The sequence below is a fragment of the Phaeovulum sp. W22_SRMD_FR3 genome (assembly GCF_052113705.1).
GTDB lineage: Bacteria > Pseudomonadota > Alphaproteobacteria > Rhodobacterales > Rhodobacteraceae > JBGQOG01.
The window spans coordinates 1-56,775 of the sequence record NZ_JBGQOG010000005.1 but is presented as its reverse complement, the minus strand read 5'-3'; the positions used below and the strand labels follow the sequence as shown (position 1 = coordinate 56,775).

The window sequence follows — 56,775 nt, the reverse complement described above, 5'->3', positions numbered from 1 at the left end:
ATCAGCCCGGTGAAGGGCAAGGACAGGATCAGCAGGCAGAGGTTGAAGAGCACATGAAAGTTCACCAGTTGCGCACCCGCCCCGGCCCCCAGATGCGCCAGGGGATGCGGCAGCAGCTGAAGGAGCAGCAAGGCGATCACCGAGCCTGCGCCGCGAAAGATCAGGTTTGCCAGCGGGATGCGACGCGCAGGCAGCCCGGCGCCGCGCGTCAGCCAAACCGCCACCAGCGCCCCCCCGAGGTTGGCCCCCAGCACCATCGGTGCCGCCGCCTCCACCGGCAGCACGCCGCTTGCCGCGAAATTGGCAAAGATCAACAGCGTCGCAACCGAGGAATGCAGCCCCCAGGCCAGCAGCGCCGCCACCCCAAACGCCGTCAGCGGATCGCCTGCCAGCCATCCGGCCAGCTGCGGCAGCACAGCGCTTTCCCGCAGCGGCTCGGTCGCGGCACCCACCATGCGCAGGGACAAGAGGATGAAGGCCACGCCCAGGATCACCCGCCCGATCTGCCGCACCTGCCGGTGTTCAAACTTCAGGAACAGCGTGGCCCCCGCCAACAGCAGGACCGGGATCAACTCGCTCAGGTCAAACGACAGCAGTTTGACCACCAATGCCGAGCCGAAATCGGCCCCGAGCAGTGCCGCGATGCCCGCGCCAATGCTGATGATACCCGAGGTCGCAAAGCCTGCGGCCAATATCCCCACCGCCGTGGCGCTTTGCAGGATAACCGCCAGGGCCGCCCCGGCACATGCCATGCCCAGAACCCCGCCACCGGTGGTGCGCAGCACCGACCGCAAACCGCTGCCCCAGGCGCGCTCCACCCCGGTTCGGACCATGCGAACGGCCCATAACAACAGCATGACCGCGGCGGCCAGATGGATCAGGATCAAAATCGGGTGCATGGGCGGGCTCCTTGGGATGATCCCACAGCAGAGCCCATTGCCACCTATTGATCAAATCGTTACTTTTAATCCTATCATAAGTTTCACAGGTGATTCATGCGCTATGTCCAGCTTCGGGCTTTTCACTATGTCGCCACCAGCGGCGGCTTTTCGCGGGCCGCTGAAGCCCTGTTTCTGACCCAGCCCGCGATTTCCGATCAGGTCAGCAAGCTGGAGGAAGAATATGACGTGCTGCTGTTCAACCGGATGCGCAAGCAGGTGGTGCTGACGGCGGCGGGGCAGGAATTGCTGCAGATCACGCGCAGGCTGTTTGACAACGAGCAACAGGCGCTGGCGCTGTTGTCCGAAAGCCGCGCGTTGCAATCGGGCAATCTGCGCATCGTGGCAGACAGCGCGCATCACCTGCTGCATATCCTTGCCGCCTTTCGCCAACGCTATCCCGGCGTGAAAATCTCGGTTCGCTCCGGCAATACGGAAACCGTTGTTGCCAGCCTGCACAATTACGAAGCCGATCTCGGTATTCTGGGTGAAATGCCGACGTTGAAGAACTTCGACTGCGAATTGCTGAGCTCTTCCCCGATCATCGCCTTTGTCGCGGCGCAACATCCTCTGGCGCGCGCCAAGCGGCTGACATTTGCGCAACTGGCCCATGAGGCGCTGGTGCTGCGGGAGCGCGGGTCGAAAACGCGGGTGAAACTGGAGGAAGCCGCGCGCGCCGAAGGCATAGAGCTGAAGCCGACCATTGAAGCCGAAGGCCGCGAGGCGGTGCGCGAGATCGTCGCTTCGGGCGTGGGCATAGGCTTTGTGTCATTGGCCGAATTTGGGGATGACAACCGCCTTGTGCCCATCCGGCTGGATCCGGATGACCGGATGATGATGGATGAGGCACTGATCTGTCTGCACGAAAGACGCAGTTCCAAACTGGTTCAGGCCTTTTTTGAGATCGCACGGCAGGGACGTACCGCCAGCGCGTGAAGACCGCCTGCCCCGGGGCGGAAGGCGGCTTTGCAGCGTTGCAAGGTGGCCCTGCGGACAGCTGGGGCGGTTCCACAGGTGGCCCGCGCCTTGGCGCAGATGGCCGGACTTCGGGCGTCAACGGCGGTCTGCGCGGCACCCGGTCTTGCCCCCGGTTGCCCTGCTGTTGGCCTCCCCCCATCTTGCGTGGTGTGGTGCGGGCATGGGCGCATGATCCCCTCCCCCGGATCACAGGAGGCCACCCGCCCATTTCCCGCCGGGCAGGCCCATCACCACCCCGACATCACCTGCGGCAACCAGAGCGCCATGGCGGGAAACGCCAGGATCAGGGCAACCCGGATCATCTCCGCCCCGAAGAACGGCAGGACGCCCTTGAAGGTCTCGGACATGGGCACATCCCGCGCCATCGAGGAGATCACGAAGACATTCATCCCCACCGGCGGCGTGATCAGGCCAAGTTCCACCACGATCAACGCGAGGATCCCGAACCAGATCTTGAGATCCTCGGTGCTCATGCCAAATCCGGCGCCCTCTGCCCCCATGTAGAGCCCGCCGTTCAGCTCGACCAGCACCGGCCAAAAAAACGGAATGACCAGCAGGATCATCGACAGGCTGTCCATCAGGCAGCCCAGCAGGATCAGCGCCACCAGCAGCACGACCATCACAAGCATCGGCGCCATGCCGGAGGCAAGGATCCACTCTGCCGTGGCCTGCGGCAGGCCGATCCGGGACATGAAGATCTTCATCAGCTCCGCCCCGAGCAGGATCAGATAGATCATGCCGGTGCTGGAGGCGGTTTCCTTCAGGGCATCGACCACATCGGGAAAGCGGATCTCCCGCGTGACAGCGCCATAGATCCAGACCAGCGCGACGCCAATCGCCGCGGCGGGGGTCGGGTTGTAAAAGCCGCCATAGATGCCGCCCAGCACGATGCCAAAGATCGCCAGCACCGGGATCAGCCCGATGGTCGCGGCGCGGAATTCCGCGCGGTCCACGCCGCCATGCGCGGGGCCGCTCTCGGGCCGCACGCGGACGTAGATGGCGATGGTCAGCAGGAACAAGAGCACCGCCAACAGGCCGGGCAGCAGCGCCGCCGCGAACATGGTGACGATGTTCGCCTCGACGATGATGGCATAGATGATCAGCACGACCGAGGGCGGGATCAGGATGCCCAACACGCCCCCCGCCGCCAGCGTCCCTGTGGCCAAAGCGCCGGAGTATTTGTAGCGCGCCAGTTCCGGCAGGGCGACGCGGCCCATGGTCGATGCGGTGGCCAGCGACGAGCCGCAGACCGCCCCGAAGCCCGCGCAGCCGGCGATGGCCGCCATCGCCGTGCCGCCACGAAAGCCGCCAAGCCAGGCGTTGGCCCCCCGGAACAGCGCCCGGCTGAGACCCGCCTTGGCGGCCAGCGCCCCCATCAGGATGAACATCGGCACGACCGACAGGTCGTAGACCGAGAACTGCCCATAGGCCAAGGTCTTGAGTTGGTTGAACACCGGTGCGATGCCGTTCACCAGCGCGATCCCGACGCCGCCGACAAGGATCATCGCATAGGCGATCGGCATGCGGACGGCGATCAGGCCGACGAGCGCCACCAGCGCGATGATGCCGAGAGTGATGGTGTCCAGCATGTCAGTCTTTCCGGGACAAATCGCGCAGGTCCTGCGCCAGGGTGATGGCCGCCGAGACGGATAGCAGGGCGAGCGAAACGAGGATCGGCACAAAGGCCATCCAGATCGGCAGCTGCAGGATCGAGGTCTCGTAATTGTATTGCTTCTGGTCCAGCAGGCCCGCATACATCCGCCACAGCAAGAGCAGCCCGAACAGCAGCGCCACAAGCGACGACATCAGCCGCAGGCTTGCCAGCATCCGCGGACCGGCGTTCTGGGTGAAGATGTCAGCGGTCACGTTCGACCGCGTCAGCTGGCAATAGGGCAGAAAGGCGAAGGCCGCATTGGCCACGCCCATCTCCGTCAGTTCAAAGTCTCCGGGGAATGGCGCACCGAAGATGGCACCGACCACCGACACCACATTGACCGCGACCACGGCGAGCAACATTGCTCCGCCCAGCAGCGCCCACCCCGTGATCAGGGTGGGCACCAGCCCCGCCGGCGGCGGGGCGGCGGGACCGGCATCGGCAGCCATTTATCCGGCCGCCGCGTTTTGCGCCACGAGTGCCCGGGCGCGTTCAACCAGGCCCGCACCATCAATGCCCTGCCCGCTGACCTCGGCGACCCATTGATCGACAACCGGCGCCATGGCATCCCGGAAAGCAACCGTTTCGGCTTCGGTCAGGACGGTATGGGTATTGCCCGCATCCGTCGCGACCTTGATGCCGAAATCGTCCGAAGCCCGCCAGATCGCGCCGACCTCTGCCCGCCAGTCGCGGCCCGAGGCGTCGCGGAACGCCTTCTGGATGTCCTCCGGCAAACCGGCCCAGCGGTCGGCGTTCATCGAGACCTGGAAAGTCGTGTTGCCAAAACGCTCCCGCTCGAAACCTTCGATCTGAAACTTGGTTTGCTCCTGAATCTTCAGCGGCGGGATGATCTCCCAGGGGATCAGCGCGCCATCGACAACGCCCTTTTGCAGCGCGGGCGGCAGCTCCGGCACGGGCATGGCGATCGGTGCCGCGCCCAGCGCTTCGATCACCCAGGCCCCGGTCCGGGTCGGAATCCGCAGCTTCTTGCCCACCAGATCGGCGGGCGAATGCACATCGGTGTCGCGCATGTGAAATGCCTGCCCGGCATGCACATGCAGGAACATGACCTCAAGCCCGGCATATTCGGATTTCAGATCGTCCTCGAACATGTCGAACAGCGCCAGGTTCGCGGCCGCCGGATCGTTCTTGTAAACGGTCGGCAGTTCCATCACCTCGGTCCGCGGGAACAGGCCCGCCGTATAGCCATTCGCCGTCCAGATCAGGTCCACGATGCCGTCGCGGGCCTGCTGCACCAGCTCTGGCGGACGCCCCCCGAGGGTCATCGCCGGAAAAATCTCGATGGCCACACGCCCGCCGGATTTTTCCGCCACCGCCTTCGCCCAGGGCTCCAGCATCTTGGTCTGCGCCGGGGCCTGCTGGCCCAGAAAATGGTGCAGGCGGAACGTAAATTCCGCCGTCTGTGCCCGGACAAGGCCGGGCATGGCCAGTGTGGACGCGGCAGCCGCCATCGTCCCGATCATCTCGCGTCTGTTCATTGGTCTCTCCTCCTGCGCTCTTCACAAGTGCCGGACGGAAGCCGCGGCACCCTCTCCCTATGAAAAGATCACTGGCAGGTTCAGGCGCATCCGGCTTAAAGTCAAACTGATAAAGATGATAAAGAGTATTCAGATAGATGATAAACCTCCATCGCATCGACCTTAACCTGCTGTCGCTGCTGGTCGCGGTGCATGACACGGGGTCGGTGTCACTGGCGGGCCGGACGCTCGGGCTCAGCCAGCCTGCCACGTCGAACGCGCTGGGGCGGCTGCGCGACGCGCTGCAGGACAAGCTGTTCGTGCGCGGCCCGGGCGGGATGGAGCCCACCGCCCTGACGGCGCGCATCGTGCCCGAGATCCGCCTGCATCTGGCCGGCATCGCTGACACGCTGACGCGCGCGCCGGTCTTTGACCCGGCCACCACGCGCCGCACCTTCCGCATGGCGCTGTCGGGCCTCGGAGAGCAGATCTTCCTGACGCCGCTGGTCGAGCGGGTTTTCGCGCTGGCCCCCGGCGTGCGGCTGGGCAATGTCGCGTCTCCCTTCGAGGATCTGAAGCTGACCCTGCAGCAGCGGCAGGCTGACGTGGCGATGGGCCTGTTGCCGCCCGATGGCGCCAACCTGATGCAGACCCATCTTTTCAACGAGGATTACAGGGTCATCGGCCCGCCGGGAAAGCGCGCGACCACGGCAGTGGACCTCTCCCGGGCGCGGCTGATCCTGGTTTCCGGGGCGACATATGCCGAAGATATCGAGCAGGTCGTGGCGGATCACGGGCTGACGGAGAATGTCTGCCTGCGGCTGCGCCACTTCGGTGCCCTGCCCGACCTGTTGGGCACCGTCGACGCGCTGGCCATCGTGCCGGGCCAGTTCGGGCGCCGTCTGGCCGCTGCGGGCAAGGCGCGTCTGCTGGACATCGTGCTGCCGCGCGGCCGCCAGAAGGTTCTGATGGTCTGGCATGCGAACACGGATGCCGATCCCGGCTGCATCTGGCTGCGCGGCGTGATCCGCGACCTGTTTCAGGAGACGGATCGTGACGGCTGACCCGACACCGGCACACAGCGCCGCGACCGGACAGGAAGGGACAGGACAGGACAGCACCGGCAGATGATCGGCACCACGCCCCCGGAAGGATCATCAAAGGAGCGCGGTCAGGCGTGCGGATCGCCCGGCACGGCGGTCCCGCGCCATGGTCTGGCCCCGGCCCCGCAGCCCGGGGATATGCTGCCAGGGCAACCGCAGTCAGGGCGTCTCCGCCCTCGGTCCGGATGGCGATCGGGCATGGCTCAGGGGCGACCTGACCGGCGCAGGGCAAGGTTTGTCCGGCGCGACAGCCTGCCGCCCCCCTCGCGGTGCGGGAGGCCCACACCGCGGCGGGAGATCGCGACGGCTTTTGTGGGTGCGGCATCATCCGCGTTTGCCAGCGAGGCGTTGCCGGGAACCTGAGCAATCTGCACGTTGATCCCGCCGAGGCGGCGGCCAAGGCAGCCGCTGTATTGCCCGGCTAATCCGCGCCGCGCCAGGCCCGGGCGGTCATGCCAAACTGCTTGCGGAAGGCACGGCTGAACTGCGACGGATCGGTCATCCCCCAGGAGAGCGCCAGATCGGTGATCGACCGCCGCCGCTGGGCGGGGTCGCGCAGGTCCCCCGCGATGCCGCGCAATCGCTGGTCGGCGATCCACTGCGACGGCGTCGTCCCCGCCGCCTGAAAGAGGCGTTGCAGCCCGCGCAGGCTGATCCCCTCGCGCGCGGCAATGGCCGCGAGGTTGATCGCCGGATCGCGCAACCCGCGCTCTATGCTCCGCTTGATCCGCTCCAGCCGCAGTGTCTCTTCGGTGCTGTCGCCCGCCAGACCCTGCCGGATGGCATTGGCCAGCAGGCGGGCGGTGACATCCTCGGCCTCCTCCAGATCGGCATCGGACAAGAGCGGACCGTTCTCGGCCATCTGCTGCAAAAAGCCGCGCACCAGCAGCCCTGCCCCCCGCTGCCCGTCGAAACGGCGCGCCGTCACGCCGCCGAGGCCGGTGATCTGGCAGGCCAGCCGCTCTTGCGGCAGCCGCAGGATGATTTGCCGGAACGGCCCGTCAAAGGCCAGACGATAGGGCCGGTCCGTGAGGTAACAGGCAAAGTCGCCGGGACGCAGCCGCGTCTGGCGGCCCCCCTGTTCGATCCCGCCCTGTCCTTCGATCTGCAGCGCGAAGAGCACGTCGTCCTGCGGATCGCCGCGCAGATGTGCCGCCGTGCGCTCGGTCACCTGCACCGTGGAATGCACCCGCGTGAGGCGGTTTGACCCAGGCACGACCGGGTCGATATGGCCAAAGAACCCATCGTCCTGCGATGCGCTGTCGAGCCGCAGAAACCGCGACCAGAGCGCGCTGCGCCAGGCCTCCCAGACGTCATTCGATCCGCGTGTCATGCCACCCTCACCCCGGGGCCACCCTGTCGGGACAGGCCATGATCGGCCTTTGTCGCGTGGTGTCAAACGGTTTGTCGCCCGGCGCCAAGACGCGCAGGGCGCCATGTGCACAGATACCTGTCACCGCACGGTCACAAGGCAAGAACGCCCAGAGGTTCACCCGACCGCGCCCCCCTGTCCACAGGAAGGACCCGCCCATGCAACCGATCAAAGCCGCCTGCGTCCAGGCCGCCCCCGTCTTTCTCGACCTCGAAGCCTCCATCGACAAGGCCCAGACCCTGACCGAAACCGCCGCGGCGCAAGGGGCCAAGCTGATCGCTTTTCCCGAGACCTGGCTGCCCGGCTATCCGTGGTGGATCTGGACCGGATCGCCCGCCGAAAGCGTCCCTTTCCTGCCCGAATATCACGCGCAGAGCATGGCGTTGACCTCGCCGCAGATGACGCGGTTGCAGCGCATCTGCCACGCAAACGCGATCACCATGGTGATGGGCTATTCCGAACGCGAGGGCGGCAGCCGCTACATGAGCCAGGTCATCATCGGCGAAGACGGCACGATCCTGCTGAACCGCCGCAAGCTGAAGCCCACCCATGTCGAACGCACGATCTTCGGCGAAGGCGACGGCTCTGATCTGCAGGTGATCGACGCGGCCTTCGGGCGGCTGGGCGCGCTGAACTGCTGGGAGCATGTGCATCCCTTGGTCAAGATGGCGATGTATGCCCAACACGAAGAGGTGCATGTCGCAGGCTGGCCCAGTTTCTGCACCTACCGCGATATGGCCTATGCCCTGGGCCCGGAGGTCAACAATGCCGCGAGCCAGATTTATGCGGTCGAGGGCTCGTCCTATGTTCTGGCCCCCTGCGCCCTGGTCAGCCAGGCGATGTTCGACCGGATCGCCGGTGGAGACGCTGAAAAGGCGCGGCTGCTGAACCCGCGCACGTCACAGCCGGGGGGCGGCTTTTCGCAGATCTACGGCCCTGACGGGCGGCCCCTGTGCGACCCGATCCCCGAGGATCAGGAGGGCATCCTCTACGCGGATCTCGACCCTGCGATGCTCGCGATTGCCAAGGGCGCGGCCGATCCCGCCGGTCACTACGCCCGCCCCGACGTGCTGCAGCTGGTGGTGAACCGTCAGAAGCGGCAGGTGATGCAGGAGATCAACGGCTCCGGCGCCTTTGCGCCGATCCCCTGCGCCGAGGCGGCGGACTGACGGTCAGGGCCAGTCGGCAAAGGACAGGCCGGCGGTGTCGGTCTTTCGGGTGCCGCTCTGCCGTGCGTCCTGCCGGAAGCGGCGCGGCGACATCCCCGTCGCGCGCTTGAAGAAATGCGAGAACTGCGTGGGTTCGTCAAAACCGAGCTGGTCCGCGATGCGGCTGACGGTGTCGTCGGTCTGCGCCAGCCGGGTCGTCGCATCCAGCAACACCCGCTGATGCACCAGCGTCAGCGGGGTGCGGCCCAGCAGCCGCTGACAGATATCGTGCAACCGGTCATAGGAAAGGTTCAGGTCATGGCAATAGTCCGCAAGCCCGCGCCGGTCCCGGTAGCCCAGCTCCACCAGCTGGCGAAAGCGATGCAGGATTGCCGTCTCGGGCTGGTGGCCGACCGCATCCTCGGTCCGCAGCATCCGTGCCGTGGCAATCAGGATCAGCCGCAGCAGCGCCGCCACGGCAACATGCGACCGGCGGGCGGGATCGACGATCTCGGCCTCCAGCATCGGCAGCAGCGGCAGCACGGTGCCGCGCGTGGCTTCGGGGTCGGCGGGTGTCAGCGTCAGATGCGACAGGATGCGGTCCAGCTTCAGCCCCTCGGTCCCTGCCCCGGTGACCATCGGTTGCAGCGACCGCGCGAAACCGATCATCCAGACGCGGGCCCCCGCCTCCACGACGATCTTTCCCGGCATGCCATGCGGCAGCACGAGGATGCAATCCGTACCGATATCATGGCCGGTGTCATCCAGCAGCAACCGCGCCCGGCCCTGTGTGGTGACGGCGATCAGGTTGAGATCGCCATAGGCATTGCGCCCCGCCGCATAGGTGCGCTGGCGAAAGCTGGGGGCAACCGCCTCGCACCGCACCAGCGCGCCCAGATCGGTCGGAGTCTCGGTATGCGCCACGCTGGACCCCATAAATCTTCAGATAATTCCCAGTATGCGTCATTATCTTTGATTGCGAAAGGGCACAACTTGGCATCGGTCTGTCATCTGACAGGGGAGGACCACATGGGAGACGCAGTGCAGATGCCGCATCCGCAGCGGCCTGAGGCCGCCGCGACGGCCATTGCCACGCTGTTCGCGGATGGCGGCAGCCGGGATGCCATTGGCGGCGCAACCTTCGTGCGGCTCAACCCGGTCACCGATCTGGTCGCCACGATCGCCGCCGCCGGGCGCGCGGCGGATGCGGAAGCCCTGACCCAGATCGCCGCGCGCCGCTTTGCAAGCTGGTCTGCCTGGTCATCGCAGGATCGCGCGGCCCTGATGCGGCGTGCGGCCCGGATGATCCCCGAATACGCCGACCGTTTTGCCGCCGCCATGCGGGCCGAGACGGGTGCCACCGACGACTGGATCGCCTTCAACCTGACCGTCGCGGGCGATGTCCTGCACGCCACCGCCGATCTGGCCGAAGCCGCCCCCGACACGCCGCCGGACGTCGTTCGCGTGCCTGCCGGGGTCTGCGTTGCCATCGCGCCCTGGAACGCGCCGGTGGCGCTCGGCATGCGCGCGGTGGCCTTTCCGCTGGCCTTTGGCAACACCGTCGTCTTCGCCGCATCCGAGCTGTGCCCGCTGACCCATGTGCTGCTGGGCCATCTGCTGCATGACGCGGGTCTGCCGGCCGGTGCGCTGAACATCATCACCACCGCCCCGGATCACGCCCAGGAGGTGGTCGAGACGCTGATCGCGCATCCGGCCGTGCGGCGGGTGAATTTCACCGGGTCCACCCGCGTCGGCCGCATTGTCGCGGGGATTGCCGCGCGGGACCTGAAACGGTGCCTGCTGGAGCTGGGCGGCAAATCTCCCTTCATCGTGCTGGCCGATGCCGACATCGAGCGCGCCGCCGATGCCGCAGCGCATGGGGCCTATCTGAACGCCGGGCAGATCTGCATGGCGACGGACCGGATTATCGTCGATGCAACCGTGGCAGACGCCTTTGTCGCGGCGCTGGTGGCGCGCGCCGCCGCGCTGACCGCCCCACATATCGCGCCGCTGGCCACGCCCGCCATCGCCGCGCGCCTGTCAGCGCTGATCGAGGATGCGACGGCCAAGGGGGCCATCCTGCGCACCGGCGGCCCCGCGCGCGGCCAGCTGATGGACGCGACCATCGTCGACCATGTCTCCTCGATGATGCGGATCTACCACGAGGAATGTTTCGGACCGATCGTCGGCATCTACCGCACCGGCTCGGTGGAAGAGGCCGTGACCATCGCCAATGACTGCGACTACGGCCTGTCCTCGGCCGTCTGGGGCCGCGATACCGCCGCCGCGCGCGCCGTCGCCGATCAGCTGGAGACCGGCATCTGCCACATCAACGGCGCCACCGTCGCCGACGATCCGACCCGGCCCTTCGGCGGCATGAAGGCCAGCGGCTACGGCCGTTTCGGCGGCGCCACCTGCCTCGACGAATTCACAGAATTGCGCTGGATCACCACGCAGGACTGACACCAAAGGCCCGGCAAGGGCCGCTTCATCCAGGGAGGATGACCCCATGACAGACTTCAACCGACGCCAGTTCACTGGCCTTCTGGCCACGACGACGCTGATGCTCTCGGCGCGCGGCGCGCTGGCGCAGGATGCGGACAGCATCCGCATCGGCTTTTGCAGCCCGCGGACAGGCCCCTTGGCCGGCTTTGGCAAGACAGACGGTTTTGTGCTCGAACAGGTTCGCGCGGCGCTGGAAGGCGGGATCGCGGTCGCAGACAAGACATACCGTGTCGAGATTCTGGACCGCGACACCCAGTCCGACCCCGCCCGCGCCGCGCAACTGGCCAAGGAGCTGATCGGCGAAGGCATTCACCTCATGCTCGCCGTGTCGACGCCAGAGGTCATCAACCCCGTCTCCGACGCCTGCGAGGCGGCGGGCGTGCCCTGCCTTTCCACGGTTATGCCCTGGGAGGCGTGGTATTTCGGGCGCGGCGCCAAGCCGGGCGAACCCAGCCCGTTCAAATGGACCTATCATTTCGGCTTTGGCGTCGGCGAGGTGTTCCAGACCTATGTCGCCACCTGGCCGCAGGTTGAGACCAACAAGAAGGTCGGCGTGATGTATCCCAATGACGCCGACGGCAATGCCGTGCGCGCCGCCCTCGCGCCGCAGCTGGCCGGGGCGGGCTATACCATCGTCGATCCGGGCGCCTACGAGACGGGGACGACCGATTATTCCAGCCAGATCGCCTTGTTCAAATCCGAAGGGGTCGAGATCATCAACACCTTCCCGATCCCGTCCGATTTCGCGGCCTTCTGGCGTCAGGCGGCGCAGCAGGGCCTCGCGCGTCAGGTCAAGATCGTGCAGACCGCCAAGACCGGGCTGTTCCCGCCCGAGATGGAAGCGCTGGGATCGCTGGGCCAGAAGATGACCTCAGCCGCCTATTGGCACCGCGATTTCCCCTACAGCTCTCCTGTGACCGGCCAGACCGGCCGCGCACTGGCCGACGGCTGGGAGGCCGCCACCGGCGAGCAATGGACCCAGCAACTGGGCGCGACCCTGTCGCTGATCGACGCCGGGATCGCCGCGCTGAAGGCCACGACCGACCCCAAATCGAGGGAAGCGGTCCGCGACGCCATCGCCAGCCTGAACGTCGAGACGATTGGTGGGCAGGTGGATTTCACCTCCGGCCCGGTCCCGAACGTGGCCCATGGCCCGATCCTTGGCGCGCAATGGGTCAAGGCGGCCGAGGGGCCCTTCGCGCTGGATTATGTGCTGGTCGACAACACCCCCGATCCGAACGTCCCGGTCAGCGCCACGCTGATCCCCTACAACGAATGAGGCGGGGCATGACGGACCGGACGGCGCTGACCGCCAGCGGCATCCACAAGTCCTTTGGGTCCCTGCAGGTGCTGAACGGCATCGACTTCACCCTGCATTCGGACGAGGCCGTGGGCATCATCGGCCCGAACGGTGCGGGCAAGTCCACGCTGTTGGGGGTGCTGTCCGGCGCCACCTCTCCGACCCGGGGGACGGTCGTTCTGGATGGCACGGATGTCAGCGCCCTGCCCGCCCGCGACCGGGCGGCGCGGGGGCTGGTGCGCACGCATCAGATCCCCCGGCCGTTTCTGGGGATCACCGTCTTTGAAAACGTGCTGGTCGCGGCGACCCATGCCGGGGCGGCGCGGCAGAGCGACGCCTATGACCTGGCGCTGGACGCGCTGCAGGTCTGCGGCATGATGGCGGTTGCCAACCGCCCGGCCGACAGCATCGGCCTGCTGGACCGCAAACGGCTTGAGCTGGCCCGCGCCCTTGCGACCCGCCCGCGCCTGCTGCTTCTGGACGAGATCGGCGGCGGGCTGACCGATGCCGAGGCCTCCGAACTGGTCGAGACGATCCGGGGCCTGCGCGCGCGGCGCATCGGCATCGTCTGGATCGAGCATATCGTGCGCATCCTCGTGCAGGTGGCGGAGCGGCTGGTCTGCATGGATGCAGGTAAAGTCATCGCCAGCGGCACGCCCGATGCGGTGATGACGGACCCGGACGTGGTGCGCGCCTATCTTGGAGGGGTGCCCGCATGACGATCCTGTCCGTGACCGACCTCGATGTCCGCTATGGCCAGTTTCGCGCCGTGCGCGGCGTCAGCTTTGATCTGCAAAAGGGCGAGGTCGTCGCCCTGATCGGCGCCAATGGCGCAGGCAAGACGACGCTGTTGCGCGCACTGGCGGGGGCAAACCGGATCCATGCAGGCTCCGTGCATCTGCACGGCGCCGACATCACCGCCAGCCCCAGCCATCAGCGCGTCGCCGCCGGTCTCGCGCTGGTGCCCGAGGGGCGCAGGCTCTTCCTCGACATGACGGTGACCGAAAACCTGATGCTGGGACGGACCGCCGGACGCCCCGGCGACTGGACGGTGGAGCGGGTGTTCGAGACCTTTCCGAACCTCATCAAACGCCGCCATGCGGCGACAGGCACCATGTCGGGCGGCGAACAGCAGGCCACCGCCATCGGACGGGCGCTGATGTCCAACCCCGACGTGCTGATCCTGGATGAGGTCAGCCTCGGCCTGTCCCCTTTGGTCGTCGATCAGGTCTATGCGTCCCTTGGCGGGCTGCTGAAAACCGGCACCACCGTCATCCTCGTCGAGCAGGATCTGTCGCGCGCGATGGCGGTGGCCGACCGGGTCATCTGCATGCTGGAAGGACGGGTGCAGCTCGACAGCCGCACCGCCGCCACCAGCCGAGAGGCCATCACACGGGCCTATTTCGGCACCGCACCCCAAGGGGAACACGCATGATCAACATCCTGATCCAAGCCGTCCTTCTGGGCGGATATTACGCGCTGATCGCCTGCGGGCTGGCCTTCATGTTCCAGGTGATGCGCGTCATCAACCTCGCGCATGGATCGCTGGCCGTGGTCAGCGCCTATCTGGTCTGGGCGCTGTCGGACGCCTTCGCCCTGTCGCCCTTCGTCGCCCTGATCCCGATCGTCGCCCTCATGGGCCTTGCGGGCTGGCTGCTGCAACGGCTGGTGCTGGAACGCGCCGTCCGGGGCGGAGAGCTGCTGCCCGTGCTGTCGACCTTCGGTCTGGCCATCGTGCTCGACAACCTGCTGTTTCAGCAATTCGGGGCCGATACCCGCTCGCTCTCGCCCTTCATCGGCGACCTGAGCTGGGAGGCGTTCGAGCTGCCGGGCAACATCTATGTCGGCAAACTGCCGGTCTATATCCTGATCGCCGCCGTGGCGATCATCGGCGGGCTGGATCTGCTCTTGAAGCGCACCGCGCTGGGCCGCCAGATCCGCGCCACCGCCGCCGATCCCGATACAGCGGGCCTTGTCGGCGTCAACGCCCGCCGCGCGGCGGGGATCGCCGCGGCATTGGCGACGATGACCGTGGCCGTCTCGGGCGTGGCACTGGGCCTGCGCGGCACCTTTGACGCCTATGCCGGTGCGCCACAGCTTCTCTTCGCCTTTGAGGCAACGATCATCGGCGGCGCGCGGTCGCTCTGGGGCGTGCTCGGCGGCGCCATCGTGCTGGCCGTCGCGCAATCGCTGGGCGCGCAGATCCATCCGCAGGGCTTTTTGCTGGGCGGGCATCTCGCGTTCCTGATCGTGCTGTTCATCCGCCTGTCGCGGCGCGGCAAGGCACCGTTGCGGCTGGCGGGCATCGCGCTGCCGACCCGGAAAGGATCTGCGCAATGACCATCCATCGCTGGACACCGGCCGCACGTCGGGCCTTCCTTCTGGCCGCGGGCAGTATCGTGATCCTGGCGCTCGCGCCCGGCTTTGCAAGCGACGGCGTGATCGAGCGCCTGACGGTTCTCTTCATCTATGTCATCATGGCCGCGATGTGGAACGCGCTGGCGGGCTACGGCGGGCTCGTGTCGATCGGCCAACAGCTCTTCTTCGGTCTGGGCGCCTATCTGACGATCCGGCTGGCGGATGCGGGCCTCAACCCCTTTGCCGCCATGGCGCTGGGGGCCGTGGTGGTGGCAGGCCTCGCCTGGGTCCTCTCGCTCTTCATGCTGCATCTGCGGGCGGGCGAATTCGCCATCGGCATGTGGGTGCTGTCATCCATCGCCCATCTCTGCGTCAATCTTGACCCGCTGATCCAGGGGGAAACCGGCACCTCGCTGATCTCGCTCAACGCCTATGCCATCGGCGAGCGGCGGATGCTGATCTTCTGGGCGGCGCTGCTGGGCATGACGGGGCTCATGGCGCTGCTCTTTGCCGTGCTGCGCACGCCGACCGGGCTGGCCATGCAGGCCATCCGCGACAATGAGGAGGCGGCGGATTCCATCGGCGTCAACCCGATGCGGACCAAGCGGCTGTTCTTCGTGCTGGCTGGATTTGGCACCGCCGTGGCGGGGGCGCTGTGGCTGGCGCAGGTCTCCGCCTTCCAGCCCCGGACCTATTTCAGCGTCCAGTGGACGGCCTACATGATCTTCATGGTGCTGGTCGGCGGCCTCGGACGCTTCGAGGGCGCGATCCTGGGCGCGCTGATCTTCTTCGCCGTGGAGACCTGGTTCGCCGCCACCGGCGTCTGGTATCTGATCGGCCTCGGGGCGGCGGCGCTGGCGTTTTCGCTGTTCCTGCCCAAGGGGCTCTGGGGCTGGATCGCCGACAGGACCGGAACCACGCTCATGCCGCTCGGCTACCGCGTGCGGACCGACACAACGACTTAAGCAGGAGGAAAAGAATGTTATTTGGCAAAACCATCGTGGTCACCGGCGTGGCCAGCGGCATCGGACGCCGCACGGCCGAACTGGCGGGGCAACTGGGTGCGGAGGTGATCGGCATCGACCGCACAAAGCCCGACCAGATCTTCGGCCAGTTCCTTGAGGGTGACCTTTCTTCCGCCGGGGGCGTCGCCGCAATTGCCCGGGCCCTGCCCGACCGGCTGGACGCTTTGTGCAACGTCGCGGGTGTTTCCGGCACCAGCGGGGCCGCGAACACGCTGGCCATCAACTTCTTCGGCCTGCGCGCGCTCAGCGTCGCACTGGCGCCCAAGCTGCGCGAGGGCGGTGCTGTCGTCAACGTGGCCTCCATCGCGGGCTACGGCTGGCGCGAGAACAGCGCCCGTGCCGCCGCCATCGCACGGACCGAGGGCTTCCCGGACCCGGCCCGCATCGTCGCGGAGCATGACATCCCGAACGAGGCGGGCTATCCTGTGTCAAAGGAGATCTTGCTGGTCTGGACCATGCTGGCGGCGCATCAGGATCTGTTCAAGTCGCGCGGCATCCGCGTGAACGCCGTGTCCCCGGGGCCGGTCGAGACGCCGATCCTGACCCAGTTCCGCGAAGTGCTGGGCGACGCGCGGGTCAATGCCGATGTGGACCGCGTGGGCCGGGCGGGCACCGCCGCCGACATCGCGCCCGCGATCCTGTTCCTGTGCTCCGACGCGGCGCGCTGGATCAACGGCACCAATCTGGCGACCGATGGCGGGCTGGAAGCCGCCATCACCACCGCCGCCCAGTCATTCTGAGGGAGAAAGAAATGACCGTTCAATTCCTGATCAACAACCAGAACACCGATGCCGCGGATGGCGCGACCTTCGACCGGATGGACCCGGTGACGGGCGAGGTGGCCACCACCGCCGCCGCCGCCCAGCCCGCCGACGTGGCCAATGTGGTCGCGGCCGCCCATGCCGCCTTTCCCGCATGGGCCGCGATGGGGCCCGGCCAGCGGCGCAAACTGCTGAACGCCGCCGCCGACATCATGGACAGCAAGGCGGACGCGTTCATCGCCACGATGATCGCCGAGACCGGCGCGACCGGCCCCTGGGCCGGGTTCAACGTGATGCTGGCCGCCGGTGTGATCCGTGAAGCCGCCGCGCTGACCACGCAGATCGGCGGCGAGGTCATTCCCGCCAACAAACCCGGCACGCTGGCGATGGGCGTGGCGCGTCCCAAGGGGGTCTGCCTCGGCATCGCTCCCTGGAACGCGCCGGTGATCCTGGGCACCCGTGCTGTCGCCATGCCGCTGGCCTGCGGCAATACGGTGATCCTGAAAGGGTCGGAGGCCTGCCCCAAGACCCACCGCATGATCATCGACTGCTTCGTCGAGGCGGGTCTGCCGGAGGGCGTGGTCAGCTATGTCTCGAACGCGCCCAAGGATGCGGCGGCCGTGGTCAAGGCGCTGATCGAGGCGCCGCAGGTCCGGCATGTCAACTTCACCGGCTCCTCCGCCGTGGGGCGGATCATCGGGCGGCTGGCGGGCGAGAACCTGAAACCGTCGCTCTTGGAACTGGGCGGCAAGGCGCCGCTGGTCGTGCTCTCGGACGCCGACATCGACGGGGCGGTGAATGCCGCGATTTTCGGGGCCTTCATGAACCAGGGCCAGATCTGCATGTCGACCGAACGGATCATCGTGGACGACAGCATCGCAGATGCCTTTGTCGAGAAGCTGGCGGCACGCGCCTCGGCCCTGCCCTATGGCAATCCGCGTGACAAGGTCGTGCTGGGATCGCTGGTCAGCCCGGAGGCGGCCGACAAGATGGAAGCGCTGATCGCCGATGCCACGTCCAAGGGTGCCAAACTGATCGCCGGCGGCCAGCGCAACGGCGCGATCCACGCCGCAACGCTGCTCGACGGCGTGACGCCGGACATGCGCATCTATGGCGAGGAAAGCTTTGGCCCGGTGAAATCGATCATCCGCGTCAGCGGTGACGATGAGGCCATCCGCGTCGCCAATGACACCGAATACGGGCTGTCGGCGGCGGTGTTCAGTCAGGACATCAAGCGTGCGCTCTCGGCGGCGAACCGCATCGAGAGCGGCATCTGCCACATCAACGGCCCCACGGTCGGCGACGAGCCGCAGATGCCCTTCGGCGGTGTCGGGGACTCGGGCTATGGCCGGTTCGGCGGCAAGGCGGCCATTGCCGAATTCACCGACCTGCGCTGGATCACCATCGAAGATCCGAACCAGCATTATCCGTTCTGATGCGAAATCGGCGCGCCCCGCGGGGCGCGCCGTGCCAGAGCTGTCGATCCGAATGGCGCCGCTAGGTCGCCGCCGCCTCGCCCAAAGCGGTGATGGCGGTCAGAAGGTCGCCCGGGTCTCCGTAGATCGCCTCTCCGTTCAGCGCCACGGCGCGAGCACCATGCGTCACGACCAGCAGCGGCACGCCGCGCGGCAAGTGCTGCTGGCGGCGCTGCGTGTCCGCGATGCGCGCATCGGTGGCGTGCTTGAGGTCGGCATCACGCATCAACCGGTCCGCAAAAGCCGCAGCCTCCAGCGGCACACCGCCCCGGGCCGCCACGGCAACGGCCACATCCGCAACGACATCGGCCTGCCCGGTATCGCGGCCCTCCACATAGCGGGCAATCTGCGCCGCATGCTGAAACAGCGGTTCCAGCGCCCCGTCGATCTGGCCCAGCGCCACCAGCGCCCGCGTCAGATAATCCGATCGGAAGATACCGCCCCTCTTGCGCATCACGCCCTGATGGTAGGCCTCGGTGAACCGCTGGCCGGTCAGGGCGGCAATGCGGTCATCGTTGCGCCGCGCGTGATCGGCGATGTCCGCCACCGGGCGCGGATCGCAAAACAACCCCGACGGGCGCATCGCAAGCGCATCGGGCCAGGTCTGTGCGAGCGCCTGCAGCGCGGGCGCGCTGGCATAGCACCACCCGCAGAGCGGATCGAAATAATAATCGAGCGTCAGGTCGGCCATAACCCTCTCCATCCTTGTCGCATTCTGCGGTCAGCTCTTGCCGATCGCCACTTCGATCAGGGCCAGCCCGCGGCGGCCCTGCACATGGTCCAGCGCCTCACCCAGCGCCGCCTCGAACCCGTCCGCATCCTTGGCGTGGCGCGCCCAGGCGCGGCTGGCTTTGGCCACCTGCACGAAATCCGGGCTGGGCGACAGATCGGTGAGCGGCACCGCATTGGCGCGCGCGGCATGCCCGTTGGGATAAATGTCCACAACGGACTGGCGCACGGCCCCCCATTCGGCATTGTTGAGCACCAGCACGACCATCGAGATCCCCAATGCCTCGGCGATCTGGTGGCAGGCCACCGGGTTGGCGAACATATAGGATCCGTCGCCCATCGTGGCGACCACGGTGCGGTCCGGCTGCGCCAATGCAAAGCCGATGGCCGCCGGAAAGCCCCACCCAAGGCCCCCCGCATGCGGCCCGTCGAACCAGCTCTGATGCCGGGTCAATGCCATGGAGGGAAGCTGGCAGCCCAATTCGGAAAACACCGCCGCATCACGGTCGGCCAGATGCCGCGCCAGCGTGTGGCTGATCCAGGGCTTGGTCAGCGCCGCCGCGTCGCGCTGTGCGACGGCCGCATCAAACCGCCGGGACTGATCGGCCTGGTGCGTCTGCGCCAGCGCCGCGCTGCGGGCGGTGGCGGCCGCCGCATGCGCGGGCCAGAGCGCCTCCAGCGCGGCCTCCAGCGCCAGGATCGCCGGGGCAATCTCTGACGTCACCCCCAGATCACAGCGGAAATTGCGCACGCCGGACCGCTCGGCCAGCGGGCGCGGGCCAACCTGAATAACCAGCGCATCCTCCCGCGGCTCCTGCTGCGCCGGGGCCCAGGGGGCCAGCGCATCGAGGCAAAGGATCACATCGGCCCGCTCCAGCAACGGGCGCGGATCCGGATCGGCGGCCATCGGATGCGTTGCGGGCAGGGCCAGTTCGACGGCCCAATACTGGCATACCGCGATGCCCCAACGCGCCGTCAGCCGCGACAGCGCGTCAAAGGCCGCCTGCCCTCCCGCCCCATGCTGCGCAAAGATCACCGGATGCTTCGCACTCGCCAGCCTTTCGGCCACCTGCGCCATCTGCGCGGTCACGGCGGCGATGGGCACGCCCGCCATCTGTGGGCGGCGATCCGCGCCCCGGGCCGGGATCGTCTCGCTCAATACTTCGCGCGGCAGGCTGACATAGACCGGCCCCTTCGGCGTCGAGGTTGCGATGCCATGCGCGCGGTCCATCACGTCGAAGATCTGTTCGGGAAAGCGCAACTCATAGTCCCATTTGCAGGCCTCGCGGATCAGACCGGCCTGATCCAGCATCTCCTGCCCCCACCCGATCGGCACCGTCCGCGCGCCGAGCCGCCCCTGCTCCAGCGTCGGCGTGCGGCCCGACATCAGCAGCATGGGGATGTTGTCGCAGGCCGCATTGATGGCGCCCATCGCCGCATTGGCGAGACCGACATTGGTGTGCACCATGACCGCCTGCGGCCTTCCCGTCGCCAGCGTATAGCCATGCGCCATGGCAACGGCGGCACTCTCGAAAGGAACGGTGACCGTCTTGGGCAGGGGGATGCCACCGGCCTCCGCCTCGGAGAGGCCCTCGATGATCGGGGGGAAATCGGTGCCGGAGTTGGCAAAGATATACTCCACGCCAAGCGTCGCCAGGCGCGACAGAAGTGCTGCACCGGCGGTCATGGTCCGGGTCTGGTCAGTCATGGCGGGTTCTTCCTTCGTCACTGGGCTTGGGCCGCGCGATAGCGCGCATTGGACTGCGCAAGACGGATGCATTGCGCAATCATACGGTTGGCGGGCACCGGAATGCCATGCGTGTCGGCCAGCGCCACGACAGCGCCATTCAGCGCGTCGATCTCGGTGCGCCGCCCGGCCTTGACGTCCTGGAGCATCGAAGGTTCGTGCATCAGGTGGTGAGCATAGGCATGTGTCAGCAGCGCGTCCACATGGTCGCGCGATGCCGCGACACCACAGGCGGCAGCGACGGCGATCGCCTCGGAGACGATGGCAGAGGCCAGCGCGCGCCCGTCGTCGGATGCGCCCACGCTCCCCGGCGTCCCGTTGGTGAGCGCGCAGATCGGGTTCAGCGCGCAGTTGAAGGTGGCCTTTTCCCAGATCGCTGCCCCGATGTCGGGGGTCACGCGGGCCGTCACACCTCCGGCCCGCAACACCGCCGCCACGCGGTCAAGAATCGGGTCGGGCTGCCCGTCGGCGGTGTAGAAATCCGTCGTCGCCGCCCCGTGAGAAGCCACCTGCCCCGGCCCGAGAAATTCTGCCGGGGTCATCGTCATGCCAATCATGATCCGGTCGGGGCGCACATGGGCCGCGATCCGTTCCGCGTTGCCGACACCGTTTTGCAGGCTCAGAACCCAGGCGTCGCCGATCTGGCCGGCGATGGCGGCCAAAGCCGCATCGGTGTGAAAGACTTTGGTGAACAACAGCACGAGATCGGTCGGGCCGCGGAAATCCTGCGGCGCCATGGCCCGCATGGGCAGAACGTGGTCGCCATCATCCAGTCCAACACGCAACCCGTCGCGCGAGACGGCCGCGACATGGGCCGCGTTGACATCCAGCAAGGTGACATCCGCCCCCGCCCGCGCCAGCCGCGCGCCATAGACGGACCCCATCGCACCGGCCCCCAAAACAGCAACCTTCATCGCGCTCTCCTTTCAGCATGTCCACCACCCGAGGGTGTCTTATATAACGGGAGGGTCATTTCACTGTGCAAAATCAATCTCCTCCTCCAACCAGTGATGAGCCTGCAAGGGGCGCCTACGCCCCGGAACACAGGGCCAGGGCGCCAGCGGGCCAGAAGGCCTGCTGATCTCCGCGAGCGGCCCTGTCTGGCGCGCGAACATCCCCTCCCACCCGGCCCCGCGGATCGACACTCATCGCCGCACGACAGACAGGCCGAGGGTGTGCGGCCCTGCGCCGATCTGCCCGCTCGGTCTGTCCCTGCGGCAACAGCGTCTGACGGTTGTGAGCGTGTGATGTGCGAAGCCTTCGCATGAAGAGGGGCACCCCGCTGTCCGGCATGGGGTGCGTGGGCAGATGCGGATGCTTGTGCGGCACATGCCTGTTCCCAACCCCCGGCCAAGGTCAATGTCAGCCCACGCGGCGTCTCGGCGGCGCTGGTGCCGACCAGAACCCGGTAGATGCCTGCCGGAACCCGCCACACATTCCGCTGCGCATCGAAATACGCAAAATCCCGCATGCCCAACGTCACCCTTGCCGTCTCCTGCGCGCCCGGTTCGAGTTGAAGGGCGGCGAAACCGCGCAACTCCTGCACCGGGCGGTCATAATGCCGGTAGCCGATGAAGATCCCCTCCGCATAGGCCACATGCACCCCGGTTCCCGTGGAATGGCCGACCGTGGGAGTGGCATCCAGCGTTGCGGGGACGGTCTGCGGCAAAAGCCCCCCAGGCTCTGTATCGCCCATAAGCACGTCGGCGATGCCATCGCCCGGCTCCTGCCCGGGATAGAACGCCTGCAGAATGGCGGCGACCTTGTCCCGCCGGGGCACCACGACGGGGCCGCCGGTTTGCAGGACCACAACGGTGCGCGGATTGGCGGCCGCGACAGGGGCGATCAAAACGCCCTGTTCACGCGGCAGGTCAATCCCGGGCAGATCGCACCCCTCGCTGCCCCATTCGGGCGTGCGCCCGACGAAAAGCACCGCAACATCGGCCGCCGCCGCGGCCTGTTCAGCGGCAAAGATACCGGCCTCGCCCAGCGGCAAGGCCAGACCGACGCGAAAGGCCTGAATCCCGTCCGTGACACCCGTGGTCGATTTCCAATCCACGCGGCAACGGTAGGTCCGCCCGGCCTCGAGCGTGATCTCGGCACAGCGTTCGGGACCGCCGAAATCATAGCAGGTATCGCCCGTGGGTACCCAACCGCCCCAGCCGTCGATCAGCAGCGCATCGTCAACAAAGAGCCGCGCAAGGCCCGCATTCACAAGCCCGACCGTGTAGCGCCCGCCGGCCTCCGGCGTCACCGGAAATGTCGAGCGAACGGGATAGACATCGAGCGCGATGCCGGGCTCATACGATCCGAACCATTTGGCGCTGGACTGGGCATAGTCCTTTTCATGGACCACGGGGCCGCTGAAACCGGGACTGTTGTAAAAGGTTGAGGGCGTCGCGCCCGGCACCACGGGCATCAGCAGATAATTGGCGCAGCCTTCGGCATAGGGCACCTGCAGCCCGTCGCGGGCGCGCAGCCCGGCGAGCGGCGTGACGCGGTACTGCGCATTCACCCGCGCACTGCCGCCGCCCATGATCTGTCCCACCGACGCCTTCGGCCCGATCACCGCGATCTTCCTCTGATCCGGTTTCCGCGGCAGCAAACCGTCGTTCTGCAGCAGCACGGTGCCGTCGGCCACGGCAAGGCGGATGAGCGCGCGGTGCGCGGGCCTGTCGATCGACCGTTCGGCCCCGCGCGGGGCAGCTTTGCGCACGCCGCTGCGATCGACCCGTCCCAGAAGACGCCGTGCGCCGTCAGTGACCATCTCCAGATCAATCTCACCGCGCGCAATGGCCGCCAGCAATTTCTGGCCCCGGTAAAGCGCCGACCCCGGCATTTCGAGATCAAGCCCCGCGTTCATGCTATCCGCGATACTCCTGACCGCCGTCCGGCCAGACTCGACGACCCCGTCAAACCCGTATTCCTGCTTCAGCAGATCGTGCGGCAACCATGTATGCGCGCTGGTATGCGTGCCGTTCAGCGGGCCACGGTGCATGTTGACCGTGGGGGCAAGCAGCACATGGGCGTCCTTGGTTCGTGTTTCCTGCGCCAGCGCCTGCCCCAGCCCGCGCACCAGCGCCGGGTTCCACGTGGCCCCCAGGGCGATGCCACAGGGGAACACTGCCACCGTCGGGCCATTCTCGGTCACGCCGCCACGTGCCCCGTTCGGCCCGTCAGTCCCCTTGACCGACGGCACCGCGAGCCGCTCGATGGCAACCGTTTCCCAGAAAATCGTCCCGGCCAGTAAGGAAACCTTCTCCGCCAGCGTCATCCGGGACAGGCTGTCTTCGATCCAGATCGTATCCATGGCATCTGCGTCTTTCCGTAAGGGCCTTTGGGGGGTCACAGGCGTTTCCCGGGCTGGGCGTCGAAGAGCGGGGCACTGGAAAGCGAGACACTGGAGAGGGCAAATCCTGCCCGCATCTCGTCGCCGCGTTCTGGCCGCAGCTTCAATTCACTGCTGATCCGGATCCACGCCTTTTGTCCGGCGGTTTGCCCCCGGATCACACTGTCGGTCCCCATGGCTTCCAGCACATTGACCATGAACGGCAAGATCATTTCCGTGCCCTGCGGTTCAAGCCGGATTTGGTCAGGGCGCAGGCCCGGCACGGCATCGCAGGCCACCGCCGGACGCGCGGCAAAGCCGTGGCCGCCACGGTCGACAGAATGATGCGATGAATGGTCACGCGTTCCTCCCACAGAATTTTTGCTGGCGACCGCCTGCTGCGGCGCGCTTCACCAAGTCTCGGTCCGCCTCCGTCTACGGCGGAAAATGGCAAACCGAGTATTATTTATCCAATCGCATTTCCTTGTTTTTCAATATTGCATATTTCTATAATGAGACCGTCCTGAAAGAGAGCCGCCATGACTGATCTGAACCTGCTCCGCGTCCTGGTGACGATTTACGAAACCGGCGGGGTCGGCCGCGCGGCAGAGCGGCTCAACCTGTCGCAGCCGACCGTCTCGCATTCGCTGGGCAGATTGCGGGATGTCCTGGGGGATCCGCTCTTTCGCCGCACGGCACAGGGCATGGTGCCGACCGAAACCTGCCACCGCATCATCAGCGAGGTGCGGCCCTCCGTGCTCGCCATCGAAAATGCGCTGAGCGCTTTGCATGAGTTTGACCCCCTCACCTCCCGGCGCACCTTCCGCATCGCCGTGTCGGATCTGGGCGAGATGTCCTATCTGCACCGAATCGTGCCGCTGGCGCAGAAAGAGGCACCCCATGTCACGATCGAAGCGGTTGAGCTGGATGTGGCGCAGATCGAAGAATGGCTATCGATCGGGCGCATTGATCTGGCCATCGGGAACCGGTCGACTTCTGTTGAGACCATAGAGGCAGAAACCCTGTTCAAGGAATATTATGTGGCATTGGTCAGCCGCGATCATCCGCGCATCCGGGGGCGGATGACCGATGCAGGGTATTTCCGTGAGAGCCATGTCTGCGTGGCAGAAACGAGCGGTCACTGGCAGGGTCCGGAGGTCTCGGCACTCAGCGGCGCCAGGCGGCAGGTTGCGTTGCGGCTGCAACATTTCTTTGGGTTGCGCGAGATCGTCGGCCACAGTGCGCTGGTGGCGATTGTCCCCTCACGGATCGGGCAGGACTTTGCCCGTTTTGCCAATGTGGACACCCTGGAGCTGCCATTCACCAGCCCGCAGTTTTCTGTGCAGATGTTATGGCAAAAGGCCGCCGGAGACCGCGCCGAACAGCGCTGGTTCCGCGATCTGACCCAGCGCGCGCTGCGGAGTTTTGTGTAGGCTCAGGGCGTCGGCAAAACCGGCCCCGGTCACGTCATCCTGCGCGACCGGCCGATCTCGCCAAGGCGGGAAAGCGGCGTCTTCGGGACCAACCACCCGGTACCCCCGACTGTTCGATCTCATCGTCATGCGCCTTTCCTTCATCGCGCATGCGAGGGCCGGAAGGGTTGCCGCGAAGAGCCCGAAGAAGATGGTCAACCGGGCCGCATCCGAAATGCACGTCTGACGCCGGGCACGGGATTTTCTCTGCGTCCGGCGGCCAAAAGCTGCGCGACATTCGGCTGCCCGTTCCTTGGCCGATCTTGCGCCCGTCGGAGCGCGCGCCGGAGTGCCCCCGCTGAAGCGGTCCGGCATCTGGGATCGTTTCATCCCATGGTCAAGAGGGCCGAGCGATGGTTGCCGCACCGCTTGCGACGGGCCAAAAAGTGCGGCAGGCACAGCCTCACTTGAGTGTCACATAGGTCTCGGGGTCTATCGTGCCCATCCGGACGGCCACATGTGCGCCCGTCGCCCCTTCGAGGGTCGCGCGCAAACGAACACAAAGCTCGGTCAGTACCGCGCTTGTGCGTTCCGCGCGCTGCAGGATCTGAATTTCCATGTTGATGCCCGGCAGATCGGGCATTGCCAGAACCGGAATGACGGCGAACTGACATGCCGAGACCGGCACCTTCAGACCGCTGCAGAGCACATCGCGCAGCGGCGGCAGCGCGTCAACCAGCGCCGTCCGGAGCGTCGGGTAAATCGTCTCATCGACGTAGATTTTAAGGTTCGGCATGTCAGCGGGCGTCCATCGGCGTCAAAACAAAATTGAACGGAGAGTGCCATTTTGTGGCCGCGCCCTGGAGCGGCTCGAACGGTGCAATCAGACTGCTTTTCACGCCAAAGACCGCGTCGCTTTGCAGATAGGCATCACCGCCGACAAAAGTATGCGTCACCAGCTTGTGAAAGCCGGGCGCGGTGATCAGATAATGCATATGCGCAGGCCGATAAGGGTGGCGGCCAAGCTGCTCCAGCATCTGCCCGACCGGACCGTCATCCGGGATAGGATAGCTGACCGGCTTGATCCCGACGAAATGATAGGCGCCGTCCTTGCCGGTCAGAAAGCGACCGCGGTTGTTCCACTTGGGTTGCACGCCGGGTTGCTGCACGTCGTAAAAGCCGTCGGCATTGTCCGACCATACATCCACGCAGGCCCCCTCGATCGGTTCGCCGTGCAGATCGAGAACCTTGCCGCTGTAAAGACAGCTTTCGCCCTTTCCATCCAGCGAGATGCTGTCCCCCATGCTGCGAATGGGGGCATCCGCCACATGAAACGGCCCGAAAACCGTGCTTTCGGTGGCGCCCGCGGGATGGCGGTTGTTGATCGCATCGACCAGCATGGAAAAGCCCAGCACGTCAGACAGCAAGATCACCTCTTGCCGTTCATCAGAGCAGATCTTGCCGGTGCGGGTCAGGAAATCGATGCCGGTTTCCCATTCCTGCTGGGTCAGCTGAATCTCCTTGGCAAAAGCATGCAGGTGTTTGACCAGAGAGGCCATCACCTCTGCCAGACGCGGATCGGTGCAGCCCTCCATACGGGCGTTCACGGTATCCTCTGAGCCATCTTCGGTGAAATATCGGATCATGCTTTTCCTCCTGAAAAGATCAACGGGGGCGTTCGCCGGCCCAGGCGTTTTGCAGCACGGCACGGATCGCCTGCCGGTCGAGCGGGCGGGGGCACCAATAGGGGTTTGCCACGGCCTCAGCCGCCAACGGGTCAAGTTGTGCCTCGGTCACGCCGAGGTCTGCCAGCCGGAGCGGTGCGCGGATGCCCGCCGCGAAGTCATGAAGGCCCGCACCCGCCCGCCCGCCAAAGAGGGATGCGACAGGTGCCAACAGGTCCGGCCGCGCCTCTTCGACAAAGCCAATCGTATGCGGCAGCAAAATGGCATGGGTTTCGGCATGCGGCAGGTTCAGGCTGCCGCCCAGCGTGTGGCACAGCTTGTGATGGACCGACATGCCGACGCCCCCCAGAACGGTGCCGCAAAGCCATGCCCCGTAAAGAGCCACGTCGCGGGCCTCCCTATCCGCGGGGTCGACGGCGATGGCGGGCAAAGCCTCGCGCAGCGCCCGCAACCCCTCCACGGCCATCAGCGTGAAAATCGGGCTGCCATCTTCGGCGTAGACCCCCTCGGCGGCATGCGCCATCGCGTTAAGGCCACTGGTGATGCTGAGCGCGGCGGGCAATGTGTCGGTCAGGTCGGGGTCGTAGATCACCACCTCCGGCAGGATTTCGGCGCCGCGCCGTGTGGTTTTCACCCCGGCGTCGGTCTCGCCGAGAATGGCGGTCACCTCGGAGCCCGCATAGGTGGTGGGGATCACCACCTGCGGCGCACACGTCCGGGCCGCAATCGCCTTGCCCAGACCGGTGGTCGAGCCGCCGCCAAGCGCCACGACGCAATCGGCCCGCAGCGCGGCGTAGGCCTCAACGGCGCACGCGGTCACTGCAACCGGCGTGTGCATGGTTGCGGCGTCAAAGACGCCCGCTGCCACCGGGCCCAGCCCCTCGGCGAGCGCTTGCGCCTCTGCCCGCTGATGCGGCGTGCACAGAACAAGCGCGCGGCATGCCCCGAGGCGTTGCACCTCGGCGGCGGTTTCCGCGACCTTTCCCCGCCCGAAGACGATCCGGGCGGGCCAGCTGCTGTGGGTGAACCTTTGCATCGCGGCTCACCGATCCAGTTTGAACAACCGCCGCGCGTTGGTACGGCCGATTTTCAGGCGATCCGCTTCCGAGATGGTCGCCGCGTCAAACCAGTCCGCCGCATGGTCGACATTCTCAAACGGCCAGTCCGTCGAGAACATGATGCGCTCAGCGCCCAGCTCCAGAACGGCGTCGATCAATGTCTGGGTGCGGAAGTTGCCCGAGGTGGTGATGTGGAAGTTCTCCGAGAAATAATCGACAAACTTGCGCTTGGCCGGGTGTTTCGGCGGCAGTTTGACCCAGGCGTTGCGGTTGTCGATGCGCCACAACATATAGGGAATGCCTTCGCCCATATGCCCCAGCACGATCTGCAGCGACGGATGTTCGTCGAACAGGCCCGAACCGATCAGCCGCAGCGCATGCACCGCCGTTTCCTGCGCAAAGGCCCAGGTCGGCCCCATCAGCCAGGGATGGCCGTCATAGATCCGGCTGTCCTGCGGCAGCGGGTTGCGGGGATGCAGGTAAAAGGGCACATCCAGTCGCGCCACCTCGGCCCAGAACGGGCGGTATTGCGGCAGATCATAATAAAGCAACTCTTGCCCGCCGCCCTGTGCCGCATCCTGCGAAAAGCCGTTGACCAAAGCACCGACAAAGCCAAGGTCGGTGACGCAGCGCTCCAACTCGCGCGCGGCGGCCTCCGGGTCTTGCAGGGGCAAGGCGGCAAAGGCGCGGAAGCGGTCGGGCCGCTTGGCGCATTCCTCGGCCAGCACATCATTGGCGTGCTTTGCCGTGTCGATGGCGCGGCGGCGGTCGGTGATGGCCTGCACGGCGGGCGCATTCAGCGACAGGATCATCATCTCGATGCCATGCGCATCCATCTGGCGCAGCCGGGTGTCCTGAATGTCGAGCAGACGGTGCTGCAGTTCGTCCCAATAGGCGCCGGGCACGAAACCCGCGGAATCCTGCAGGGTTTCGGGAATGGCGAAATGTTCTTCGAGGGCGATCTTGCCTTGCATAGTATATCTCCTGATGATCCCGGGGCCGCGGACAGGCCCGGTTCGGTGTCAATGGGTGTTGAGAGTGTCGAGGAGCTGGCGGGTGAGCATGTTCAGCTCACCAGCATCGCGGGCCAGGCCGTAGACATAGCTGTCCGGCCGGACGATGGCGGCAATGCTCCCGGTCTCGTCGAACCAGCGGGCATAGACGCCGTTGCTGTCAGACACCGGCGCGGCGCCGAACATGTTCGAAATGCCAAAGGCAATTTCACGGCCGCCGAGTGCGGCAAAGGCGATGCGGTCGGCCTGCGCCATCGCCCCGAGCGCCTCGGGTTCCTTCGCGACGATCAGCCAACCGGTCCCGGCGATATCGTCAAAAAGCGCGGTCTTGTGCGCGGTTGAGACCAGCCCCTGCGGGAACAGGTCGCCATCATTGGCAATCAGCCCGCCTTTCAGGGCCGGATAGCGCAGCTTGTCGGGTTTTTGATGGGCGCGGCGCGCGGCAATCATCCGGGCATCCCGTTCCTTGGCCAGCTCGGGGTCGCGCATGGTTTGCACGCGGCCGAGTTCGATGGCCTTTTCGGTGATGAAGCGGACATGCGGCTCCCGCTCAGGCTGATAGCTGTCCAGCAGCGTCTCGGCATATCCGCCCAGCACCATGTCCAGTTTCCAGGCCAGATTGCGGGCGTCGCGGATGCCCGAGACCATGCCCTGCGCCAGAAACGGCGGCATCTGATGCGCGGCATCGCCCGCCAGCATGACACGGCCCTTGCGCCAGACATCCACAATGCAGGAGCGGAAGGTGTAATTGGCCACGCGGACCAGCTCGGCATCCTCCGGGCCAAAGAACCCGGCCACCCGGGGCCAGACATTTTCCGGCCTCACCAATGCCTCGCGGTCCGCTCCTGCCTCCAGCCGGAAGGAAAACCGGTGGTGATGCGGGCCGATGTTGACGATCGAGATCGGTTGCGCCGGGTTGCAGACCTGGCGGAAGGACGGCAGGCCCGGCACCCTGCGGCGCATCTGAAAATCGCAGACCAGCCAGTTCTCAAAAAAGCCAAGGTCGTCGAGGCCGCCTCGCATATGCTCGCGCACGAAACCATTGCCGCCATCGCATCCGACGACATAGCGGGCACGCAGCTGGTGCGGGGCACCGTCATCGGTGCGGGCTGTCACGGTGACCCCCTGCGTCTCTTCTGCCAAAGCTGTCACCGTGAAGCCCTGCCGGACCTCAACACCCGGGGTTGCACGGACCTGGGTGTCCAGGACGTCTTCCAGATGCGGTTGATACATCATGTATTGCGCAGGCCAGCCGCAGCGGCCGGGGTTGTCATATTCGATGTCGAGAAGCGGCTCGCCCTCGCCATTCACCCAGATATAGCCGCGTTGAATATTGGTGCCGGGCAGGACCTTTTCCGCGATGCCCAGCTTTTGAAAGGTGCGCATCGTTTCGTCATCAAAGGCCGCCGCGCGCGGCAGGTTGTAAAGGCCCGCATAGCGCTCGAGTACAACCACCTTGCGCCCCGACTGCCCGAGCAGCGCCGCCAGTGCCATCCCCGTCGGGCCATAGCCGACGATCGCGACATCATAATCCATCTTCTTTCCTCCGTTCATCCGAAGCGCCCGTGAGTAAGTGTTTCACCGGCAACATTTTCATTTGCAAGTTTTGGGGCGACGTTCGCCCGATCCCCGCCTTGGCGTGCTATTTGCCCATCAGAATCGTGACGCCCGACAGCGAAATCGCCGGGATATAGGTGATCAGCATCAGGGCCATCAGGTAGATCAGCAGGAAGGGGACGATGCCGCGATAGATGGTCGACAGGCCGACCCCTGACATCGACTGCATGACGAAGATGTTGATCCCAAAGGGCGGCGTGAACAATCCGATGGCAAGATTTACGGTGACAATGATCCCGAAATGCACCGGATCGACGCCAAGCGCGGTGATCATTGGCAGCAACAAAGGCGTCAACAGCAAGATTGCAGAAAGCGGGTCAATCAGGCAGCCGACGATCAGCAGCAGCACATTGATCGCCAGCAACAACACCCATGGCTGCAGCGCCATCTGCTGAACCCAGTCGACCAGCTGACTTGAAATCTGATTGACGGTGATCAGCCAGGAGAAGACGCCGGCACAGGCAATGACCACCATGATCTGCGCGGAGAAGGCGACGGTGGTTCGGGCCGCATCCAGCAGATCCGCCAGTGTCAGTTCACGCATCACCCCCCAGGAGACGATAAAGGCGTAAAGGCAGGCCACACCCGCGGCCTCGGTCGGCGAAAAGATCCCGCCATAGATCCCGCCGATGATCAGAACAGGCACACCTGCCGCCCAGATGCCCCGCCGCATCGCGGTCAGGAAACGCCGGATCGAGAAGACCTCGCTGGCCGAAATCACATGTTTGCGCCCGATCCAGAGCGCGTGCAGCGCGATCATGCCGATGATCAGCAACCCCGGAACAATCCCCGCGGCATAAAGCCGTGGGATCGATTCATCCGCCGCCGCGGCATAGACGATCATCGGGATCGAGGGCGGCAAGATCACCCCCACCGCCCCGACCGAGACCAGCAGGCCGGAGGCATAGGCATCAGAATACCGGTCCTCGCGCAGCGACGGCAGCATCACCTTGCTGAGCGTGGCCACCGAAGCCGCGCCGACCCCGGTGATCGCACCGAATACCGCGCCGCCGGTGATCGCGGTCAGCGGCACTTTGCCCGGCACCCGCCCCATGCTGGCACGCATCAGATCGACCAGACGCTGCGCGATGCCGCCACGGTCCATCAATTCACCCGCGAAGATAAAGAAGGGCAACGCCAGCAAGGCATAGGCATTGACCGACGAGAACAGATATTGCTGCAGCGCGACAAGCGGCACATGCATGGTGAAGGCCATTGTCGCGGCACAAGACGCCAGCAACACGAGGAAGATCGGGAAGCCGACCAGCATCAGCACTACGGGAAGAACCACAAGCGTCCAGATCATTGTGTAATATCCCTGCGTCTAAACCCTGCGACCAGCCTGAAAAGGGCGACGGTCCCCATGCCAAGCAGCCCGATCAGAACGGTGCCCTGTACGATCCACAGCGGAATCTGTGCCATGTTGCTGAGGGTTCCGCGGGCCTCAAGGCGGCTGACGCCTTGATAGGAGTACCAGCCCACAAAGTAGCAAATGCCCGCCGTGGCGGCATGTTCAAGATGCCGCAACATCCGCAATACAGGCGGCGGCAGGGCCTGCGTCAGCAGGGTCATCCGCAAATGCTGATCCTGGTACGAGGCCGCAATCGCGCCCAGAAACACCACCCCGACCATGGCAAACACCAGCGCCTCATCCAGCCAGAGCAGTGACACGCCCCAGATGTAGCGCAGCGCAACCCCCAGGCAGATCAGGACCACCATCGCGACCAACACCAGTGCCAACATGGTCGCCAGCCAGCGCAGCAATTTTTCGAGTGTTTTTTGCATCATTTTTCCCCGGGTGCGGGGTGCAGGCACCCCCACCTTCTGACGGGTTACGGCGCCGCGTACCGCGCCGCGACCGATTGCAGGAAGCTGATTTCATCTTCGAGCGATGGGTTCTGGGCCTTCGCATCCGGCAAGCTGGCCTGCACGGCGTCCAGAAAGGCCTTCTGATCAGCCGCCGACAGCTCTTTCACAGTGCCGCCATTCTGCTCCCACACCGCACGGACACCTTCCACTGCGCTCAGATTCCAGGCATTTGCATCTGTTATGGCTTCGCGCGCGGCGGTGCGGAGCTTCGCGCTCAGATCCTCGCCGATGCTGTCGAGAAAGGACTGGCTCGCCACCGCGGTGACGATCAGATAGCTCTCGGGCAGCACCGTCAAATCTTTGGCAACGTCGTAGTAGCGCCCTGTCGTAAAGACCGGCAGACCCGCAATCAGACCATCGACGACACCGTTTTGCATGGCGGGCAACACCTCGCCCAGAGGCATCGAAATCGGCGCGGCACCGAGGGCCGAGAACGGTCCGGTCGCCAGCGCCGAGGGCCCCGCCACACGGATCCGCTGCCCCTGCAGCGCGGCCAATGTGTCAATGCCTTTGGCACTCAGGACACCCAGCGGTCCATGCGGAAAGGCCGCAATGGGGTGCAGATCCTGATCGGCGCCGAATTTCTCCAGATGGTCGAGCACCTCGGGATCCGACAGCACCTTTTGAGCATGGCCAAGGTCGTCAAACAGCCCGGGCACGTCCAGCACTTCAAACCGCCGGTCATATTGCACGAAGAAGGACGATGCCGGTGCCGTCACTTCGATGGTCCCCATGGCCACGCCCTCAACCGTCGCCGGGATCTGGCCCAGCTGGTTGGCGGGAAACAATTGGACATCGATGGCGCCATCCGTGGCGGCTTCAAGTTTTTGCTCAAAGGCTTCCATCCATTTCAGGATGACGTCATTGTTTGTCGGCGATGAGACTTTCAACGTGAAATCTGCCGCGAGCACCGGACCGGCAGCCGAGATGGACATGCCGAGCCATGCCGCGCAGAGCAGCAACTTTTTCATTCGATCCTCCCTGATCATTGTCTTTGATTCCCCGGATCACTTTGCGTCACAACATTTGTATATGCAAGCGTTTCCTTGGAAAGCTTTTGCCGCAAATGCCGTGCCATCCCTGCAGCGCATGCTCCCGGTGAAATTCCGGTGAATGCTCGGCCTTGCCAGATGCGATCTTCAGACTTGCTGCGCATGGCAACATCCGGCATACACAATAATTGAATTGGCAACAGTTGTGCAGTTGCATCTCATGCTTTGGCTCTGGAAGAGACTGGCCCATGTCCTATCGTTTCACAGATTCGGTTCCCTACCTGCTGAACCGGGCAGGCGTCAGAATCGCCGAACGATTCAGTCGGCGGTTGGAGGCGCATGATGTATCGTTGCCGATGTACCGGGTTCTTGCGGTCCTGCGTCAGTCCGGCACCCACACGCTGGGTGAACTGTCCGAGCTGGTTTCGGTTGAGCTGTCAACGCTGTCGCGGATGATCGGTCTCTTGGCCAAACGCGATCTGGTTTCGCGCGTCAGGCCGCCTGAAAATGCCCGCATCGTGTTGATTGATCTGACGGATGCGGGAAGAGATCTGGCAGATCGCCTGATGCCGATCGCCCGGCATTTCGAGGACACGGTTTTGTCCAACCTGGCAGAAGATCAGGTTCAGACGATCAAGGTCTTGCTGCGTCAGATCAACCAGAAGGTCGACACGCTGTAGCCCGCGCCGGAATTATCCGATCTGAGACGTCGCCCGCCCTTTTCGCCTGAGTTCTTCCCGGCTTTTGGCAGGTACCCATTGGACTTAGGTATCTGCCCCATAGTGTACGGCTGCGATCCTTTTTGAGGGCAGGAAGGACGCCCAGCGGGCCAATTTCGTCTGGCGAGCATCATTGTTGAGCGGTGGTTCGGTTGATCTGAACAGGCTCCGGGCGTTTTCCAAGTGGTTTTTCGCCCCGGTTACGCCGCCACCGCTTCGGACATCGGCTGGTTGAAATAGGCCTGATCGGGGGTTTTCCCGTCAAGCGATGCATGGGGCCGTCGGCTGTTGCAGAAGCCGAGGTAGCGACCAATCCCAGCCCGTGCTTCGGACACGTTGGCATAGGCGCGCAAATAAACCTCTTCGTATTTGATCGCCCGCCACAGACGCTCGACGAAGACATTGTCAGGCCAGGCTCCCTTGCACAAATCACGCGGCGACGAGCTGCATAGATCGACTGAGGTTAAATAATTTATCGGTCCGGAAGCTGGTGCCGCTACGTCCAGAAGGTATCACGCCGCCATGCCGGACAAGAAATCGTTCTCCAGCGTAAGCTGCCCGATCTTGGCGTGCAGGGTCCTCACGTCGACCTTCGGTTCCGGATCGGCCTCCGGTGCCCCCCCGAACACCCCGGTCGCGCATGCAAGAAGCTGATCGCGCCACTGCTTGATCTGGCTGGGATGGGCGTCGAATTCCTGAGCCAGCTTGATCAGCGTCTTCTCTCCCTTGATCGCGGCCACCGCCACTCACCCGGTGGGAAAACGGTCCCTCAGATCGTTTTCTTATCCGCCTCATACCTTGAATGACAGCTGTGGTTCGGGCGCGGTCGTCTTCCCATGGCCTTCTCCTCGCTTGCAGCATCATGCTGCTGTTGCTCGGAAAATCCGCTTGTCCCGGCCCTCAGATCTGCCCCTCCGTGCGCGCGGCAAGGTGCTGCAGGATCTCGGCCGTTGACAGCGTGGCCTGTACCAGCCATCCGGGTTCATCCGCGCCCAAAGGTTCCAGCGCAGCGCATTGGCTGGCGACGAGGCTGTCCGGCATGAAATGCCCCGGCCGTGCCCTCACCCGCGCCCGCGCCTCGGCCTCACTCAGCACGAGATGCACGAAGGTGACCGGACCGCCAGCCGCCAGCCGCACGCGATAGGCGCGCTTCAGGGCGGAACAGGAGACGACAAGCCCCGGGGCCTGCGCCCTTTGCAACCGGCCAGCGATGGCGTCCAGCCAAGGCGCGCGCATCGCATCATCCAGCGGGCGCCCGGCGGCCATGGCGGCAACATTGGCGGGCGGATGCAAAAGATCCCCTTCCAGGAACGCCGCACCGATCTGCCGGGCAAAGGCGGCGCCAACGGTGCTTTTGCCACAGCCACTGACGCCCATCACCACATAGCGCCGGATCAGGTCAGCCATGCCACCGGCCAAAGCACGATTTGCGGAAATGCCGCCACCAGCACCAGCACCGCAATGTTGATCGCATAGAAGGGCAGCGCCGCCGCCACGATCTTTTCCGGCGAGACCTTGGCCACATAGGCGGTGGCAAAAAGACATGTGCCGACCGGGGGGGTGGCAAGGCCCACGGCAAGGCTCGCCACCATGAAGATCAGGAAGTGCATCGGATCAACCCCCGCCCCCACCGCGGCGGGCATCAGCACCGGGATCAGCATCAGCGCCGCCGCCACGATGTCCATGAGCATGCCGACGATCAGAAAGATCAGCCCCATCAGCATCAGGGTCAGGAAGCCGGAACTGCCAAAGACCGACAGGAACCCCGATGCCTTTTGCGGCAGCATATCGACGGTGAAGATAAACGTGGCGGCATTGGCCACCATCAGGATCAGCAGGACCGACCCCGCCAGCTGCCCGGCGAGAATGGTCAGCTCGACCACATCACGCCAGCCGATTTCTCGGTGCACGATCCCCGCCACCAGCAACGTATAGAGCACCGCAAGGCCCGCCGCTTCGGTCGGGGTAACAATGCCTGAAAACATGCCGGTCAGGATGATGATCGGGGCGCCGACCGAGGGGGCGGCCCGCAGCAAAGCCCGGCCGCTGCGGCGCAGATCAAAGGTGGTGACCACGCCATAGCCGCGTTTGCGCGAAATATAGGTGTTGTAGCCCGCCAACGCGAGCGCCAGCAAAATGCCCGGCCCGAGGCCTCCGGCAAGCGCGCCCCCCACCGACTGCCCGGCCGAGGCCGCCGCAACGATGGTCAGGATCGAGGGCGGCACCAGTGTCGCCAACGTCGCCGTGATCATGGTCAGCGCCGCCGAATAGGGCAGCGGATAGCCGCGCGAGGTCATCGATTTGATGGTGATCGGCCCGAGGCTGGCAATATCGGCCACCGACGATCCCGAAATGCCACCAAAGACGAAACTGGAGGCGATATTGACATGCCCGAGCCCGCCGCGCAGCCGCCCGACAAGGGCTTCGGCGGCGTCAAAGATGCGCTCGGACAGGCCGCCGCGCTCCATGATCTGCCCGGCGAGGATGAAGAGCGGCACGGCGATCAGCAGAAACGAATTGATCGAGGTCGCCATCGTCTGGGTGATCATCGACAGCGGCAGATCAAACCACCAGAGCGTGGCCACCGTCGCCAAGCCCAGCGACACCGCGAGCGGCACGCCCAGAATGGCGAGGGCCGCAAAAATCAACAGCAGGCTCAGGCTCATCTCAGGCTCCTTCCGACATCGGCTTGCTGCCGCGCTGTGGGGTGGTGGAATGGGTGTCGGTTTCGGCAAATTTCGCGGCACGCGCCCCGGGGGCTTCGGCCGTTTCCGTGGCAGGATTGGGGGGTGCCAGATCAGGATCCGCATAATCAGGCCGGGCGAAAGCGTGGATCAGCGTGCCCAGAATGGCCAGACCCGACCCCAGCACCAGCGGCAGCGTCGCCAGCCACATGCCTACCTGTAGGATCGCCGATTGCTCGCCAAAGCGGATCTGCTGCTGCATCAGGCCCCAGCCGTGATAGCTGACCACCGAAAACAGAACCACCGAGGCCAGCGCCGGGATCAGCCGCAGCAGCGGTTGCAGGGCGGGCGGTGCGAGGACGGTCAGCATGGTCAGCGCCGGGTGCATGCCATTGCGAAACCCGGTGCCGAGGCCCATCCAGATCGTCCAGATGAACAAAAAGCGCGAGAGCTCCTCGGTCCAGGCGATGGAGGCGCCCAGCAGGCGCGAGCCGACCTGCAGCCCGATCAGGCAGACCATGCCGAACACTGCCACCAGAATGACGGCATCCACCAGACGCCACAGCAGTTTATCCAATCGTTTCATGGTTATCCCCCAGCGGATGGCGGGGCGGGCAGCCCCGCCCCGCATCGGTCACGCCTGCACGAAGGCGAGGCTTTGCTTCATGAAATCGGCACCGATCTGCGCCTCGAACTCCGGATAGATGCTGCGGGCGATCTCTTGCACCTTTGCAAGCTCGCCTTCGGCAAACTGATTCACCTGCATGCCCGCGCCCTGCAATTTGCCGATGATCTCGGCCTCTTGCGCGATCTCTTGCGCATCATGCTCGGCGATCATCTCGCTGGCCGCCGCCTGCACCGCCGCCTGATGTTCGGCCGGGATCTTGCCCCAGGCCGCCGAAGACAGACCCACGAGGAAGCTGTCGGCCAGATGCCGGGTCAGGTTCAGCTGCCCCTGCACCTCATACAGGCGGTTGTTCCACGGCACTTCCACCGGGTTTTCCTGCCCGTCGATCGCCTTGAGTTGCAGTGCAGAATAGACCTCGGAGAAGGCCATCGGCGTCGGGTTGGCGCCCAGCGCCTGGAACAGCCGCACGAACAGCGGGTTGTTCGGCGTGCGCAGGGTGATGCCTTTGAAATCCTCGGCCTTGGTGATCACCTGCTCGCGGGTGGTGACATTGCGGAAGGTGCGCAGGAAGAACCCCAGCCCCTTGATGTTCAGCCGCTCAAGCGAGGCCAAAAGCTCTGCCCCCGGCGCGCCGCCGAGATAGCCCTGCAACTGGTCATAATCCGAGAAGAGATAGGGCAGCGAGATGGCGTTCATCTTCGGCTCGAACGAGGCGTAGACCGAGCTGGCGAGGATCAGCCCGTCCAGCGCGCCGCTGCCCAGCTGGTTGACGGCGGCATTCTGGTCCTTGCCATAGAGGATGCCGTCCGGGAAGACCTGAATGGCGACATCGCCGCCGGTCTTTTCGGCCACGAGCTCTGCAAACCGGCTGGCGGCACGGCCAACCGAGCTGTCGGCAGGATCGGGCACCGCAAGGCGCAGGCTGGTGCTGGCCGCGCGGGCGCGCAGCGGGAAGCCTGCGGCGACACTGGCCACAGCCAGCGTGCCCATGCTGCCCAAGAGATGACGGCGGGTGAGTTGGAACGGTGTTGTCATGGTCTCCTCCCTATTGAGACTGTCAGGTTTTCAGCGGACTGTCAGCAGGCAGCCGCCCATTTTGTCTTTTGAGTTCAAGATAGAGCGCCGAATGATCGAGATCGCCGCCCCCATGGGTCACCAGATCGGCAAAGAGGCCATCGGCCAGTTCCAGCACCGGCAGATGCAGGCCCAGCCCCGCCGCGACATCGCGGGCGGCACGGGTGTCTTTCAGCTGGTATTTCGCGGGGCCACCGGGGGCGAAATCACCCGCGATCATCCGCGCGCCATGCAGATCGAGAATGCGCGAGGCGGCAAATCCTCCCATCAGCGCCTCCCGCACCCGGGCGGGATCGGCGCCGCCTGCCTCGGCCAGCAGCAGGGATTCCGCCACCGCCACGATGGTTGAGGCGACGGTAAGCTGGTTGACCAGTTTCGCCAGCGCCCCGGTGCCTGCCGGGCCGATATGCACCACCTTGCCCAGCGCCGCCAGCAGCGGCGCGGCCGCCGCCACATCTTCGGCCGTGCCGCCCGCCATGATCGACAGGCTGCCCGCCTCGGCCGCAGGTGTGCCGCCCGACACCGGGGCGTCGAGCCAGCGCAGCCCGAGCGCCCCGGCCTTTTCGGCCATCCTCTGCGCCTCGTCCCGGCCAATGCTGGACATGACGATCAGCAGGCATCCCGGGGCAAGCTGTACGGCAATGCCCGCATCGCCAAAAAGCACCGCGTCGCAGACCGGGCCAGAGGAGAGCATCACCACCACCGCCCCCGCGCCCCGCACCGCATCGGCGGGCGTCGGGGCCACCGTCAGGCCCAGAGCCGCCGCCTTGTCGGGGCTGCGGTTCCAGACGGTGACCGGGAACCCGGCGCGGGCCAGATTGCGCGCCATCGGCCCGCCCATCAGCCCGGTGCCCAGCACTGCCACCTGCGGCACTGCCGCCCCCGGCCCGGGCCCGGTCACGGCACCACCCGCTCGTAAAAGCCCACCGGGCCTTCGGTGCACAGGTGCAGCGCCGCGCGAAAGGCTTCGAGATGCGGGGTTTGCAGATGCGCGTCAAAGGCGGCGCGGTCGGTGTAGACCTCGTAAAAGACCACCTCTGCCAGGCGCGCGCTGCGGTCGACCACCACGTCGAACTGCAAACAGCCCGGTTCGTGGGCTACCGATGCCTCGGCATCGGCGCGCGCCGCCGCGAGAAAGGCCTCCAGCTGGCCCTCCTCTACGGTGAAACGGGGCAGAACGACAAAGCTCATTCCGCTGCCTCGGCCACGGCCTTCGGCCCCATGGTGCGGACCTGCTCGCGGCGCAGATTGACCACATCGAGGTCATCCACCAGCTCCACATCCGACATCCGCACGATCTGATCGCGGCCAATGTCGCGCTTGAGTTTGACGTGATGCGCAAGCCCCATCGGCAGCGCATCGATCGCGGTCGAGATCGTCGCCGGGATCGCCTTGGCCCAGGTGGCATAACCGCCCTCGCCATCCAGATAGGACCCCGCCTTCAGATCGCTTTTCGCCGTGGCCACCGCATCGCCGCGGAACTCCCGCGACGAGCCCGTCGGCTCACCGCGCAGCACCGCCGAGAGCACCGAGACCGAGGTTTCCAGCCCGATCAGGTGGAACGGGCGCCACATTGAGCCATACCAGCCGGATTTGTCGGTCAGGAGGCCATATTGTTTGAAGCATTCGCGGGTGTATTCGTCGGGTGCCTTGAAGGTCACGAACATGCCGTAGCGGATGTTGTTCAGCACTTCGCGCCCGTCCGGTTCCTGACTGGCCGCAATATCGACCAGACCGGCTTTCGGCATCCGCCCGCCTTCGGAGGCGGGTTTGAACACCTGCGCCAGATCCTGCAGCCCCGAGGGATAGAAGGCCAGACCGTCATCGGGGCAATCGAGCCCGGTGCCATTGGCCACCGCCGCCATCTCAATCGCGGCCTTGGTGCCATCGGTGAAGGAATTGTACATCTTGGGGTTAAAGTCACCCTTGGCGACGAATTCCTCGGACCAGCCAAAATAACCCCAGACAGTGTCCGGCGTGGAATAGCGGTATTCCGGCTGGAAGTTCATACCCTTGCCCGCCGAAATCAGCTCAAACCCCGAGGAGCGCACCCAATCCACCAGTTCGCAGATGAAAGCGGGCTGATCGCCATAGGCCATCGAATAGATCAGCCCCTTGTCGCGCGCCATCTTGCCCAGGATCGGGCCGCACATCACATCGGCCTCGACGTTGACCATGACGATATGCTTCATCCCCTCAATCGCCATCAGCGCGTGGCGGGTGCCCGCCAACGGATGCCCGGTGGCCTCGATGATGCATTCGATCCCCTCGAAATCGCACAGGGCTTTGGCATCCTGCGTCACGAAGGTGCGGCCGGTGTCCATCGCATTGCCCAGCGAGGTGGCGGCATATTCATTGTCTTCCCAGCCGACGCGCTTGAGCGAGGTGCGGGCCTTTCCCGCATCCAGATCGGCGACGCCGACGATGTGATAACCGGGGATCTTGCGCGCCTGCGCCAGCACCATCGAGCCGAACTTGCCGGCCCCGATCAGACCAACGCGGATCGGGCGGCCGGCGGCGTGACGCTCGGCAAGCATCAAGGAAAGGTTCATCTGACTACTCCGTTCAGGGCCCCTTGGCGGGCCGGACATTCCTGCACGGGAGAGACGGTGGCATGCAGGCACCCGGGCCGCGGGACCGCAAAGGTCCGCCGCTGCAGGGTGCGCAATGCTGAAGGCTCCTCCCAGAGGTCGGGCAACCCGACGCCCCTACCCTCGCCCAGCCAGAGCGGGAGAACAATTTAACTTTTCTGCCGGATAGTTTAGCCTAACTAAACTGATAGCTGGGCACCGAGGCATGCCAGAGCCGCGCCTCCGCCTCGATCCAGTCCACGAAGCGGCGCACCCGGCTGCGCCGCAGATTGGCATGCGGACAGACCAGCCATTGGGTGGAGATCAGCATTTTGGGAACCTCGCGCAGCGGAATTATCAGCCGCCGCTCTTTCAGCTCGCGCTCCATCATCAGATTGCTTTCCAGCGCCACCCCCATGCCCAGCACGGCGGCATCCACCGTCATATGCGAGCGGTCGAAATAGAGCCGTTTCAGCGGCGTCTCCTCGACGATCCCCAAGTGGGAAAACCAGGCGGTCCATTGCACCTGCGCCTTGACCGAATGGATCAGGCGAAACTTCAACAGATCGGCCGCCTCCAGCGAATAGGGATCGGCAAGCCCGGGCGAACAGACCGGCAAAAACATCTCTTCGACCAGCGGCGTCACATGCAGCCCCGGCCAGCGTCCGGTGCCGTGGCGGATCTCAAGATCCACCAGATCGCGGTTGAAATCGGTGGGTTCATTGGTGCCGTCCAGCCGGATGTCGATGCCGGGATTGGCCTCGAGAAAGCCGGGCAGCCGCGGCAGCAGCCATTTGGTGGCAATGGTCGGCGTCGCGCGGATGGTCAGCAAGGTGGCGGTCTTTGAGCCGCGCATATGATCGGTAGACTGGATAATCCCCGCCACCTGATCGGCGATCAGCTCAAAATAGCGCTCTCCCGCCTCGGTCAGACGGATCTTGCGGCCGACTTTGGTGATCAGCGTGGTGCCCAGCTGCTCCTCCAGCGCGCGGATCTGCTGACTGACCGCCGAGGGCGTGACGCTGAGATGCTCGGCCGCAGCGGCCACCGAATTGAGGGTGGCGACGTGGTAAAAAACGGCGATGGCGCGGAATGGTGTCATGGCACATGCTTTCCGGTTGCGGACCCTGCCCCCGGGTGTCCCGGTTTTTCGCGCCGTGAGCAAGCATTCCCGCCACGCCAAGGGGGAAACTGTGGCGTCCTCCGCCAAAGCACCGCCGAAGGGAGCCGCGTCACCCCGAAGGCCCCCTTGCCGCAAGCGACGGCAGAGGCCTGTGCGGTGCCAGAGGCGGTTCTGGCCGCCACAGGGCCGCAGGGGGACTTCAGGGCTGGGCTGAAACCAGATGCGGCCCCGATCTTTGGGGCGATCCGAGCAGAGTTCACGCACAAATCGGGCAGCGCGATTGCCGTGGCCAATCAGATGGGAATTGAGCCGGAAGTGGGCTGTCTGATCACGGCGACGCTGCCCGCAAACGCGGGGCGGTACAGTCAGGCCTTCACGCGCTCGGATTTCGGATCGTAGAGGGGAGCAAGGCTGGCTTCGGCTTCGACCACCTTCCCCGCAATCTCGATCGTATACCGCGAGGCCAACAGCGCCTCGGCACTCTCGCCCGGTTCGCGCAGCGGTATGTAACCCAGCCCCACGGCACCGCCGAGCGCATGGCCGTAATTGCCCGAGGTCAGGAAGCTGACGATCTTGCCGTCGCGCAGCACCGGCTCGTTGTGGAACAGCAACGGCTCAGGATCCTTCAGCCGGAACTGGACCATCCGGCGACCAAGGCCAGCCTCGCGCTTGCGCAGCACCGCGTCGCGTCCGATGAAATCGCCCTTGCCGGTCTTCACCGCGAAACCAAGGCCCGCCTCCAGAACGTGATCCTCATCGGTGATGTCGTGGCCGAAATGACGATAGCCCTTCTCGATCCGGCAACTGTCCATCGCATGCAGGCCGCAGAGCTTCAGCCCGACCTCTTCGCCCGCCTCGAGCAGCGTCTCGAAAATATGCGCCGCTTGATCGGTGGGGATGTAGAGTTCCCATCCAAGCTCGCCCACATAGGTCACCCGATGCGCCCGGGCGAGGCCCATGCCGATCTCGATCTCCCGCGCCGTTCCGAAGGGATGCGCGGCGTTGGAGAAATCATTGGGTGAGACCAGCGCCAGCAGATCGCGCGCCTTCGGCCCCATGACCGGCAATACCGCCTCGGCCGCCGTGATGTCGGTGATGACAGCGAAGGCTTCGCCCAGATGCCCGCGCAGCCAGGCCAGATCGCGCTGCAATGTGGCGCCGGGAACAACGAGGAAGAAGGCGGTTTCCGTCAGCCGCGTCACTGTCAGATCACTTTCGATCCCGCCCCTGGCGTTCAGCATCTGCGTATAGACGATGCGCCCCGGTTCCACGTCAATCTCGTTCGCGCAGAGCCGTTGCAGGAAGGCCAGCGCATCGCGCCCCTCCACCCGGATCTTACCAAAGGAGGTCATGTCCAGAATGCCGACGCCTTCGCGCAGCGCCATGTGCTCGGCACGCTGGTTCTCGAACCAGTTCTGCCGCTTCCAGCTGTAGCGATAATCCCGCTCCTGCCCTTCGGTCGCAAACCAGTTTGCCCGCTCCCAGCCCGAAGATTCCCCGAACACCGCCCCGCGCGCTTTCAGATGCTCATGCAGCGGCGAGCGGCGCACCCCGCGCGCGGTGGCGGGCTGGCGATAGGGGAAATGGTCGGCATAAAGCAGTCCGAGGGTTTCCGTGACCCGCTCGCGCAGATAGCGGCGGTTTTTCTGGAAAGGCTGGGCGCGACGGATGTCGACCTCCCAGAGGTCAAACGGCGGCTCACCATCGTTCATCCATTGCGCCAGCGCCATGCCAGCCCCGCCCGAAGAGGCGATGCCGATGGAGTTGTAGCCGGCGGCGACCCAGTAACCTTTGAGCTCCGGCGCCTCGCCCAGATAGTATCGGTCATCCGGCGTGAAGCTCTCCGGCCCGTTGAAGAACGTGTGGATGCCAGCTTCCGCCAGCATCGGCAGGCGGTTGATGCCCATCTCCAGGATCGGCTCGAAATGCTCGAAATCGTCGGGGAGCTGGTCGAAGCAGAAATCCTCGCGGATCCCCGCCATCCCCCAGGGCTTTGCGACCGGCTCGAAGGCGCCAAGCAGGATCTTTCCGGCATCCTCCTTGTAATAGGCACATTCATCCGGCACCCGCAGCACCGGCATCTGCGTCAGGCCGGGGATGTTCTCGGTGACGATGTAGAAATGCTCGCAGGCATGCAGCGGCAGGGTGACGCCAGATTCATGGGCCAGATCGCGCCCCCACATGCCACCGCAGTTCACCACCATATCGGCGGCAATATGGCCCTGCTCCTCGCCGTGCTGCCAATTGACGCCGGTCACACGGCCGCCCGCCTTGGTGACGCCGGTGACCTTGGTCTGCTCGACGATCAGCGCGCCCTGCATCCGCGCGCCCTTGGCCAGTGCCAGCGCGATATTGGCCGGATCCGCCTGCCCGTCGAGCGGCAGATGCACGCCTGCCGTGACGCCCTCGATATTGAGATGCGGATAGAGGTCCTTCACCTCCGCCGGGGAAAGTTCATTCACCTCGACCCCGAAAGCGCGGGCGAGGCTCGCCTGCCGCAGGATCTCTTCCCGCCGCTCGCCCGTCAGCGCGGCGGTGATTGAGCCACATTGCCGGAAACCGGTGGCGAGCCCTGTCTCGGCCTCGAGCTTGGTGTAGAGATCGGCGGAATATTTGGCCAGCCGGGTCATGTTCTGGCTTGCGCGCAGCTGCCCGACCAGACCGGCCGCATGCCAGGTGGTGCCGGAGGTCAACTGCTTGCGCTCCAGAAGCACGATGTCTTTCCAGCCGAGCTTGGCCAGATGATAGGCGACCGAGCAGCCGGAAATGCCGCCCCCGATGATGACGACCCGCGCTTGGGTGGGAAAATTGACCATGATGCCTTCTTTCGTTCACTGATGGCTGCCGGTCAGGCCCGGAGCCGCGTGTTGTTGCTGTCCCAGAGACCGGCCTCGCCCAGCACCTGTGCGGGGAAGCGACGGTCGAAAATCTCCACTTCCAGCAGCGTGCCGGGGATGTTCAGGTCGGCATCGAGCATGCCGAGGCCGAGGCAGGCGTTCAGGCGATGGCCCCAACCTGACGAGGTGACCTCGCCCACGATCCGGTCGCCCGTCCAGAGCGAGGCCATATACGGCGCGTCATGATCAGGACTGTCGAATTGCAGCACCGCGAACCGGCGCGGCTGCGGGGCTTCGCGCTCAGCCATCAGTGCGTCGCGGCCCCGGAAATCGGGCTTTGTCCAGTCGATGAAGCGCCCGAGACCGGCCTGAAGCACGCTGTAATCGGTCGAAAGATCGCCCTTCCAGACGCGATAGCCTTTTTCGATGCGCAGCGCATCGAGCGCGAACATCCCGAAGGCGCGCAGGCCATGACCTGACCCCGCCGCCCAGACCCGATCCCAGATGGCCGCCGTATCCGTTGTGCGGGAATGGATCTCCCAGCCGAGTTCGCCCGCAAAGCTCACCCGCATCAGCCGAACCGGACGCCCGGCGATCTCGGCCTCCTGCAGACTGAGCCACGGCAGCGACAGATCTGCCCCGGTGACCTGCGCCAGGATCGCGCGGGCCTTCGGGCCGGTGAGGATCTGCGTGCTCCAGTTGGTGGTCTCGTCAACCAGCGTCAGGCCCGGGGTCATGTGCTTGAGCAGCCATTCCCGGTCATGCGACTGCGCGGCGGCCGCGGTGATCAGCCAGAACTCCTCCGCGCCCAGCCGCGCCAGTGACATCTCGGTCACGATCCGGCCCGCGTCATCGGCGAAATAGCCCAAGCCGATCCGCCCGATCTTTGGCACACGGCCCGTAATCTGCCGCGACAACCAATCCGCCGCGCCTGCGCCACTCACATGGAAGCGAGAGAAGCCCGGCAGGTCGAGAATGCCCGCATGATCGCGCACCGCCTCGCATTCCTCGCCCACCGCGCCCGACCAGGGGCCATCGCGCCGCCAAGTCTTCTGTGCCGCCTCAGAAATGGCGTCCCCCGGACGCGCATACCAGAGCGCACGCTCCCATCCGTTGTAGGGACCGAACTGCGCACCGAGGGCTGCAACCCGATCGTGAACCGGTGACAGTTTCTTGCCGCGACCGGCGGGCCAGACGTGATGGGGAAAATGCATGGCATATTCGTTGCCGTAGATCTCCATCCCCTTGGCAATCGCATAGTCGCGATCCTCAAAGCCGGTGAAGCGGCGCGGATCGCAGGACCACATATCCCACTCGGTGCGGCCCTCGATGATCCATTCGGCCAGCACCTTGCCCGCGCCGCCGCCCTGACAGATGCCGAAAGTGAAGACGCAGGCTTCGAACGCATCCGGCACGCTCGGCATCGGGCCGATCAACGGGTTGCCATCGGGCGTATAGGGGATCGGACCATTGATGACCTTGGTCAGGGGCGCCTGTTCCAGCAGGGGAACCCGTGCCATCGCGTCACCGATGTGCCACTCGAGCCGATCGAGGTCATCGGGGTACAGCTGGAAGCTGAAGTCCTCGGGGAACGGGTCTTCCGGCGTGATCCAATGCGCCTTGCAGTTGCGCTCGTAGGGGCCGAGGTTGAAGCCGAATTTCTCCTGCCGCAGGTAGTAACTGCTGTCTACGTCGCGCAGGAGCGGCAACTTGTGGCCCACCTTTTTCGACCACGCCTCCAGTTCCGGCACGGTGTCGAAGAGCATGTATTGATGGCTCATAACCACCATCGGCAGCTCGCGCCCGAACCAGCGCGCCACTTCGGCGGCGTAGTAACCGGCCGCGTTCACGACATACTCGCAGCGAATCTCGCCCTTTGGCGTCTCAATCACCCATTCCTCGCCCTCGCGCCGCACGCCGGTCGCAGGACAGTACCGTTCAATCCGGGCCCCTGCCATCCGGGCGCCTTTGGCCAGAGCCTGTGTCAGCTGCGCCGGGTCGATGTCGCCATCGTTCGGATCGTAGAGCGCCCCCGTCAGGTTTTCGGCCGAGACAAAGGGATATTTCTCCTGCAGTTGCTCGGGGCTCAGGATCTCCATTCCCATGCCCTGCCGCCGCCCCATGCCCACCACCTTTCGGAATTCGTCGAGCCGCTCGGGCGTATGGCCAAGCCGAACCGAACCGGTGACGTGGTAGTTCATGGGATAGTCGACCTCATCGCCGAGGCGGCGATAGAGTTCCGCTGAATACCGCTGCATGTTCATCAGGGACCAGCTGGAAGAGAAGGTCGGAACATTCCCTGCCGCGTGCCAGGTGGAACCAGCAGTCAGTTCGTTCTTCTCAAGCAGCACGCAATCGCTCCAGCCCGCTTTCGCGAGGTGGTAGAGTGCAGAGACCCCGACGACGCCGCCGCCGATGATGACAACCCTAGCTGAGGCGGGAAAGGCGGACATTGACGATCTCCTGCTCGGTCGCTGCTATTGTGAATAAAGTGACCATGTCGCGCCTGAAAATGAAAATCAAATACTAAATTTCATTAATCGAAAAGTTGGCGTCGATTTTTTATTCTGCCGCGATTGGAGCCTTGTTTTTGAGCGGCGCAGCGACGATTATGGGCCGCGGCATCAGAAGGCTTCCTGAGACTTGATCCTCAACACATTGGTTGGAAACGATATTCGTGCTTTGCGCAAGTCGCGCGGCATCACAATCAAGGAGCTGACGACGGTCCTTGGACGATCCGTCGGCTGGCTCAGTCAGGTCGAGCGCGGCCAGACCATGCCCTCGATCAACGACCTTTCAGCCATCGCGCAACATTTCGGCGTCAGCATCAGCTTCTTCTTTCGCTCTGAAAACCAGAGGCCCGAGGAACGCGGCCTGATCATGCGCGCCGCAGACCGCATGACGCTTGGCACCACGGAGACCGGGTTGACCGAAGAATTGCTGTCCCCAACGCTGGGCGGCAGTTTCGAGATGATTAAATCGACCTTCGCGCCGGGCGGCGACAGCGGCGGCATGAAGACGGCGCGGGCCTCTGAGGACGGCGGAATCCTGATTGCGGGGCGGCTCACGCTGCGCATTGACGATCTCGAAGTGCTGCTTGAAACCGGCGACAGCTTCCAGTTCCAGCAGAAGAGCTACGGCTGGAAGAATGAGGGCAGCGTCCCCGCCGTGATTATCTGGGTGGTCTCGCCACCGATTTACTGATGCGTCCAGTGCAGTGAAGTGCAGCGCAGTGCCTTGATGCGGTGGATCCCCCCAGCGGCAAGCCGGACGGTCAGCTCAGGGCGCCCGCGCCGGACAGAGTTAGCGAATTAGAAAAACTAATACCTGCCGCGTCAAAATTCTGCTTTGCCGCCGGGCCGTCGCTGGCTTTAGCTGACCCAGACGCGCCGAACTGAGCAGATCCAAGACCTCCTCACGGCGCCTGTACCAGCAAGGAGACAGCTTATGGCACCGAGACTGGTGTTGGAGGGAATTTACACACCGCTGATCACGCCCTTTGATGCGACAGGGGCCATCGATTACCCTGCGCTTTCGGCACTGATCGAGCGGCTGGTCGACGCCGGGGTGCATGGGGTGATCTCGGGCGGGTCCACCGGCGAAAATTACGCCGAAACGGTGGAAGAACGCCTTGAGCTGGCGGCATTCATCGTGAAGCAAACCGCAGGGCGTCTGCCGGTGATCGTGGGTACCGGCGCGATGCGCACAGCGGATTCCATCGCGCTGGCACGGGGTGCCCGCGACATGGGCGCGGAGGCGATCCTTCTGGGCACGCCGCCCTATTCGGTGCCGACCGAGCGCGAGAATGCGCTGAATGCCCTCGCCATCGACCGCGCGGCGGATCTGCCGATCATCCTGTACAACTATCCGGGCCGGATGAGCGTCGAGATGGGGCGCGAGTTCCTCGACCGCGTGGGCCGTTCGCGCAATGTCATCGGCATCAAGGAAAGCTCGGGCGATATCAACCGTGTGCATCTTCTGGCGCGGGACTATCCGCATATCCAGATGAGCTGCGGCATGGATGATCAGGCGCTGGAATTCTTTGCCTGGGGCGCGCGCAGCTGGATCTGCGCCGGGTCGAACTTTCTGCCCGAAGAGCATGTGTATCTCTACAAGACCTGCGTGATCGAGGGCGACTTCGCCAAAGGCCGCCGGATCATGTCCGCGATGCTGCCGCTGATGCGGGTGCTCGAGCAGGGCGGCAAATTCATCCAATGCGTCAAGCATGGGGTGGAGACCACCGGGCTTTCGGCCGGGCGGATGCGGCCGCCGCTTCTGGGCCTGAACAAGGACGAGAAGCGTGAACTGGAACAGGTGATCCGCACGCTGAAATGCACGCTGGCCGCGATCAAGGAAGGGAACTGAGCATGACCGAATTGCTGACCCGCGAGGAATATGGCGCCATTGCCGCCGCGCTCGAACTGCCCTGCAATGCGTTCATCGACGGCAGCTTCCGCCCCGCCGCCTCGGGCAAGACCTTCACCACCACCAATCCCGCCACCGGCGTTGCTCTGGGCGAGGTGGCTGCCTGCGCCGCCGAAGATGTCGATCTGGCAGTCGCCAAGGCGCGCGAGGCCTTCGACGATGGCCGCTGGTCGCGTCTGCACCCCGGCACCCGCAAGGAGGTGCTCCTGCGTCTGGCCAAGCTGATGGAGCGCAATGCCCGCGAGCTCGCGGTGCTGGAAAGCCTCGACAGCGGCAAGACCATTTATGATTGCGAAACCGTGGATGTGCCCGAAACCATCCATGTGCTGCGCTGGCATGCAGAGCTGATCGACAAGATCTACGACCAGGTCGCGCCGACCTCGGACGATCATCTGGCGCTGGTGGTGCGCGAAGCGGTGGGCGTGGTGGGGCTGGTGCTGCCCTGGAACTTCCCGCTATTGATGCTGGCGTGGAAAATCGGCCCGGCACTGGCGGCGGGCTGTTCGGTGGTGGTGAAACCGGCCGCCGAAACCTCGCTGACGGCGCTGCGCCTGGCGGAGCTGGCCTCTGAGGCGGGCCTGCCGCGCGGCGTGCTGAATGTGGTGACCGGTTCGGGCAGCGATGTGGGCGAGCCTTTGGGCCGCCATCCGGATGTGGATATGGTGTCCTTCACCGGCTCCACCGTGACCGGGCGGCGCTTTTTGCACTATTCCGCCGACAGCAACCTCAAGGAAATCGTGCTGGAACTTGGCGGCAAGAACCCCTGCATCGTTCTCGACGATGCCGAGGATCTGGATGCGGTGGCCGCGCATGTGGTCAATGGTGCCTTCTGGAACATGGGGCAGAACTGCTCGGCGGCAAGCCGTCTGATCGTGCAAAAGGGCATCAAGGCGCGTCTGCTCGACCGTGTCCGCGCCCATGCCCGCGCGTGGAATGTCGGCGACCCGCTGGACCCGTCGGTCCGCGTGGGCGCGCTGGTCTCTCCCGCGCATTTTGCCAAAGTCTCAACCTATCTCGAGGCGGCCCGCGCGGAAACCCTGCATCTGGGCGGCAAGATCGTGGCCGAGGGCTTTATCGAACCCACCATTGTCGAGGTCAGCGCCGCTGACAACCGGCTGGCGGCCGAGGAGATCTTTGGCCCGATCCTGACGGTGATCGAGGTGGCGGGTTTCGAAGAGGCCATCGCCATCGCCAATGCCACCGACTACGGGCTGGCGGCCAGCATCTTCACCGCCAATGGCAAACGGGCGCTGCGTGGTGCCCGGATGCTGCGGGCGGGCACCGTGACCGTCAACAGCTTTGGCGAAGGGGACATTTCCACCCCTTTCGGCGGCTACAAGCAATCGGGTTTCGGCGGGCGCGACAATGGCATCCACGCCCATGATCAATATACTCAGCTGAAGACCATCTGGCTCGATCTTACCGATCATGGCGGGTCGTCGCTCGATTAAGCCCGGAGGGCACCCCGATGTTCCAGCGTGATGCCAAAAGCTTGCCGCAGTTCAACGGCGCGGCGGGCTGGGCGGCCCTCCTCCCGCCGCGCCCGCCGCACCCTGCCCTCACGGGCGCGGCGGGCTGCGATATTGCCATCATCGGCGCAGGCTATGCCGGGCTCTCCGCCGCGCGCCGCCTGCGCCAGCTCGACCCCGGTCTGTCGGTCACCCTGCTGGAAGCCGGGCGGCTGGCCGAGGGGGGAACCGGGCGCAATTCGGGCTTCATGATTGATCTGCCGCATGAGCTGACCGCGTCGGATTATGCCGCGGGCGGCGAAAGCCGGGACCGCGTGCTGACCCGGCTCAACCGTCATGCCATTGATTTTGCGGGTGCCGCGGTCGAGGAATATGACATTCCCCGCGGCTGGTTCCAGCGCAGCGGCAAGGTGAATGGCGCGGCCTCGGCCGTGGGTCTGGCGGCCAATGCGGGCTATGCCAGACATCTCGCCGATCTGGGCGAAGCATTCGAAATGCTGGACGCGCAGGCGATGCAGGATCTGACCGGCAGCCGCTATTACCACGGCGGCCTCTACACGCCCGGCACGGCGATGATCCAGCCTGCAGGCTATGCGCTGGGGCTGGCCGCGGGCCTCGCAGCCGCCGGGGTCGCCCTCCACGAACGCTCTCCCGTCACCCGGATCGAAACGCAGGGCAATGGCTGGCGGCTGACCACCCCGGGGGGCAGCCTGACCGCCGAACGGGTGATCCTGGCCAATAACGGCCATCTTGAGAGCTTTGGCTTCAAGCAGGGCCGCCTGATGCACATCATGCTGAACGCCTGCATGAGCGAAGAGCTCTCCGCCGATCACATCCGTGCCCTGGGCGGTGCCGACTGCTGGGGCATCACCCCGGCCGATCCGATGGGCACCACCGTGCGCCGCATCAGCCCCGCGCAAGGGGGGCACCGCATCATCATCCGGCAGGGCGGCTATTACCGCCCCGGCATGACCACCTCGGCCAGGGATCTCGCGCGGCTGGTGCGGCACATGCGGGCGAAATTCGACGCCCGCTTCCCGATGCTGCGGGATCTGCCCTTCGCGCATGCCTGGTCGGGGCATCTGTGTCTGGCCAAAAACGGCGTGTCGGTGATGCGCGCGCTGGAGCCGGGCCTCTATGCCGCCTGCGTGCAAAACGGGCTTGGCACCGCGCGCGGCACCCTGACCGGGATTGGCGCGGCGGAACTGGCCTGCGGCACAACCAGCGACATCACCCGCTTTTTTACCGCCGAAGCGGAACCCGCGCGCCTGCCGCCACATCCTTTCGACACGATCGGCGCGAACCTTTATCTTCGCGCCAAGGAATGGCAGTCCCGCCGCGAATAACCCTGCAGTCAGGAGGTCCAAATGGTACAGGTCAGACGCCGCCACCTGCCCTCGCTGGGCTCGTTTGCGACCTTTGAAGTTGCGGCCAAGCATCTGAGCTTTACCCTCGCAGCCCGTGAGCTGAACGTGACGCAGGGCGCCGTCAGCCAACAGATCCGCCTGCTGGAGGCGGCGCTGGACAGGCCCCTGTTCATCCGCAAACACAATGCGCTGGAACTGACCGAAGCGGGCAAGACCCTCGTCGGGTCGGTGACCAACGGGCTGGATGCGATTGCCGCCGCCGTTGGCGCGATCACCGGCGCTGAAGAGCCGCAGCTGGTCACCCTCTCGGCCACCGATGGCATGGCGCGGTTCTGGCTGAAACCGCTGATCGACAGCTACCGCGCCCTGCACCCGGAGGTGGGTTTTGTCGTTCTGGCCTCGGATGCGGATGATACCTTGCGCAATTATGCGCAGGTGGATCTGGCGTTTGTGTGCGGCAATGACCGCTGCGAGGTGGGCGAGGAGCTGCATTTCCTGTTTCCCGAGATCGCGCAGCCGGTGTGCAGCCCGGCCTATCTGGCCAGCCACGGCCCGCTGGACAGCACCGACAGCCTGAACCGGGCAAATCTGCTGCATCTGCACGACAGCCATTGGAACGCCGACGCCATCGGCTGGCAACCGCTGGGCTGGAGCGAGTGGTTCCGCGCGCAGGGCAGTGTCTGGGCCAAGGGGCCCTCCAGCCTGACCACCAACAAGGTTGGGCTGCTGATCGAGGCGGCCCAGGCGGGCGAAGGCGTCATGCTGGGCTGGCACCACATGGTCGCCCGCGCGCTGGCCGAGGGCAGTCTGGTCTTTGCCCATCCCGGTACCATCGGCGCCGGGCGCGGCAATTTCCTCAATTGCCGGCAGGCCTCGCTGCGCCGCCCGGCGGTTGCGGGATTCGTGGCGCATCTTTTGGCCAGCCTGCGTCCCGGGGCGGAAAACTGACCCAGCGCCCCCGGCTCTGCCCCCAGGTGCAGCAGTTTTTCTAATGCAGAGCCGGTCGAAAAACTCGTTTGCCGATCAGGGCATGACGCAAGGATACTTGTGAAACTCCGGACATATCGGACTCCGAGGCGACCGCAGAAGCGCCCGGACATGGGAGAACGGATCGCACATTTCGATGGTTTCACCGGCGCCGCACATGTCCTGTGTGGTCAGGGCGGATGCATGTCCCGCGCAGCCTGACCCGGCCGCTGTTTCCACACCACAAAACGCAACGAACAACAGTGGAGATGACGATGACGAAGATTTCTGGCGCCGTTGGCGCGATGGCACTGGCCGCGACCCTCACCCTGGCCGCAGGCCTGCCCGCCGCGGCGGCCGACAAGGTGATCCACATGGGCACCATGAGCTGGGAAGACCTGACCCCGATCACCGGCATCACCAAAAAGGTGCTGGAGGACAAAGGCTTCACCGTGGAGGTGACCGATTTCTCCGAATGGGGTATTGCCTATGCCGCCCTGACGCGTGGCGACATCGACATCATCGCCTCGCAGACCGATTACGTCACCCATGACTATTGGGTGAAGAACATGAACGCGCTCGAGAAGATCTCGCCGGTCTCGCACGGGCTCTATCAGGCGATTGCCGTCCCCTCCTACGTCGACATCGCCAGCCTTGAAGATCTGAACGCCCATGCCGCGGAATTCGGCGGCAAGATCATCGGCATCGAGCCGGGCTCGGGCCTGATGCGCGATGCGGCCACGGCGGTTGAGGAGTATGGCCTCGGGCTCGAACTGGTCGAAGGCTCGACCGGGGCCATGACCGCCGCATTGAAAGCCGCGAGCGACCGCAAGGAATGGATTGCCGTCACCGTCTGGGACCCGTCCTGGATGATGATGAAATATGATCTGAAATTCCTGGCCGACCCCAAGGGCATCTTCCCGGCGGCGCAAAGCTACTACTGGATCGGCACCAAGGGCTTTTCGGCCGCGCAACCCACCGCGCGCGAAGCCATCGCTTCGGTCTTCGTGCCGCTGAATGACATCACCACCATCAATGCGGCGGTGAACGAGGGCAAGACGATGAACACCGCTGTCGCGGACTGGATCGCGGACCATGCCGATCTCGTCTCGCGGTGGGAAGACATCAAATCCGAATGACCCGCAGCGGCCCGGGCAACCGGGCCGCTCTCCCCTCTGGCCCCCAAGACGAAGAGAGCGCCATGAACAGCCCCACGCAAGACATTCTGATCGACTGCCGGAATGTCTGGAAAATCTTTGGTGACCGCAGCGGGGAGGCCATCCGCGCCATCCGCGAAAGCGGCGCGGGCAAACGTGAAATCCTGCGCGATTACAATTGCGTCGTCGGCGTGTCCGACGCCAGCTTCCAGATCCGGCGCGGTGAGATCTTTTGCATCATGGGCCTGTCGGGCAGCGGCAAATCCACCTTGGTGCGCCTGCTGAACCGGTTGATCGAACCCAGCCTCGGCGCGATTTCGGTCAAGGGCCGCGACATCGGTCAGCTTGACAGCAAGGCCCTGCGGGCCCTGTCAGCCAGAGCGCCGCCCGCAAGGAGACCCCCTGATGGCCACCCCCACCCCCCTTGTGTCGCCGGGCGCCGCATTGGCGCAGGCACTGGATTGGCTGAATGCCAATGCGCATGCCGTTTTCGTGGTGATCGGCGTAGGCGTCGAGCATCTGGTCGGCGGCGCCGAAACCCTGCTGCGCTGGCCCGCCCCCTGGATGGTCCTGCTGGGCGTGACGCTCCTGCTTCTGGTCACGGCAGGGCCCCGGCTGGCTGCGCTGGCGCTGGTCTGCCTCGGGCTGTGGAAGCAGTCGATGGAAACCATTGCTCTCGTGTCGGTCTCGGTGTCCGTTCTGATCGCCTTTCCGGCCGGCATTCTTGCCGCCCGGATACCCCGCTTTGAAAGGGTTCTGCGCCCGCTGCTGGACATCATGCAGACGGTGCCGCCCTGGGTCTATCTGATTCCGGCGGTGATGATCTTCAGCCTGGGCAAAGTGCCCGCCCTGATTGCCACGGTGGTCTATGGCATCCCGCCGATGCTGCGGATCACCACCCTTGCCTTTCAGCAGGTGCCGACAGAGCTGATCGAACTCGGCCAGGCCTCCGGGGCCAGCCGCTGGCAGGTGTTGACGAAACTTGAGATCCCGGCGGCGCGCAAGACATTGCTGGTCGGGCTGAACCAGACCATCCTGCTGTCGCTGGCGATGGTCGTGCTGGCCGGACTGGTCGGCGCGGGCGGTCTGGGTGCGGAAGTGACGCGTGGCCTGACACGGATGGAAATAGGGCTGGGCCTGCGCGCCGGGCTGTCGATCGTGGCCGTGGCCATTTTCGCCGACCGGATCACGCGGCGTGTCCTCTCATAGTCGAAATTTGAGACCCCGTTTGCAGCCCTGATGCTGCTTTTCCGGGCCGATTTCTCTGGATTTAGGGTCGGCCCGAACTGGGGCGACCCTAGTGCCATTGCCCATGTTCGCACCTGTGTTTGGGCGGGGCCCCACTACGCCACGAAAGCGCTGTTTTAAGGACTGCGTTTGCGATGGTGATCAGCCTGCGCGCGACCGCGACAATAGCGAGCTTGCGTGCCTTGGGGCTGGTTCTATGTGTCCAGGATTGTGGATGACTACTCGCGCTACGTTATTGGCTATAAGCTCTGCGGCACGATGCGGGCCGAGGATGTCACCGACACGCTCAACATCGCTCTGGCTGCATCGGGCTGCGACAGCGCCAAGGTTCTGCACAAACCGCGTCTGCTCGGCGACAACCGGCCGACTTACATCGCTGGCGATCTGGCCGAATATCTCGAAGACAAGGGCATGACAGATGTTCGCAGCGCGCCGATGCATCCGCAGACCCAGGGCAAAATCGGGAGATTGCACCAGACCTTGAAAAACCGCATCCTGCTCGAAAACCCCTTCTTCGGAGGGCAGCTCAAATCCGCCATCGCCGCCCTCATCGAGCAATACAACAACCGCCACTATCACAAGAGCATCGGCAACCTGACCCCGGCAGACGTCTGCCTTGGCCGTGGCAAAACCACCCTTGCTGAAAGGAGGCGGATCAAACTGCAAGCCATCCAAAACCGCCGTTTGAACCATCAACGACAAGCAGCATACGCCAGTAGTGCTGTCGTAGCCCTCCCGGACAAGAAGGCGCTCAATATGGGCGACGATCGCTTCCACCTCGGCTCAATTGACGTTGTTCGCCTCGGGCAGTGCCGGAGGCGGCACATGGGCCCAAGCGAGACCAGGCCTCACGCCACTTGGCGCTCTGTGAGCTGCTGCCGGTTTCGTGGACACGAAGATAAGATCGTGACCAAGGAACTGGAGTGTGGATATGACGAGACGGAAGTTCAGCCGCGAGTTCAA

Annotated in this window: 50 protein-coding genes and 4 pseudogenes (1 of these 54 only partly in view); 23 read left to right on the top strand and 31 right to left on the bottom strand. The window is 65.0% G+C overall.

The window, feature by feature from the left end; translation table 11 throughout:
* A protein-coding gene (locus tag ACEN2S_RS08355; RefSeq protein WP_441864899.1) for a Na/Pi cotransporter family protein crosses the window boundary here: on the bottom strand, positions 1-899 show its 5' portion. The gene continues 769 nt to the left of window position 1, outside the view; 899 of the gene's 1,668 nt are visible here — the first part of the coding sequence; its start codon is at positions 897-899; the stop codon falls past the left edge of the window.
* A 96-nt stretch (positions 900-995) separates the two neighbouring features.
* Between ACEN2S_RS08355 and ACEN2S_RS08350 the strand changes: the two genes are divergently transcribed.
* Positions 996-1,874, top strand: a complete 879-nt coding sequence (locus tag ACEN2S_RS08350; RefSeq protein ID WP_441864897.1) for a LysR substrate-binding domain-containing protein — start codon at positions 996-998, stop codon at positions 1,872-1,874.
* A 269-nt stretch (positions 1,875-2,143) separates the two neighbouring features.
* Here ACEN2S_RS08350 and ACEN2S_RS08345 read toward each other — a convergent pair whose 3' ends face one another.
* The 3 genes from ACEN2S_RS08345 to ACEN2S_RS08335 are packed head-to-tail and all read right to left on the bottom strand — an operon-like array spanning position 2,144 to position 5,069.
* Positions 2,144-3,505, bottom strand: a complete 1,362-nt coding sequence (locus tag ACEN2S_RS08345) for a TRAP transporter large permease (protein ID WP_441864894.1) — start codon at positions 3,503-3,505, stop codon at positions 2,144-2,146.
* A 1-nt stretch (position 3,506) separates the two neighbouring features.
* On the bottom strand, positions 3,507-4,019 hold the full coding sequence (locus ACEN2S_RS08340) for a TRAP transporter small permease (protein WP_441864892.1): 513 nt from the start codon (positions 4,017-4,019) through the stop codon (positions 3,507-3,509).
* A complete protein-coding gene (locus ACEN2S_RS08335) occupies positions 4,020-5,069 on the bottom strand; it encodes a TRAP transporter substrate-binding protein (RefSeq protein WP_441864889.1) in 1,050 nt (349 codons plus the stop codon).
* A gap of 137 nt (positions 5,070-5,206) precedes the next feature.
* Between ACEN2S_RS08335 and ACEN2S_RS08330 the strand changes: the two genes are divergently transcribed.
* Positions 5,207-6,112 carry a LysR family transcriptional regulator gene (locus ACEN2S_RS08330; RefSeq protein WP_441864886.1) on the top strand — a complete coding sequence of 302 codons (906 nt, stop codon included), beginning with the start codon at positions 5,207-5,209 and terminating at the stop codon, positions 6,110-6,112.
* A 460-nt stretch (positions 6,113-6,572) separates the two neighbouring features.
* Here the strand turns inward: ACEN2S_RS08330 and ACEN2S_RS08325 are convergent, their stop codons facing one another.
* Positions 6,573-7,484, bottom strand: a complete 912-nt coding sequence (locus ACEN2S_RS08325) for a helix-turn-helix domain-containing protein (RefSeq protein ID WP_441864884.1) — start codon at positions 7,482-7,484, stop codon at positions 6,573-6,575.
* A gap of 197 nt (positions 7,485-7,681) precedes the next feature.
* Between ACEN2S_RS08325 and ACEN2S_RS08320 the strand changes: the two genes are divergently transcribed.
* Positions 7,682-8,692 (top strand): carbon-nitrogen hydrolase family protein, encoded by a 1,011-nt coding sequence (locus ACEN2S_RS08320; RefSeq protein WP_441864881.1) that lies wholly within the window; start codon positions 7,682-7,684, stop codon positions 8,690-8,692.
* Between the two features lie 3 nt (positions 8,693-8,695).
* Here the strand turns inward: ACEN2S_RS08320 and ACEN2S_RS08315 are convergent, their stop codons facing one another.
* The gene (locus ACEN2S_RS08315) at positions 8,696-9,595 is read right to left on the bottom strand and encodes a helix-turn-helix domain-containing protein (RefSeq protein WP_441864878.1); all 900 of its coding nucleotides are present in this window, start codon (positions 9,593-9,595) and stop codon (positions 8,696-8,698) included.
* A gap of 105 nt (positions 9,596-9,700) precedes the next feature.
* Between ACEN2S_RS08315 and ACEN2S_RS08310 the strand changes: the two genes are divergently transcribed.
* From ACEN2S_RS08310 to ACEN2S_RS08275, 8 genes are read left to right on the top strand one after another with little or no spacing between them, the layout of a single operon-like run.
* Positions 9,701-11,134: an aldehyde dehydrogenase family protein gene (locus ACEN2S_RS08310; protein ID WP_441864875.1), complete on the top strand. Its 1,434-nt coding sequence runs from the start codon at positions 9,701-9,703 to the stop codon at positions 11,132-11,134.
* Between the two features lie 46 nt (positions 11,135-11,180).
* The gene (locus tag ACEN2S_RS08305; protein WP_441864872.1) at positions 11,181-12,455 is read left to right on the top strand and encodes an ABC transporter substrate-binding protein; all 1,275 of its coding nucleotides are present in this window, start codon (positions 11,181-11,183) and stop codon (positions 12,453-12,455) included.
* An 8-nt stretch (positions 12,456-12,463) separates the two neighbouring features.
* Complete coding sequence (locus ACEN2S_RS08300; RefSeq protein ID WP_441864869.1) at positions 12,464-13,195, top strand: ABC transporter ATP-binding protein; 732 nt, start codon at positions 12,464-12,466, stop codon at positions 13,193-13,195.
* A complete protein-coding gene (locus ACEN2S_RS08295; protein WP_441864867.1) occupies positions 13,192-13,911 on the top strand; it encodes an ABC transporter ATP-binding protein in 720 nt (239 codons plus the stop codon). The genes ACEN2S_RS08300 and ACEN2S_RS08295 overlap by 4 nt, the downstream gene beginning before the upstream one ends.
* Positions 13,908-14,816, top strand: coding sequence for a branched-chain amino acid ABC transporter permease (locus ACEN2S_RS08290; protein WP_441864865.1), 909 nt, complete (start codon positions 13,908-13,910; stop codon positions 14,814-14,816). The genes ACEN2S_RS08295 and ACEN2S_RS08290 overlap by 4 nt, the downstream gene beginning before the upstream one ends.
* Positions 14,813-15,799, top strand: coding sequence for a branched-chain amino acid ABC transporter permease (locus ACEN2S_RS08285; protein ID WP_441864863.1), 987 nt, complete (start codon positions 14,813-14,815; stop codon positions 15,797-15,799). The genes ACEN2S_RS08290 and ACEN2S_RS08285 overlap by 4 nt, the downstream gene beginning before the upstream one ends.
* 14 nt (positions 15,800-15,813) lie before the next feature.
* Positions 15,814-16,599, top strand: coding sequence for a coniferyl-alcohol dehydrogenase (locus ACEN2S_RS08280; protein WP_441864860.1), 786 nt, complete (start codon positions 15,814-15,816; stop codon positions 16,597-16,599).
* An 11-nt stretch (positions 16,600-16,610) separates the two neighbouring features.
* Positions 16,611-18,056: an aldehyde dehydrogenase gene (locus ACEN2S_RS08275; RefSeq protein WP_441864858.1), complete on the top strand. Its 1,446-nt coding sequence runs from the start codon at positions 16,611-16,613 to the stop codon at positions 18,054-18,056.
* 61 nt (positions 18,057-18,117) lie between these two features.
* On the opposite strand, the gene ACEN2S_RS08270 is transcribed toward ACEN2S_RS08275, so the two are convergent.
* Genes ACEN2S_RS08270 through ACEN2S_RS08250 form a run of 5 tightly spaced genes read right to left on the bottom strand, consistent with a single transcriptional unit; the run spans position 18,118 to position 24,273 of the window.
* Positions 18,118-18,786: a DsbA family protein gene (locus ACEN2S_RS08270; protein WP_441864855.1), complete on the bottom strand. Its 669-nt coding sequence runs from the start codon at positions 18,784-18,786 to the stop codon at positions 18,118-18,120.
* A 30-nt stretch (positions 18,787-18,816) separates the two neighbouring features.
* Complete coding sequence (locus tag ACEN2S_RS08265; protein WP_441864853.1) at positions 18,817-20,532, bottom strand: thiamine pyrophosphate-requiring protein; 1,716 nt, start codon at positions 20,530-20,532, stop codon at positions 18,817-18,819.
* 17 nt (positions 20,533-20,549) lie between these two features.
* A complete protein-coding gene (locus tag ACEN2S_RS08260; RefSeq protein ID WP_441864851.1) occupies positions 20,550-21,485 on the bottom strand; it encodes a ketopantoate reductase family protein in 936 nt (311 codons plus the stop codon).
* Positions 21,482-23,881, bottom strand: coding sequence for a glycoside hydrolase family 3 C-terminal domain-containing protein (locus ACEN2S_RS08255; protein ID WP_441864848.1), 2,400 nt, complete (start codon positions 23,879-23,881; stop codon positions 21,482-21,484). Before ACEN2S_RS08255 ends, ACEN2S_RS08260 begins: the two co-directional genes overlap by 4 nt.
* Before the next feature lie 35 nt (positions 23,882-23,916).
* A complete protein-coding gene (locus tag ACEN2S_RS08250) occupies positions 23,917-24,273 on the bottom strand; it encodes a TOBE domain-containing protein (RefSeq protein WP_441864845.1) in 357 nt (118 codons plus the stop codon).
* A 165-nt stretch (positions 24,274-24,438) separates the two neighbouring features.
* Between ACEN2S_RS08250 and ACEN2S_RS08245 the strand changes: the two genes are divergently transcribed.
* Complete coding sequence (locus ACEN2S_RS08245; protein WP_441864842.1) at positions 24,439-25,332, top strand: LysR family transcriptional regulator; 894 nt, start codon at positions 24,439-24,441, stop codon at positions 25,330-25,332.
* A 442-nt stretch (positions 25,333-25,774) separates the two neighbouring features.
* Here the strand turns inward: ACEN2S_RS08245 and ACEN2S_RS08240 are convergent, their stop codons facing one another.
* The 8 genes from ACEN2S_RS08240 to ACEN2S_RS08205 form a co-directional block, all read right to left on the bottom strand.
* Positions 25,775-26,107 (bottom strand): hypothetical protein, encoded by a 333-nt coding sequence (locus ACEN2S_RS08240; RefSeq protein WP_441864839.1) that lies wholly within the window; start codon positions 26,105-26,107, stop codon positions 25,775-25,777.
* A 1-nt stretch (position 26,108) separates the two neighbouring features.
* Positions 26,109-26,957, bottom strand: a complete 849-nt coding sequence (locus ACEN2S_RS08235; RefSeq protein ID WP_441864836.1) for an intradiol ring-cleavage dioxygenase — start codon at positions 26,955-26,957, stop codon at positions 26,109-26,111.
* A 19-nt stretch (positions 26,958-26,976) separates the two neighbouring features.
* Positions 26,977-28,032, bottom strand: a complete 1,056-nt coding sequence (locus ACEN2S_RS08230) for a maleylacetate reductase (RefSeq protein WP_441864833.1) — start codon at positions 28,030-28,032, stop codon at positions 26,977-26,979.
* Between the two features lie 6 nt (positions 28,033-28,038).
* Positions 28,039-29,028, bottom strand: coding sequence for a gamma-resorcylate decarboxylase (gene tsdA, locus ACEN2S_RS08225; RefSeq protein WP_441864831.1), 990 nt, complete (start codon positions 29,026-29,028; stop codon positions 28,039-28,041).
* Between the two features lie 48 nt (positions 29,029-29,076).
* Positions 29,077-30,603 carry a bifunctional 3-(3-hydroxy-phenyl)propionate/3-hydroxycinnamic acid hydroxylase MhpA gene (gene mhpA / locus ACEN2S_RS08220; protein ID WP_441864829.1) on the bottom strand — a complete coding sequence of 509 codons (1,527 nt, stop codon included), beginning with the start codon at positions 30,601-30,603 and terminating at the stop codon, positions 29,077-29,079.
* 106 nt (positions 30,604-30,709) lie between these two features.
* Positions 30,710-31,990, bottom strand: a complete 1,281-nt coding sequence (locus tag ACEN2S_RS08215; protein ID WP_441864827.1) for a TRAP transporter large permease — start codon at positions 31,988-31,990, stop codon at positions 30,710-30,712.
* Positions 31,987-32,469 carry a TRAP transporter small permease gene (locus ACEN2S_RS08210; protein WP_441864824.1) on the bottom strand — a complete coding sequence of 161 codons (483 nt, stop codon included), beginning with the start codon at positions 32,467-32,469 and terminating at the stop codon, positions 31,987-31,989. The genes ACEN2S_RS08215 and ACEN2S_RS08210 overlap by 4 nt, the downstream gene beginning before the upstream one ends.
* 47 nt (positions 32,470-32,516) lie before the next feature.
* On the bottom strand, positions 32,517-33,524 hold the full coding sequence (locus ACEN2S_RS08205) for a TRAP transporter substrate-binding protein (protein WP_441864822.1): 1,008 nt from the start codon (positions 33,522-33,524) through the stop codon (positions 32,517-32,519).
* A 269-nt stretch (positions 33,525-33,793) separates the two neighbouring features.
* Between ACEN2S_RS08205 and ACEN2S_RS08200 the strand changes: the two genes are divergently transcribed.
* Positions 33,794-34,225, top strand: a complete 432-nt coding sequence (locus tag ACEN2S_RS08200) for a MarR family winged helix-turn-helix transcriptional regulator (RefSeq protein WP_441864819.1) — start codon at positions 33,794-33,796, stop codon at positions 34,223-34,225.
* A gap of 239 nt (positions 34,226-34,464) precedes the next feature.
* On the opposite strand, the pseudogene ACEN2S_RS08195 reads toward ACEN2S_RS08200, so the two are convergent.
* The 10 genes and pseudogenes from ACEN2S_RS08195 to ACEN2S_RS08150 all read right to left on the bottom strand — a co-directional run.
* Positions 34,465-34,686: pseudogene (locus ACEN2S_RS08195) on the bottom strand (integrase core domain-containing protein); the annotation flags it as partial.
* A gap of 117 nt (positions 34,687-34,803) precedes the next feature.
* Positions 34,804-35,010, bottom strand: a pseudogene (locus tag ACEN2S_RS08190) (IS3 family transposase); the annotation flags it as partial.
* A gap of 154 nt (positions 35,011-35,164) precedes the next feature.
* On the bottom strand, positions 35,165-35,671 hold the full coding sequence (locus tag ACEN2S_RS08185; RefSeq protein ID WP_441864817.1) for a gluconokinase: 507 nt from the start codon (positions 35,669-35,671) through the stop codon (positions 35,165-35,167).
* The gene (locus ACEN2S_RS08180) at positions 35,659-36,930 is read right to left on the bottom strand and encodes a TRAP transporter large permease (protein ID WP_441864815.1); all 1,272 of its coding nucleotides are present in this window, start codon (positions 36,928-36,930) and stop codon (positions 35,659-35,661) included. Before ACEN2S_RS08180 ends, ACEN2S_RS08185 begins: the two co-directional genes overlap by 13 nt.
* 1 nt (position 36,931) lies before the next feature.
* Complete coding sequence (locus tag ACEN2S_RS08175; RefSeq protein ID WP_441864813.1) at positions 36,932-37,534, bottom strand: TRAP transporter small permease; 603 nt, start codon at positions 37,532-37,534, stop codon at positions 36,932-36,934.
* A gap of 48 nt (positions 37,535-37,582) precedes the next feature.
* Positions 37,583-38,611 (bottom strand): DctP family TRAP transporter solute-binding subunit, encoded by a 1,029-nt coding sequence (locus ACEN2S_RS08170; protein ID WP_441864810.1) that lies wholly within the window; start codon positions 38,609-38,611, stop codon positions 37,583-37,585.
* Between the two features lie 22 nt (positions 38,612-38,633).
* Positions 38,634-39,551, bottom strand: coding sequence for an NAD(P)-dependent oxidoreductase (locus tag ACEN2S_RS08165; protein ID WP_441864809.1), 918 nt, complete (start codon positions 39,549-39,551; stop codon positions 38,634-38,636).
* Positions 39,548-39,841 (bottom strand): putative quinol monooxygenase, encoded by a 294-nt coding sequence (locus tag ACEN2S_RS08160; protein ID WP_441864806.1) that lies wholly within the window; start codon positions 39,839-39,841, stop codon positions 39,548-39,550. Before ACEN2S_RS08160 ends, ACEN2S_RS08165 begins: the two co-directional genes overlap by 4 nt.
* Entirely contained in the window at positions 39,838-41,202 is a 1,365-nt protein-coding gene (locus ACEN2S_RS08155; protein WP_441864803.1) for an NAD(P)H-dependent oxidoreductase, read from the bottom strand. Before ACEN2S_RS08155 ends, ACEN2S_RS08160 begins: the two co-directional genes overlap by 4 nt.
* Before the next feature lie 214 nt (positions 41,203-41,416).
* Positions 41,417-42,322 (bottom strand): LysR substrate-binding domain-containing protein, encoded by a 906-nt coding sequence (locus ACEN2S_RS08150; RefSeq protein WP_441864800.1) that lies wholly within the window; start codon positions 42,320-42,322, stop codon positions 41,417-41,419.
* Positions 42,323-42,469: 147 nt separating this feature from the next.
* Here ACEN2S_RS08150 and ACEN2S_RS08145 point away from each other — a divergent pair, with 147 nt between their 5' ends.
* On the top strand, positions 42,470-42,742 hold the full coding sequence (locus ACEN2S_RS08145) for a hypothetical protein (protein WP_441864798.1): 273 nt from the start codon (positions 42,470-42,472) through the stop codon (positions 42,740-42,742).
* On the opposite strand, the gene ACEN2S_RS08140 is transcribed toward ACEN2S_RS08145, so the two are convergent.
* Entirely contained in the window at positions 42,709-45,159 is a 2,451-nt protein-coding gene (locus ACEN2S_RS08140) for a GcvT family protein (protein WP_441864795.1), read from the bottom strand. The genes ACEN2S_RS08145 and ACEN2S_RS08140 overlap by 34 nt on opposite strands.
* A gap of 32 nt (positions 45,160-45,191) precedes the next feature.
* A complete protein-coding gene (locus tag ACEN2S_RS08135) occupies positions 45,192-47,633 on the bottom strand; it encodes a GcvT family protein (RefSeq protein ID WP_441864792.1) in 2,442 nt (813 codons plus the stop codon).
* A gap of 190 nt (positions 47,634-47,823) precedes the next feature.
* On the opposite strand from ACEN2S_RS08135, the gene ACEN2S_RS08130 reads away from it, so the two are divergent.
* The 9 genes and pseudogenes from ACEN2S_RS08130 to ACEN2S_RS08090 all read left to right on the top strand — a co-directional run.
* The gene (locus ACEN2S_RS08130; protein ID WP_441864790.1) at positions 47,824-48,384 is read left to right on the top strand and encodes a helix-turn-helix domain-containing protein; all 561 of its coding nucleotides are present in this window, start codon (positions 47,824-47,826) and stop codon (positions 48,382-48,384) included.
* A gap of 243 nt (positions 48,385-48,627) precedes the next feature.
* On the top strand, positions 48,628-49,545 hold the full coding sequence (locus ACEN2S_RS08125) for a dihydrodipicolinate synthase family protein (RefSeq protein ID WP_441864788.1): 918 nt from the start codon (positions 48,628-48,630) through the stop codon (positions 49,543-49,545).
* Between the two features lie 2 nt (positions 49,546-49,547).
* The gene (locus ACEN2S_RS08120) at positions 49,548-51,056 is read left to right on the top strand and encodes an aldehyde dehydrogenase (protein ID WP_441864786.1); all 1,509 of its coding nucleotides are present in this window, start codon (positions 49,548-49,550) and stop codon (positions 51,054-51,056) included.
* A 17-nt stretch (positions 51,057-51,073) separates the two neighbouring features.
* Positions 51,074-52,420, top strand: a complete 1,347-nt coding sequence (locus tag ACEN2S_RS08115; RefSeq protein ID WP_441864784.1) for an NAD(P)/FAD-dependent oxidoreductase — start codon at positions 51,074-51,076, stop codon at positions 52,418-52,420.
* Between the two features lie 21 nt (positions 52,421-52,441).
* Entirely contained in the window at positions 52,442-53,389 is a 948-nt protein-coding gene (locus ACEN2S_RS08110) for a LysR substrate-binding domain-containing protein (protein ID WP_441864782.1), read from the top strand.
* Positions 53,390-53,682: 293 nt separating this feature from the next.
* The gene (locus ACEN2S_RS08105; RefSeq protein ID WP_441864780.1) at positions 53,683-54,546 is read left to right on the top strand and encodes a glycine betaine ABC transporter substrate-binding protein; all 864 of its coding nucleotides are present in this window, start codon (positions 53,683-53,685) and stop codon (positions 54,544-54,546) included.
* Positions 54,543-54,917: pseudogene (locus tag ACEN2S_RS08100) on the top strand (ATP-binding cassette domain-containing protein); the annotation flags it as partial. The gene ACEN2S_RS08105 and the pseudogene ACEN2S_RS08100, both read left to right, overlap by 4 nt.
* A gap of 52 nt (positions 54,918-54,969) precedes the next feature.
* Entirely contained in the window at positions 54,970-55,773 is an 804-nt protein-coding gene (locus ACEN2S_RS08095; RefSeq protein WP_441864777.1) for an ABC transporter permease, read from the top strand.
* Between the two features lie 216 nt (positions 55,774-55,989).
* Positions 55,990-56,520 (top strand): annotated as a pseudogene (locus tag ACEN2S_RS08090) (transposase); the annotation flags it as partial.
* Positions 56,521-56,775: the final 255 nt, after the last annotated feature.

Bases quoted from the DNA above. Each gene is read 5' to 3' on its own strand.
- ACEN2S_RS08350 (WP_441864897.1), top strand. From the start codon at position 996: ATGCGCTATGTCCAGCTTCGGGCTTTTCACTATGTCGCCACCAGCGGC.
- ACEN2S_RS08345 (WP_441864894.1), bottom strand. From the start codon at position 3,505: ATGCTGGACACCATCACTCTCGGCATCATCGCGCTGGTGGCGCTCGTC.
- ACEN2S_RS08340 (WP_441864892.1), bottom strand. From the start codon at position 4,019: ATGGCTGCCGATGCCGGTCCCGCCGCCCCGCCGCCGGCGGGGCTGGTG.
- ACEN2S_RS08335 (WP_441864889.1), bottom strand. From the start codon at position 5,069: ATGAACAGACGCGAGATGATCGGGACGATGGCGGCTGCCGCGTCCACA.
- ACEN2S_RS08330 (WP_441864886.1), top strand. From the start codon at position 5,207: ATGATAAACCTCCATCGCATCGACCTTAACCTGCTGTCGCTGCTGGTC.
- ACEN2S_RS08325 (WP_441864884.1), bottom strand. From the start codon at position 7,484: ATGACACGCGGATCGAATGACGTCTGGGAGGCCTGGCGCAGCGCGCTC.
- ACEN2S_RS08320 (WP_441864881.1), top strand. From the start codon at position 7,682: ATGCAACCGATCAAAGCCGCCTGCGTCCAGGCCGCCCCCGTCTTTCTC.
- ACEN2S_RS08310 (WP_441864875.1), top strand. From the start codon at position 9,701: ATGGGAGACGCAGTGCAGATGCCGCATCCGCAGCGGCCTGAGGCCGCC.
- ACEN2S_RS08305 (WP_441864872.1), top strand. From the start codon at position 11,181: ATGACAGACTTCAACCGACGCCAGTTCACTGGCCTTCTGGCCACGACG.
- ACEN2S_RS08300 (WP_441864869.1), top strand. From the start codon at position 12,464: ATGACGGACCGGACGGCGCTGACCGCCAGCGGCATCCACAAGTCCTTT.
- ACEN2S_RS08295 (WP_441864867.1), top strand. From the start codon at position 13,192: ATGACGATCCTGTCCGTGACCGACCTCGATGTCCGCTATGGCCAGTTT.
- ACEN2S_RS08290 (WP_441864865.1), top strand. From the start codon at position 13,908: ATGATCAACATCCTGATCCAAGCCGTCCTTCTGGGCGGATATTACGCG.
- ACEN2S_RS08285 (WP_441864863.1), top strand. From the start codon at position 14,813: ATGACCATCCATCGCTGGACACCGGCCGCACGTCGGGCCTTCCTTCTG.
- ACEN2S_RS08280 (WP_441864860.1), top strand. From the start codon at position 15,814: ATGTTATTTGGCAAAACCATCGTGGTCACCGGCGTGGCCAGCGGCATC.
- ACEN2S_RS08275 (WP_441864858.1), top strand. From the start codon at position 16,611: ATGACCGTTCAATTCCTGATCAACAACCAGAACACCGATGCCGCGGAT.
- ACEN2S_RS08270 (WP_441864855.1), bottom strand. From the start codon at position 18,786: ATGGCCGACCTGACGCTCGATTATTATTTCGATCCGCTCTGCGGGTGG.
- ACEN2S_RS08265 (WP_441864853.1), bottom strand. From the start codon at position 20,532: ATGACTGACCAGACCCGGACCATGACCGCCGGTGCAGCACTTCTGTCG.
- ACEN2S_RS08260 (WP_441864851.1), bottom strand. From the start codon at position 21,485: ATGAAGGTTGCTGTTTTGGGGGCCGGTGCGATGGGGTCCGTCTATGGC.
- ACEN2S_RS08255 (WP_441864848.1), bottom strand. From the start codon at position 23,881: ATGGATACGATCTGGATCGAAGACAGCCTGTCCCGGATGACGCTGGCG.
- ACEN2S_RS08245 (WP_441864842.1), top strand. From the start codon at position 24,439: ATGACTGATCTGAACCTGCTCCGCGTCCTGGTGACGATTTACGAAACC.
- ACEN2S_RS08240 (WP_441864839.1), bottom strand. From the start codon at position 26,107: ATGCCGAACCTTAAAATCTACGTCGATGAGACGATTTACCCGACGCTC.
- ACEN2S_RS08235 (WP_441864836.1), bottom strand. From the start codon at position 26,957: ATGATCCGATATTTCACCGAAGATGGCTCAGAGGATACCGTGAACGCC.
- ACEN2S_RS08230 (WP_441864833.1), bottom strand. From the start codon at position 28,032: ATGCAAAGGTTCACCCACAGCAGCTGGCCCGCCCGGATCGTCTTCGGG.
- tsdA (WP_441864831.1), bottom strand. From the start codon at position 29,028: ATGCAAGGCAAGATCGCCCTCGAAGAACATTTCGCCATTCCCGAAACC.
- mhpA (WP_441864829.1), bottom strand. From the start codon at position 30,603: ATGGATTATGATGTCGCGATCGTCGGCTATGGCCCGACGGGGATGGCA.
- ACEN2S_RS08215 (WP_441864827.1), bottom strand. From the start codon at position 31,990: ATGATCTGGACGCTTGTGGTTCTTCCCGTAGTGCTGATGCTGGTCGGC.
- ACEN2S_RS08210 (WP_441864824.1), bottom strand. From the start codon at position 32,469: ATGCAAAAAACACTCGAAAAATTGCTGCGCTGGCTGGCGACCATGTTG.
- ACEN2S_RS08205 (WP_441864822.1), bottom strand. From the start codon at position 33,524: ATGAAAAAGTTGCTGCTCTGCGCGGCATGGCTCGGCATGTCCATCTCG.
- ACEN2S_RS08200 (WP_441864819.1), top strand. From the start codon at position 33,794: ATGTCCTATCGTTTCACAGATTCGGTTCCCTACCTGCTGAACCGGGCA.
- ACEN2S_RS08185 (WP_441864817.1), bottom strand. From the start codon at position 35,671: ATGGCTGACCTGATCCGGCGCTATGTGGTGATGGGCGTCAGTGGCTGT.
- ACEN2S_RS08180 (WP_441864815.1), bottom strand. From the start codon at position 36,930: ATGAGCCTGAGCCTGCTGTTGATTTTTGCGGCCCTCGCCATTCTGGGC.
- ACEN2S_RS08175 (WP_441864813.1), bottom strand. From the start codon at position 37,534: ATGAAACGATTGGATAAACTGCTGTGGCGTCTGGTGGATGCCGTCATT.
- ACEN2S_RS08170 (WP_441864810.1), bottom strand. From the start codon at position 38,611: ATGACAACACCGTTCCAACTCACCCGCCGTCATCTCTTGGGCAGCATG.
- ACEN2S_RS08160 (WP_441864806.1), bottom strand. From the start codon at position 39,841: ATGAGCTTTGTCGTTCTGCCCCGTTTCACCGTAGAGGAGGGCCAGCTG.
- ACEN2S_RS08155 (WP_441864803.1), bottom strand. From the start codon at position 41,202: ATGAACCTTTCCTTGATGCTTGCCGAGCGTCACGCCGCCGGCCGCCCG.
- ACEN2S_RS08150 (WP_441864800.1), bottom strand. From the start codon at position 42,322: ATGACACCATTCCGCGCCATCGCCGTTTTTTACCACGTCGCCACCCTC.
- ACEN2S_RS08140 (WP_441864795.1), bottom strand. From the start codon at position 45,159: ATGGTCAATTTTCCCACCCAAGCGCGGGTCGTCATCATCGGGGGCGGC.
- ACEN2S_RS08135 (WP_441864792.1), bottom strand. From the start codon at position 47,633: ATGTCCGCCTTTCCCGCCTCAGCTAGGGTTGTCATCATCGGCGGCGGC.
- ACEN2S_RS08125 (WP_441864788.1), top strand. From the start codon at position 48,628: ATGGCACCGAGACTGGTGTTGGAGGGAATTTACACACCGCTGATCACG.
- ACEN2S_RS08120 (WP_441864786.1), top strand. From the start codon at position 49,548: ATGACCGAATTGCTGACCCGCGAGGAATATGGCGCCATTGCCGCCGCG.
- ACEN2S_RS08115 (WP_441864784.1), top strand. From the start codon at position 51,074: ATGTTCCAGCGTGATGCCAAAAGCTTGCCGCAGTTCAACGGCGCGGCG.
- ACEN2S_RS08110 (WP_441864782.1), top strand. From the start codon at position 52,442: ATGGTACAGGTCAGACGCCGCCACCTGCCCTCGCTGGGCTCGTTTGCG.
- ACEN2S_RS08105 (WP_441864780.1), top strand. From the start codon at position 53,683: ATGACGAAGATTTCTGGCGCCGTTGGCGCGATGGCACTGGCCGCGACC.
- ACEN2S_RS08095 (WP_441864777.1), top strand. From the start codon at position 54,970: ATGGCCACCCCCACCCCCCTTGTGTCGCCGGGCGCCGCATTGGCGCAG.